The following is a 57,671-nucleotide window of genomic DNA, read 5'->3' on the forward strand; positions in this document are numbered from 1 at the left end:
GTTAGTGGAGGGCTATTTTTCTAAATTCTATTATTTCATGTTGTTTGCTTTCATTAAAATCAAAAAAGATATCAGAGTGTTGGGAACCCTAAAGGGTTTCCCAACACTCTGAAAAAGAAGCCTGTAAATCAGGCTTCTTTTTATCCCCTTATAACTCCATAGCTTGTCCCAACTAGTACAGTCTTTTCGTCTTGATTGCGATAAACTGACTCTATTGAAACCTTTTTGTATCCTTCCATCTGTTCAATATTTGTTAAAGTTAATTCACAAGTAATCGTATCTCCTGTAAAAACTGGCCTAATAAACTCACTTACTAATTCTCTTGCTATGTAATGTAATTCTTCGCCTACTTTCGTTCCAATACTAGCAGTCAATAAACCATGAACCATTAAACGTCCATTTTCATCATATTCCATATGATGCCTACCTTTATCTCCTGTAATATTTGCAAATTCAAAAACCTCTTCCTCAGTGAATCTTCTTTCGTATTTAAATACATCCCCAACCTTTATACTCATTTTTATCCCCCTAATAATAAACAGAATTTTCTTTCATTTTATCATAAAATGCGTCTTAGTTCAGTTTATATTATTAAAATAGCGAGTCTTTTTCCATACTACTGTTTCTCTTTATCGGTGCCCATCTTTTTTTGCTATTTGATATCCATAGTACGCACATGTTCCATTTCTCGATAGCTCTCTCACCTCAAAACCACAACTTCTATAAAAATCAAAATTACTCGCAGATGTATGTGCAAACCAGTCTCCATGTGGTAGCTTTTGCAAACAAAGAGCGACAAGTTTCTTACCTAGTCCCTTCCCTCTATATTCACATTTCACAACTAAATTTACTATGTTCGCGACCATGATTCCATCAGAAATGACCCTAACCATCGCAACCACCTCTTCTTCATCCCATATTGTGAATGCCCACGTTGAATTTTCAAATGCTATCGTAAATTTTTCAATTTGCCAAGAAGGGATATTATCATTGCTCCAACCGGCATCTTCGAATAAGGTTTTAATTGCATATGCAGGTACACCATTCGTTCCCTCACGAATAATAAGTCCATTATGATAAATGTACATGTAATCCCCCCTTTATTTTTATATACCATTCTTCAAAAGATGCAATTTACCTTTTTTCACCCAATTCGCTTAATGGAATACACGAGAATATCCATCCCATGAAATGAAGTTGTCTTCTCATAACTAAGCCCAGTTTTTCTAGCAACAAATATTGAGGCGGGGTGGTCTGGATTAATAAGAGAAATTAACTTATTCATTCGTAACGCTTGGAAGCCATATTCTCGAAATGCTGCCGCAGCTTCTTTCGCATAACCTTTTCCCCAATACTGAGGCAATAACCAATAACCAATTTCAATTTCCTCTTTTCCATCTATTTGCTGCTTTACTAATCCTGCATGACCAATTCGTATTCCCGTTTCCTTTTCAATCAATACAAATAAACCGAGACCGTTTTTATAGCTAGGAATCACCCATTCCTCCAAACTTTTTTTACATTGCATATATGTTTTTAACGTCCCATTTCCAATATAGCGCATTACCTTCTCATTTCCCCATAGTGAAGCGTAGAACTGTAAATCATCCATTGTATATTTGCGAATTTGTAAACGATCTGTATGAAACATTTCTGCACTCCTTCCCACGAATTTGTACTTAACTACACGATCATGTTTTAGATATATACTAAATGTTACTATCCATTATAAATGAACGAATATAAAAATACAGAATATTCACTCCTTAAAGAATAAAAAAAGACAGTAGACAAATGTTGTCTACTGCATCCATATCATAACTAGCATAAAGAAAACTACAATTGAGGGGGGTGTAGGATTTTCAATTATACTAGATACTTATCCCGTTCTAACGGGCGGTAAACTTTTCAATTATATGAAAGTGAAAAGTTTACCGCACATAAGAACCTTGGCGGTCATTAAGAGAGCACCGTTAAGTACTCAAATACACGCTGTGCTTTTTCTCCACCCATTCGTGCATGCTGAAGAAGGGAAATACCATGTGGACCAGATGCACGTAATGCTTCTGGTTGTGCTACTAAAATAGCTTGTACAACTTCTAATTCACCGAGCATAGCAGCCGCGAAAATATCCATTCGAGCACCCTTTTCTAATAAATAAAGAGCAATATCTTTACGACCTACATGTGCCGCTGCTCCTAACGCACTTTCCCAATCTGATCCGCCCCAATTGTAAGAGGCATGAAGTAAGCTTGGCGATTCAGCCAACAGTTCTTGTACTTTCTCTAAATCTCCGTGAGCTGCCATAACAAATTCTCTTACTAACTCAGTGGTAATACGTTCTTCTGTTCGCATCTTGCTCCTCCTTTTTTAGAAATTCGTTTTGGTGTAAAGAATGGCTTGTCGCTACCTTGAAAAATATCTACCTCTATGCCGAACACACGTTGAAACATTTCATGACATAACACTTCTTCTGGTACACCGTCATACTGAAGCTTCCCTCGCTTTAATACGAGTAAACGATCACTATATTGAGCCGCTTGGTTAATATCATGTAAAACCATTACAATTGTCATACCAAACTCCTCGTTTAATCGTTTCACAAGTTCCATGACTTCCAACTGATGAACGATATCTAAAAAGGTTGTTGGCTCATCCAATAATAAGACATTTGTACGTTGTGCTAGCGTCATTGCAATCCAGGCACGTTGTCTCTCTCCTCCTGATAAAGATTGTAAAAGACGATATTCATACCCTTCAAGATTTGTAACAGACAATGCCCAATCAACAATTTCTTCATCTTCTTTATTAAAGCGACCACTCCATGATTTATGCGGGCCTCTTCCAAATTCGATTAATTCTTTCACCGTTAAATCTAATTGATGATCATGCATTTGTGGTAACATCGCTAATTGCTTCGCTACATCGGCACTTTTCATCGTATGAATACTTTTTCCATCTAAAATGATATCCCCTTCGCTTTGTTTAAGTAGTCTTGCCATTAAACGAAGCAAAGTAGATTTCCCCGACCCATTCGGTCCAATTAAACTAACGACCTCTCCAGCTTTAATATGTACATTCATATTTTGCATTTGAAATCTTTCAGAATGTGCGTAAAACACTTTATTAACGGAAATCACGTTGTCTTCCTCCTCTATGAATTAAATATAAGAAGAACGGACCGCCTAAGAAGGATAATAAAATACCAACAGGCAATTCAATTGGATCGAACCAACTTCGAGCTATCGCATCCGCGAAAACAAGTAATATCCCTCCGCCAAGGCATGATAATGGCAGTAAATATTTATAGTCATTTCCAACTAATAAACGTAACATATGTGGTACGACAAGACCGACAAATCCAATAAGACCAGAAACACTAACTGCAATTCCAGCTAATAGTGTACTTACTACTATTAAATAAAACCGGCTTCTCTCCACGTTATAACCTAATAATTTCGCCATTTCATCTCCAAGCATTAATACTCGAATATGCTTAATACCAAAGAAGGCTAATATAATAGCGAATATTGCATAATAAATAATCATGTTTAAATGTGCCCAACTTACACCACCAATGCCACCCGCTAACCACGGTAACACGGATTGTACTTTATCACTATGTAATAACATTAACGCTGACGTCGCTGCACCAATTAATGCATTGATCGACACACCTACTAAGACAATCCTGGAAGGCGGTGCCCCTTTTTGCCATGATAAAGCATAAATGACCATCGCCGTTATGAAAGCTCCTAAAAACGCCCCGAGCGGTAAAAATGCCATATGCTGAGGGAATAAAATCATAATTACAATTGCTACAAGGCCTGCTCCAGATGAAACCCCGATAATACCAGGGTCTGCAAGAGGATTTCTCATAACCCCTTGCAGCAGTGCACCAGATGCTGCTAAACATGTTCCTACTATAAATCCAACGAGCACTCTCGGTATACGAAGGTCCCATACAATTCGATGAACCGTCGAACCTTCATCTTGTATGCCTGTTAGAATATCTCGTAAAGAAAAGGATAGGCTTCCTGCGAAAAGACCGTAAAAAAGACCTAGAATCGCTAATACAACTAAAGTAACTGCTATTATCCATCTTTTTTTCGCAAAAGGATGCTCCTTTTCCCTTACCACTTCACTACTTTCCATACTTATCATTTCCTTACATCTTGTATACTTTTATACATAAAGTCCATTGCTTCTGTAACTTTTGTTCCAGGATTTGATCCAAATAAGTCAGGTGGCAAAATAACTACACGATTTTGTTTTACTGCATCTAAATTTTTCCACGCTTCATTTTTCAACATTTCGCCTTCAAATGCTTTTTTAACGCTATTTGGATCTCCATGTGTAATCAAATAAATCACATCTGGATTTGCCTCAATAATGCGTTCTACGCTTAGCTGTGCATATTGCGGATATTCCTTCATTTCTGGAAAATCAGCTGCAATATTTTTCCCGCCTGTTTTTTCTAAAATATCACCTGATAAAGATGTTGGTAATGCCGCTAAATAAGTACCTGGTGCTCCATACACTAGCAATGCTTTCACATCGCTCTTTTTCTCATATGTCTTCATTTGATCATTAATTTTTTGGTTCAGTTCTTTTGCTTTATCTTCTTTCTTCATTATCGTTCCATATAGTTCAATACTCTTTTGAATATCTTGTACAGAATTCGCAGAAGAAATCATTACTTTCGTTCCCTGTCCTTCAACCGTTGGAACATTCTTTTGGAAACCATTGTTAGCAATAAGTACATCAGGCTTTAAGCTGGCAATTTGCTCAAAGTTCGGCTGATGTGCATTCCCAATTACTTGTACTTTCTTTATATCCTCTGGAAGAGTTATTTTTGCATCCGGACGACCCACTATTTTTCCGCCCAACGCATGAATAATATTCATGTCTCCCATACTTAATGTTGCAAAACTCTCTGGCACTTTATCGAATGTTACCTTTCTTCCTGACAGGTCGGTAACTTCGATTTTCTCTTTTCCTTTTTCTGTTTTTGTTGCAGATGCTTTTTCGTCTCCCTTTGCATTGCAACCTATTAACAAGAAAAAAATAGATAAAATCGCTGTGAATAGCGTAATAGATTTTTTCATTCTTCCACCTCTAACTGATAATGATAATCATTAACTACTATTCTACTTTAATTGATAAGGATTATCATTGTCAATATAAACCGCATACATTTTTTACAAAAACAAAAAGCACTACAAAAAGATTCGTTCTTTTCGTAGTGCTCTATTTCATAATATTACTCACATTCATTTCCCTCTAACTGATCTCGCATCACTTTCACACGCTGAAAGAAAAAGAATGATAAACTTAAAAATATAATGGTGCTCCCCATCATAACAAAAGATTGTATTGTTTCTTTTGCTCCATTCGGAATCAATAAGCCAACCATTAACAATGTACTTACAGCGAGAAGGATTTGTCCGAACCGAGTATAATCTTCTATTTTCCCTTGTAATTCTTTCATTATATTCTCACTCCCCTATTTCACTGTATCATATTCTATTAAACTTAAAGACCAGTAAATACAGCCATTCTGGGAGATGTTTTCCAAATGAAAAAGAGCCGCTTTATTGCGACTCTTTCATAACCATTACTCCCCTTTATATGCTTCCATATAAATTGCTTTCAACTCTGAAATGAGAGGTAATTTTGGATTAGCTGTTGTACATTGATCTTCAAAAGCTCTTTCTGCTAATAATCCAAAAATCTCTTCAAATTGGTCTTTAGCAACTCCTTGTCCTGCAATACTCATATTTATATTTAAGCTTTTTCCAAGCTCAATAATCGCTTGGACGAGTGATTCCACACCTTCTGCTGTCGAGCCTGCTGGAAGCCCAAGCATTCTCGCAATATGTGCATAACGTTCATCAGCTACAAAGTGCTCATATTTTGGGAACAACGCATGTTTTCTTGGCTTAATAGCATTATAGCGAACTACGTGCGGCATAAGAATTGCATTCGCACGCCCATGCGGAATATGAAATTCTGGTCCAATTTTATGTGCTAAGCTGTGATTAATACCTAGGAAAGCATTTGCAAATGCCATCCCTGCGATTGCAGAAGCATTATGCATTTTTTCTCGTGCTTCTTCGTCATTCCCATCTTTAAATGCTCTTGGTAAATATTTAAATACGAGATCAATGGCCTTTAATGCTAATCCATCTGTATAGTCATTTGCTAGAACAGACACATACGCCTCGATTGCATGTGTCAATACGTCCATACCAGTGTCTGCTGTTACATGTGGTGGTACTGTCATTACAAACTGTGGATCAACAATTGCTACATCTGGTGTTAATTCATAATCCGCGAGCGGATACTTTATATTATTTTTCTTATCTGTAATAACCGCAAATGGTGTCACTTCTGATCCTGTTCCTGATGTTGTTGGAATGGCAACAAACTGCGCCTTACTTCCTAATTCCGGATATTTACATGTACGTTTTCTTATATCTAAAAACTTCTGTTTAATTCCATAGAATGTTGTTTCTGGGCGCTCATAGAAAAGCCACATCCCTTTCGCTGCATCCATAGCTGAACCACCACCAAGTGCGATAATTACATCTGGCTTAAAACTTCTCATCATTTCCGCACCTTTAAACACAGTTTCATCTGATGGATCTGGCTCGACCTCAAAGAAAACTTCGACTTTTACATCATTTGCATGTTTACGTAAATAATGCGTAACCGTATCTACATATCCGTGCTCAACCATTCCTGGATCCGTTACAATAAATGCACGTGAAATGTTAGGCATATTTGCTAAATATGCTGTCGCATGTTTTTCAAAATAAATTTTTGGTGGTAATTTGAACCACTGCATATTCTTTTTTCTATTTGCCAACCTTTTTATATTTAATAAATGCGTCGCTGTTACGTTTTGAGAAACTGAGTTTTTCCCATACGAGCCGCAACCAAGCGTAAGTGATGGAATAAATCCATTATATATGTCACCGATTCCACCTTGTGATGAAGGGGCGTTTACAATAAGACGGCAAGCTTTCATACGTAATCCAAACTGCTTTTGTACTTCTTTATTTGTAGAATGAATAACTGCTGAATGACCTAAACCACCGAGGTTTAACATTTCTTCGCAATATGTAAATCCTTCTTCTAATGAATTTGCTTTTACACAAGCTAATACTGGACTCAATTTCTCACGAGATAGTGGATATGCTGCTCCGATACCTTGTATTTCAGCTACAAGCATTTTTGTATTTTCAGGCACAGTAATTCCAACTAATTCGGCAATATACTGTGCGGATTTCCCTACAATATCACTATTTACTGCACATGTATTTTCATTAATAACAAGCTTTTCTAATTTTCTTCTCTCTTCCTCTGTTACAAAGTAACAATTGTTTGCAATCATTTCTGTTTTCACATCATCATAAATTTCCTTGTCCACAATGATTGCTTGTTCTGATGCACAAATCATACCGTTATCAAATGTTTTTGATAAAATTAAATCATTAACTGCTCGTTTTATATGTGCTGACTTCTCTATATAACATGGTACATTACCAGGACCTACACCTAGCGCTGGTTTTCCAGTAGAATAAGCTGATTTCACCATAGCTGCTCCTCCAGTTGCCAAAACAAGTGCAACACCCTCATGGTTCATTAATTGTTTCGTTGCTTCTACAGAAGTTTTTTCAATCCACTGAATACAATGTTTTGGTGCACCTGCCTTCACCGCTGCATCATATACTGTTTTCGCCGCTGCAATGGAACAGTTTTGTGCTGAAGGATGAAATGCGAAAATAATTGGATTTCTCGTTTTTATCGCGACTAATGCTTTGAACATTGTTGTCGACGTTGGATTCGTTACTGGCGTTACCCCAGCTACTACACCGACAGGTTCCGCAATTTCTATTATTTCTTCATGAGGATCTTCGTGAATGATCCCTACTGTTTTATCTTTCTTTATGCTATGCCAAATATATTCAGTAGCAAAAATATTTTTAATACATTTATCTTCATATACACCACGACCCGTTTCTTCAACAGCCAACTTCGCAAGCGGCATATGCTGATCAACACCTGCTAATGCCATTTCATGAACAATGTTGTCAATTTGCTCTTGTGTAAAACTTTCTAATGCTTGTAAAGCCTTTTGACCGTTATTCACTAACGTATCAATCATCTCTTTTACTTCCTGCATGTCATTTACAACTTTCTCTTTGACTACCATGTAAATTCCTCCTATTCTGCTATCGTGGACTAAACAAGACCCTATAGGTCATAATAAGTCCCGATTAGCGCAAAAAAAATAGAGTTGCTTTCCTACATGAACCTCATTGTTTGTGAAACATTTCACAAGTTTGTTCGTGAGTAACATTTCATGAATTTAATATACACGAAATTATTTCATTTGTGTATGTCTATTTTGTGAAAAGTTTCACAAAATAATGTAATAAAAATGCACCGCCTATATGAGCAGTGCATTTTTACTATGCTAGCGCTTGCGCTAGATCTTCAATTAAATCTTCACCGTCTTCAATACCGACAGAAATACGAATTAATGTATCTGTAATTCCCAATTCTTTGCGGCGATCTGCTGGGATTGATGCATGTGTCATTTGAGATGGGATAGAAATTAAACTTTCTACTGCCCCTAAACTTTCAGCAAGTGTAAAGTATTGTAATTTCCCAAGTACTTTATTTAATGTTTCTTCACTATCTACATCAAATGAGATAATAGCACCAAATCCATTTGCTTGTTCTGTTGCTAGTTCATGGTTTTGATGTGATGCAAGACCTGGGTAATATACTTTATTTACTTTTGGATGGTTATTTAAAAACTCGGCAATTGCACGTGAATTCGTTTCATGCTCTTCCATTCGAATTCCTAATGTTTTTAAACCACGAAGTAGTAAGAAGCTATCTTGTGGGCCAAGAATGCCTCCTGTTGAGTTTTGTACAAAGTGAAGGTCTTCTGCTAATTGCGGGCTATTTACAACTACTAGGCCTGCAACTACATCACTATGACCTCCTAAATATTTCGTTGCACTATGAAGTACAATGTCTGCTCCTAAAGTAATCGGCGACTGCCAATATGGCGTCATGAATGTGTTATCGATAATTGTTAATAAATCTTTCTCTTTAGCAAGAGTAGATATTTTCTTAATATCAGTAATTTTCAATAATGGGTTCGTTGGTGTTTCCACATAAATTGCTTTCGTGTTTGGACGAATTGCTTCTACAACTTCCTCTAAGTTGGTTGTATCTACAAATGTATGCTCAATACCGAAGCGATTTAATACTTTCGTGATAACGCGGTACGTTCCACCATACACATCATCTGTTAAAATAACGTGGTCACCTTTTGAGAACAACATAATTGTAGCTGTAATAGCAGCCATTCCTGAACCAAATGCAAAACCAGCATGACCGTTTTCTAATACTGCAATCATTTCTTCTAAAGCTGCACGTGTTGGATTGCCTGTACGTGAATATTCATATCCTTGATGCTTACCAACCGCTTCTTGTTTGTACGTACTTGTTTGATAAATCGGTACATTTACAGATCCAGTTGAAGGTTCTCCTATGCGAATACCATGAATTAACTTTGTCTTTGCTCTCATTTTTTATTCCCATCCTTTGTATATGTCTTTACTTAAATAACGCTCACTACTATCAGGAAAAATCGTTACAATATTTGTACCTGGCGCCGCTTGCTCTGCTTCAAGTAAACTTGCATGAAATGCCGCTCCTGAAGAGCTCCCAACAAGCAGTCCTTCTTTTTGCGCTAATTCCTTTACTCGTAAAAATGCATTTCGATCAGAAATTGTATGAATTTCATCAAAATAAGATGTTTTCAAAAATGGCGGGATGAATTCAAGGCCGATCCCTTCTGTTTCATGCGAACCAGCTTTACCACCATTTAAAATGGATCCTTCTGGTTCCACAATAACCGTTTTTATATCTACATTTTTTTCTTTCAAATAAGATGCAGTCCCCATGAATGTACCACCAGTTCCTGCTCCTGCAACAAATATGTTAATCTCTCCGTTAAGTGCCGACCAAAGTTCAGGACCTAGTGTTTTGAAATAAGCACGAGGGTTTGCTTCATTCGCAAACTGACTTGGAGAGTATGAATTCGGTATTTCATTTACTAATTCTTTTGCTTTTGCAATTGCACCGGTCATTCCTTGCTCAGTTGGTGTATGCACGACCGTTGCGCCTAGCGCTTTCATTAATTCTTGTTTTTCAATACTAAATTTCTCTGGTACACAAACAATAACGCGTAAATCATGTTGTAACGCTGCAAGTGCCAGTCCAATACCAGTATTTCCAGCAGTCGGTTCAATAATTGTTCCACCCTGGGTAACAAGCCCTTTTTCTAGCGCATCTTCGATTAATTCTCTTCCTAAACGGTCCTTAACGCTTCCACCTGGGTTATAAAATTCAAGCTTTGCAAATAAACGGACCCCTTCTGGAAGTGAAAAACGAGTAATTTCTACAATTGGTGTATGACCAATCAACTCATGAACTCCACGATATACATTCATCGTGTTCTCCCCCTTATTTGCCAATAAAGAAAAGGCAACTGTATGTATTTTCTTTATATGAGACAGTTGCCTTTTTGTTACATTACTTTAACTCTTCTAGTACTTTTACGATAAAGTTTGTAGAATGAAGAGCTGCTTGATCTAAAAATTGATCAAATGAAACATTTGATTCTTTACCAGCAATATCAGAAAGTGCACGAATAATAACAAACGGAACTTCATATTGGTGGCATACTTGTGCAACAGCTGCTGCTTCCATTTCTACTGCATAAAGATTTTCGAATTTATCACGAATTGCTGCAACGCGGTTCGGATCACTCATAAATGAATCACCTGTTGCAATCATACCTTTTACAACTTGAATATTTTCTTCTGTCTGCATACATTTCTCAGCTAATGCAACTAATGCTTCATCAGCCTTGAATCCAGGAGGCATTCCTGGTACTTGACCATACTCATAGTTAAATGCTGTTACATCTACGTCATGATGACGAACTTCTGTTGAAATAACTACATCTCCAACGTTTAGAGAATGATGGAAGCCACCAGCTGAACCAGTATTAATTACTTTTTCAGGCTTATATCTTTCTAATAAAATTGTCGTTGACATCGCTGCATTTACTTTACCAATACCAGACTTTAACAAGATTACTTCATGTCCTGCTAATTGCCCTTTCGTAAATTCACAACCCGCAACCGTTTCTGTTTCTGCTTGTTCTAATTTGTCACGTAAAATACGTACTTCTTCTTCCATTGCTCCAATTACAGCAATTCTCAATCTAATCCCTCTTTCTATTGCTTAGTTGCCTCCATTACCCAAACGAAATGATTTAATCTCGTAAACGTTACATGGAAGCCATTGTTTTCAAAAATAGACTGCATGACTGGAATACGTGTATAGTATTCAGTTTGCAAATCGTTTGCTAACTGATGAAAACCTCTTTGTTTTGCTGTTTCAACAGTTTTATCATATGCATCTTGATCTGCAAATATCGTATCAGCAAACACTATTTTACCACCTTTGTTTAGCAATTGACTATACTTCGCAATCGCTACATTTTTTTCATCATCTGTTAAATGATGAAATGCATAGGTGCTTACTATGGTATCAATTGAATTTGGGACTTCAAACGATAGAAAATCACCTTCTGTAATAGAAAACTCTTGCGGCAATTTCTCTTTTGCAATCATGCGCATTTCACGTGACGGCTCTATACCGTAAACTGTGCGGCCAGCAAGTAATAATTTATTTGTTAAATTACCAGTACCAACACCAAATTCTAATACATTACCAAATGACTTGTTAACTACATCCTCTAGAATGTCCTCATAATGGGCGAACACTTCTTTATATTGTATATCTTCGCCTTGTACAAATGAGTCGTACGTATGAGCCCACTCATCAAATAAACCATTAAATTCTGTACCCATAAAAATTCCCCTTTTTCTTATCGGTTTTATCAGTATGATATGCCCTCTTTCTAAAAATGTCAATTGAAATGTACATGGCATTTCCTTCTTTTCTTTGTTACACTATAGTTGATTACATAGGAGAGGGGCCGTCTTCATGTCATTTACCTTTGAAATGTTAGAAGATAAAGTAGAGTTTTTCGAAGCAGGAGACTTAGCTTCTTTGGAACGAAAAATTAGTGAACAAATCGATAATAATAAAGCACTTATGCTTGAAGTTCATCACATCTCGCATCAAATGGTTATGGATCCCGAAAGCAAAAGGCCATATTACAGCGCGGTTGTTCATTTTAAATTAAAGAAATTACGCTAACTAAAAAAGAGAAGCTCCTAAGGAGCCTCTCTTTTTTAGTTCAGAGTTTGAACAAGTACTGGTTTCCAGCCCTCATTTTCTACCCAATCAATATTCACATAATATTTTTTACCCGATTGTTTATCTTGTACGTTACCGTAAGCTTTATTTTTACCGTTATTTCCGATTCGATGAATAACTAATTGCTCTACTGGAACGTCAATTGCAGCTGAAATAGCTTGATTCATCTCATTCCAATCTGCTGTACCTTTTTTAAACGTCATCGCAGGTGTTGCACCTTGCTCTGTACCTACTGGCTTCCAAGAAGATTTCGTATAAGCATCTGTTGCCTGTGACTGTGTTTTTTCAGCTGGTGCTTTCTCGTCAGCTTTCGCTTCTTCTTCAGCTTTTTTCTGTTCTTCTTCAGCCTTTAGCTTCTCTTCTTCTTCTTTCTTCTTAGCTTCTGCCTTATCTTGCTCGTTCTTCTTCGTCTCTTCTTTGCCTTTAGCTTTCTCAGACTTATTCTCTTTCGTTGTTTGCTGAGCTACTTTTTTATCACTAGAAGACGCTTGTTCTTTTCTTTCAGGAACAAACAATTGATATGATACAATAGCTACTAATATTAATACAATTGCAATTGCAATATTTAAAACACCGTTTTGACGACGTTTTTGTTGTTTCTGTTGGAATCTAGATCCTCCTGCCATTCTTCAAACCTCCATGCAGTTTTTCATACTTGCTATTGTAACATTAAATCTAGAAAGGTTGAACATTTACAATAATATTTTCACGAAATGAAAACATTTCACTATGAATTGCAAGATTACTTTTCATTCTCTAATCGATAGATTGATTCTACGATAGCTTTGAAAATAGGTGTAACTTTATTTCCATTGCTATTTGTTTCTATATCCACGACAACTAAAGCATATCTTGGATTTTCATACGGAAAATAACCTGCAAACCAACGATTCACTTTCGTCCCTTTTCCTGTTTCCGCTGTCCCAGATTTTCCAGCGACACTTAGTGGTAACGACCTGAATGCTGCTCCTGTTCCTTTCTCCGTTGTTACAACGCCCCTTAATAACTCTTGTAATGTTTTCACCGCTTCATACGAAAGCTGTTTCCCGCCTATTGTATGGTCTTCAAATGTATAAAAATCCGTTCCATTTTTATACATTATTTTTTCCACAGCTTTCACTTCCATCTTTTCTCCATCTCTAGCAATCGTCGCCATCATATTTGCAATCGCTAGAGGTGACATACGTACATCTTTCTGTCCAATTGCTGTTTGCGCTACCGCCTTTTTACTATTCTTATTTTCTTCACTACCCCAAATCATAACCCTCTTCTCCTCTGGCATTTGCTCAAAATGAGTTGTATGAAATACAGAACCCTTCCATCCAACCTTACCAGCGGCTCCTAACGCTGCTACGTAAGTTTCTAACACCATATTATCCTTTTGTATTAGCTCATTACCTAACTCTGAAAATGTCCTGTTACAGCTTCTAGCAAAGCTCTCTTTAAAACTAAGTGTACCCATCATAACTTGTGGGTGGTCTTCACCATATAAATCTTGATTACAATTAAATGTACGATTAAACACATTTTCATTTTGATCAATCACTGCCGCTGCAACTATTGTTTTAAACACAGAACCGGGAAAATGTGGTGTTAACATTTGATTTTCAAGTGTAGTTGTATATAAACGCTTATCCTTCACCTGTACAGATGGTTTACTGACCATCGCTAAAATTTCATTTTTCTTTACATCAAGTAATACTAATCCCCCCTTCTTTATTTCGCTTGCTTCAACCACTTCTTCTGCTTTTTGCTGTAACCCGTTATGTAAAGTAGTTTGAATCGTCACTGGATAAAACGGATTTCCAGGCGCAGTATATTTCGCTTGTTTTCCAAAAATCGGTTCTCCTTGTCGGTCCACTTGATACAATACTTTCGCCTCTCCATCGGTCAAAAGAAATTCATCCAATGATTGCTGCAATCCTGAAATACCAATTGGCGTTTGCCTTGAAATTTTTCTCACTTCTCCGTATCGTTTTTGAAATTCTCGTTCATTCTCCCCCACATCGCCAATTAAATGATTCATCGCACCAGTTTGCCGTAAACGAACTTCAGCTGCTACAATACCTAATACATTTAATTGATTTACCTTCTCCATCTGCTCTCGTGCCAAGCGAAATGGACCATTTCCCCTTTGCATGATAAATGCACTTTTCTTGTCTTTCATTTGAATTTCAATCTCTTGTCTCGACACACCAATGATATGCGCAATTTTCTCTAACATGTCATTTTTTATTTGTAGAAATGGAAAAACAATTAAAACAGGATACTTTTCCTCACCTATTTCCTTACCGTTCCGATCTATAAAATGACCTCGTCCATCATCTACCGTAATGGATTGCGTCCGTTGTGTAACACTTTTTTCAATTAAATTTATCTTACGATCTGTAAATGATTCTGTATCTATAATTTGTATTTGAATTAAACGACAAAGTAAAATAAACATGATACATATAAAACAAATTAAAACAATTGTAATTCTCCGTTTTATCTTCATAAAAAAACACCTCGTCTATTATAGTTTGGACGGAGTGTTTCATCTTTTATACAAATAAAAAAATCACTCGCTTTTACACGAGTGATTTTTTATTATTTTACAGAGATAATCTCTACTTGCATTTCTCCACCTGGAGTTTGGATTGCTACCTTCTCACCAATTTGCTTACCTAATAAGCTTTTTGCGATTGGAGAATCGTTAGAAATTCTTCCTTCAAATGGATCTGCTTCTGCGCTACCTACGATTGTGTAAGATTCTTCATCTCCACCTGGTAACTCTTTAAATGTTACTGTTTTACCTAATGTAACAACTGTAGATTCTTCGCCGTTATCTGTGATGATAACTGCGTTACGAATCATGTTTTCTAATTGTGTAATACGTCCTTCTACGAATGCTTGCTCATCTTTCGCTGCATCGTACTCAGAGTTCTCAGAAAGATCTCCAAAGCTACGTGCAATCTTAATTCGCTCTACAACTTCTTTACGTTTTACCGTTTTTAAATCTTCAAGTTCGTTCTCTAGCTTTTGCTTACCCTCTTGCGTCATAGGGTATGTTTTTTCTGTTGCCATATTTTCCACTCCTTTTATATACCAATCCCCCGAAAAAAAGAGGAGTTCCATATGAAAACTCCCCCACTTATATAGAGCGGAGGTTTCTAGCACGCCTGTACTAGCGGAGTTGTCACACACAACCCCGTATTCCCAATTCTTCTTTATATAAAGAAGATATGTATGGAAAGTTGATATAAATATGCCCTCACCTATATATAGATGAGGTTGCATGTTTCATTGTATTCGATAGGAAGGGAAAAAATCCCTTCCTATCGTATATCTTTTACTATGCTATTACAAATTTACTTTTTGTTCAAGAATTGTTGCAATTTTTGTCACCATAATATCAATTGCAACATGGTTTTGTCCACCTTCAGGGATAATAATATCCGCAAATTTCTTAGAAGGCTCAATAAATTGATTGTGCATTGGACGTACAACACTTACGTATTGATCAACAACTGAATCCATCGTACGACCGCGTTCTTTAATATCACGCTGCATGCGGCGTAAAATACGAAGATCTGCATCTGTATCAACGAATAGCTTAATGTCCATTAACTCACAAAGACGTGGGTCTTCTAAAATAAGAATTCCTTCTAAAATGATTACATCTTTCGGCTCAACTGGAATAACTTCTTCTGAACGCGTATGCAATGTATAGTCATATACAGGCTTATCAATTTGCTCATATGCAAGCAACTGCTGCAAATGTTCAATTAACAGATCATTATCAAACGCAAGCGGATGATCATAATTTGTTTTTAAACGCTCTTCCATTGGTAAATGGCTTTGATCTTTGTAATAATAATCTTGCTCTAAGATTAAAATAGAATGACCTTTAAAATGGTCAAAAATCGCTTTCGTTACACTCGTTTTACCTGATCCCGAACCACCAGCAATTCCAATTACAACAGGCTTATTCGTCCCCATTCGACTATCACTCTTTCTTATTGAAGTATGCTTTTGCGCATCATATTATTCACATACACTGGTTGTTCCACTTTGAATTTCACGATTTGCAACGGATGTCTCGCTGCATCTAATTCGTTTCCATCCTCATCCCAAATTTTCTCCACCGTCTGCGTAAAGTTTTCTATTTCTGGTCCAAAGAACTCCACTTCATGTCCTGGTTTGAAATGATTACGTTGCTCAATCGTTACAATGCCCGTTTCTTCATTATAATCTAACACTAAACCAGCGAAATCATACGTTGTTTTCTTACTATGATTTCCAAACATTTGCTCTTGATGTCCTGGAACCCCTTCAAAGAATGCGGGAGCTGTATCACGATTTGCACATTTATCAAGCTCATCTAACCATTCTTGTTTAAACTCAAAATTATCCGGATCCGCACAATACGCATCAATTACTTTACGGTATACCGTTGCTACAGTCGCTACGTAATGGATTGATTTCATACGTCCTTCAACTTTTAAGCTATCAATTCCAATTTCAATCATTTTCGGAATTGATAAAATTAAATTTAAGTCTTTTGGACTCATTGCAAAGTGAGCATCTTCTTCTTGGAATAGAGGCAGCTCTTTTGCATCTTTATGTTGTGATACTGTTTGAACTAAATCATAGTCCCAACGGCAAGATTGACAACAACCACCACGGTTAGAGTCACGTGCTGTCATATGGTTACTTAACGTACATCTGCCTGAATATGCGATACACATTGCACCATGGACGAATGCTTCAATTTCAATATCCACTTTTTCTTTAATTTCTTTCATTTCTTCATAGCTTGCTTCACGAGCTAATACAAGACGATGTAAACCTTCTTCTTTCCAATACTGTGCTGCTTTCCAGTTGGATAGTGATTGTTGTGTACTTAAATGCACTTCAACAGAAGGTGCTACACGTTTACACGTCTCGATAATAAGCGGATCAGCAACGATAATTCCCGTTACGCCAGCTTTTTCAATCCCTTTTAAATATTCCTCTAGCCCGTCCATATTTTCATTATGTGCAAAGATATTTGTTGTTACATATATTTTCGCTCCATATTTTTTTGCAAATTCAACACCTTCTGCCATATCTTCCAGTGTAAAGTTACCTGCATTCGAACGAAGACCAAATTCTTGTCCACCTAAATATACAGCATCTGCCCCGTAATGGATAGCTACTTTTAATTTTTCTAAGTTACCCGCAGGGATTAACAGTTCAGGTTTCTTCACAATAACGCGTTTGCCATCGATCACTCGTGAAATTTCTTGTACAGTCATTTCCTACACCCTCCTCGTTTAGTAAACCGTCTCTTTAAAGAAGAATCCTGTATCTAACGGACGATTTACTGGTTGCATTTCTTCTATCTCTTTATATAAATCGTCTTTCACGTCATAATACGCATCACGATCTTCTACACATAAATCAATTGCTTTACGATATTTCTTCGTTACCTCAATAATGTATGCAGAGCTTTTTAGTACACCATCAACTTTTAAGCTAGCGACTTCAGCGTCAATTAGCTCTTCTAACTCATCGATGAAACAAATATCGTTTGGACTCATAATGTGAGTACCATTTTCATCTTCATAAATTGGATATTTATTGTTACGCTCTGGGTCATATAAGAACATATTCTCTTCATATTTTTTCTTTTCAATGTCAAGATTACGTCCTTGATACTCAAAGTAGTTTCCTACTAAGGAACGCTTCGATTGGAACATACAAGTCATACCGTGAATTTGTACTTCAAGTTCCACTTCAGCATTTTCTTTTAATTCAACAATTTCATCTAAGCTAAGCTCACGAGCTAATACAGCTCGTTTTGCTCCTCTTTGTCCCCAGTAGTTACAAGTAAACCAGTTTGTTGCTGTTGTTTCTGTATTCCAGTGCAATTGCATATTTGGCGCTACTTCTCGGACCGCCATTAATACTGCTGGATCTCCGAAAACAATTGCATCTACACTTACTTCATTTAAAAATGCAACATATTCTGTTAATTCGTCTACTTTATCATTGTGGAACATAGCGTTCATTGCTACGTATACTTTTATACCATTTTCATGCGCAATCTTCACAGCTTGTTTCACATCTTCACGTGAAAATTCCCCTGCTAAACGTAAACCAAACTTTTGCTCACCGATCATTACCGCATCTGCTCCTGCTTTCGCAAGAGGTTCGATATCCACTACTGCTTTTGGCGTTACTAACAATTCAGGTTTCTTCATACCTTGGTCACCCTCTCTTTTTACTAACAGCTACTCCATCACCAATTGGGAAAATCGTTGTATCATATCCTTCATGGTTCATAAGCCATTCATTGTACGTCTTAATACGACGAATTAAACCACGTGTACGTCTGTTTTCAATTTTCTCTTTTGTCGTTACAAGGCCATGGTACATAACATTATCTGAAATAATTACGCCACCAGGATTTAATAACGGTTCATATAAGTCAAAAAAGCGACGATATTGTCCTTTTGCTGCATCAATAAAAATAACGTCAAACGTTCCATGTTTTTCTACTTGCTCGCCTGTTTCTAACGCATCACCGTAAATAACGGAAATACGCTCTTTAACTGGTGAACATTCTATATATTCAATTGCTTTTTCATATCGCTCGCGATTGCGTTCAACTGTCACAATGTAAGAATTTGGAATAGCTTGCATCATACGAATACTAGAATAACCAATTGCTGTACCAAGCTCTAAAATGCTTTTTGGTCCAATTAAACGTAAAAATTGCAACATAAATTCCATTCCAAGTCGATCCATAATCGGCACATGATTTTCTTTCGCATAATCTTCCATTTCAAGAATTAATTTATCTTTTGGATCAATAAATGATAATAGGTACTCGTTAACTGCATCCTCCATAATGGTCCTCCTTATTTACATGGAGAAGTGCCTCTATGACGTCTTTTCACACATAGAATGCAATAAAAATACAAGCCAGTTTTACCCTTAGCTTGTACGTTCCGTTTTGATATTAAAAACGATTCTTCTGCCAGTTTTTAACCCGATATATTTTACCACAAAAAAGAGGGATGTGCGACCTTTTTCGCTATCCCTCCCCATTTCACTGTTTTTTCGTAATATATTTTTGCTTTAATGCATTATGCTCTTCTAATGTTTTCGCATAGTACACTTCACCAGTTGGTGCAGCTAAGAAATAATAATAATCTGTTTGCGCAGGCTCTAACGCTGCCTCCACTGAATGTTTACCAGAGTTTGCAATCGGGCCAACTGGCAATCCTTTTACAACATACGTATTGTACGGTGAGTTTATCTTTAAATCTTCGTATAATACACGTTGCTTATGCTTTCCAAGTGCGTATAACACCGTTGGATCCGTTTGCAGAGGCATACCTTTTGCTAAACGATTATAAAAGACACTAGAGATCTTTTGACGATCTGTAAAGCCTGTTGCCTCTTCTTCAATAAGTGAAGACAATGTTAAAAGCTGATGAACATCCCAGTTTTTCGCTTTCATCTTCGCCTCATTTTGAACAATGATTGCATTCGTTTTCTCAAGCATCGGAATTACAATTTCTTCTAACGTCGTATCTTTTTTATAGAAAGAGTACGTCGCAGGATATAAATAACCTTCTAATGGATATTTAATATTGCTATCAAAGATTTTATCCGTTAATAACTTCGGATACTTTTGCTGCATTTTCTGAATAAATGCTTTATCGTTCAATTGACGTACAACATCATCTTTATTCCACTTTAATTCGTTTGCAACCGTTTCTGCAATTTCAGTTACTTGTGCACCTTCTTTTATCGTCACTTTATAAAGAGCTGGACGATGAACGTTACCAGATGACATTTGTTCGATAACATCTGAGGCACTCATTGAAGGATTTAATAAATATGTACCCGCTTGTAAGCTTTTTGACTTAGCCTTCGTATAAAAACTAAAAACTGTACCGTTTTTCACAGCACCTTTTTCTTCTAAAATTTCACCGATTTTACTAGTAGATGATCCCTTTGGAATTTCTACTTCAATCTCTTTTTTATTCCCGCTATCAACTGGTCCTAATGCGGATGAAATATACGCATAGACTGAACCACAAACTAAAAGCAGTGCAATAATCGAAAATAAAAAAATGCGTCTACGCTTCTTTTTCACTTGATTCTCTACCAAAACTCTTCCTCCTTATTCAATTGTAGGCCATATGTACATCTTTCTATACAACACGATGAAAAATCACAATAAACTTACCTATCATTTTTGACAGATACTTTATTTTTCTACAATCCGTCTCATTATACTACAAAGGATTGCGCAGTTTCGACAAAAAATCTTTCATTTTACATATAAAAAAGGTGGACGATATATCGTCCACCTTTTCAGTACTTATTATTCAGCTTCTTGCTCATCAGCTAGAGTGTTGAACATTTCTTGTACCATTTCCCACTCTTCTTCCGATTCGATTGGAAGTAAACTTCCGCCCTCTTCTTCATTTTGCTCATAAGCCATTGCATCGTAAATTGGGTCTCCATCTTCGTCTACTTCACCGATTGGAGAGAAGACTACGTATGATTTTTTGCCAAATTTTTCAGCATCAAAAGTGAAAATAATTTCACATAAATGTTCGTTACCTTTTTCGTCTACAATTGTAATTTGATTTTCTTCCATTTTGGTCACCTCTTATTTACTATCTAAAAATCCTTGTAAGATTACGACTGCAGCCATCTTATCGATTACTTGCTTTCGCTTCTTACGGCTTACATCAGCTGAAATGAGCAGACGTTCCGCTGCCATCGTTGACAAACGCTCGTCCCACATTACAACGTCTAATTGTACCAGCTCTCGTAGGTTTTCTGCAAATTGTTGACACGCTTCACCACGTGGGCCAATTGTACCATTCATATTTTTAGGCAAACCTACTACTATTTTGTCCACATTGTACTGCTTTACTAACTCAGAAATACGGTCAAAACCAAAGTGGCCTCGTTCTTCGTTAATCCTGATTGTTTCCAGTCCTTGTGCTGTCCAGCCCATTTCGTCGCTCATTGCAACTCCGACTGTTTTTGTACCTACATCTAAACCTAATATCCGCATAAACTACTCCTCACGATGATGTTTCAAGTAAGACTTCACAAGCTCTTCAATTAACTCATCACGTTCAAGCTTGCGAATGATGCTTCGTGCATCTTTATGGCGAGGTATGTATGCTGGGTCTCCACTTAATAAATAACCGACGATTTGATTAATCGGATTATAGCCTTTTTCTTGAAGTGCATCATACACAGTTAAAAGTACATCATTAACATGGACACTCTGTTTTTCATCTTGAATGCTAAACTTCATTGTTTTATCAAAACCGTCCATTTCAAGCACCTCACTTATATAGTAAGTATAGGGAGAAGAACTTCTCCTCTCCCTACCATTGTACACTACTATCTCTTTATTTTGAAACAGATTTAACGTACTCTTGTACAAATGCTAAAGCTTCCTCGACTTGCGCTGGGTTTTTACCGCCTGCTTGAGCCATATCAGGGCGGCCACCACCACCGCCGCCACAACGAGAAGCTACTTCTTTCACAAGTTTACCAGCATGGTATCCTTGGCTAATTAAATCTTTCGTTACGCCAGCTAAGATGTTTACTTTGTCATCATTTACAGACACTAATACGACAACTGCAGATTCTAATTTATTTTTCAGGTCATCCATCATCGTACGTAAGTTGTTCATATCTGCAACATTTACTTTTGCCGCTAATACGTTTACGCCATCAACTGTCATTACTGAATCAGTTAAGTTTCCAGCTTCAATATTGCTTAATTTCGCTGCAAGAGATTCGTTTTCTTTTTGAAGTTGTTTTACTTCAGCAAATAAACCATCTACTCTTGTTAAAATGTCTTTCGGATTTGTTTTCATTTTTCCTGCTGCTTCTTTTAATAAACCTACTTGGTCGTTCATTAATTCATAAGCAGACTTACCAGTTACCGCCTCAATACGACGAGTTCCTGCACCGATACCAGACTCAGCAACGATTTTGAAAATACCGATAGAAGCTGTGTTATCAACGTGACAACCGCCGCAAAGCTCTAAGCTGTAATCGCCTACTTGTACAACGCGTACAACATCACCGTATTTTTCACCGAATAATGCCATTGCGCCCATTTCTTTCGCTTCTTCAATTGCTTTTTGAGAAATCTCAACATCAATACTTTCCCAAATTTTCTCGTTTACCATACGCTCAATTTTTTCTAATTCGTCAGCTTGTACTTGACCGAAGTGAGAGAAATCAAAGCGTAAACGTTCAGAAGTTACAAGAGAACCTGCTTGGTTAACATGCGTTCCAAGTACGTCTTTTAATGCTTGGTGTAGTAAGTGAGTTGCTGTATGGTTTTTCACAACGCTACTACGGTTTTTCGTGTCGATAATAGCTTTCACAGCCGCATCTTTCGTTAATGTACCTTCTTCAACAACAACTTTGTGTAAGTTTTGACCATTTGGTGCTTTTTGTACGTCTTTTACAAGTACTTTCAAACCGTCAGCAAGAAGGTAACCACGGTCTGCAATTTGCCCACCGCTCTCAGCATAGAATGGTGTTACATCAAGCATTAATTGTCCTTCTTCGCCAGCTTGTAAGCTATCTGTGTATTCGCCGTTTTTCACAAGTGCAACAACGTTACTTTCTGTTGCAACTGTACCGTAACCAACGAACTCGCTCGCTACTTTCACTTCTCCAAGGACACCACCTTGAACTTGCATAGAATCAACGTCTTGACGAGCAGCACGTGCGCGCTCACGTTGTTTTTCCATTTCACTTTCAAAGCCTTCCTGATCAACTGTCATACCAGCTTCTTCTGCATATTCTTCTGTTAATTCAATCGGGAAACCGTATGTGTCATATAGACGGAACGCATCTACTCCAGAAATAACAGTTGTTTTTTCTTCTTTTGCTTTTGTGATAACTTCAGCTAAAATCGCTTCACCATCATGAAGTGTTTCGTGGAAACGCTCTTCTTCGTTTTTCACAACTTTTGCGATGAAATCTTTCTTTTCAAGTACTTCTGGATAGAAGTCTTTCATTACTTCTCCAACAACCGGTACTAATTCAAACATGAATGGGCGGTTGATGTTTAATTTCTTCGAATAACGAACCGCGCGGCGTAATAAACGACGTAATACATAACCACGGCCTTCGTTAGATGGAAGAGCACCGTCACCAACAGCGAATGTTACTGTACGGATATGGTCCGCGATTACTTTAAACGCCATATCTTTTTCTAAGTCACCATTGCGATACTTCTCACCAGAAATTGATTCTGTTGCGCCAATCATTGGCATGAATAAGTCTGTGTCAAAGTTTGTAGGCACATCTTGAACGATAGATGTCATACGCTCTAGACCCATCCCTGTATCGATGTTTTTCTTAGGAAGTGGTGTATATGAACCGTCTGGATTATGGTTAAATTGAGAGAATACAAGGTTCCATACTTCTAAGTAACGCTCGTTTTCTCCGCCTGGATATAATTCTGGGTCACTAAAGTCATTACCGTAAGCTTCTCCGCGGTCATAGAAAATCTCTGTATTCGGTCCACTTGGTCCTTCACCGATATCCCAGAAGTTTTCTTCTAAACGGATAATGCGCTCTTTTGGAACTCCCATTTTCTCATTCCAAATTGTGAATGCTTCTTCATCTTCTGGATGGATTGTAACTGAAAGTAATTCTTTATCGAATCCGATCCATTTGTCGCTCGTTAAGAATTCCCAAGCCCAAGTAATTGCTTCTTCTTTAAAGTAATCACCGATTGAGAAGTTCCCTAACATTTCAAAGAATGTATGGTGACGAGCTGTTTTTCCTACGTTTTCAATATCGTTTGTACGAATTGATTTTTGAGCATTTGTAATACGTGGATTTTGCGGGATTACGCGTCCATCAAAATATTTTTTTAATGTTGCTACACCACTGTTAATCCAAAGAAGAGATGGATCCTCATGTGGAACTAGTGATGCACTAGGTTCTACTGCATGTCCTTTTTCTTGGAAAAAGTCTAAAAACATTTGACGAATTTGTGCGCCTGTTAGTTGTTTCATTGTATTTTCCTCCTTAAATATAAAAAACTCCCGCCCCTATAAAAGGGACGAGAGTTAACTCGCGATACCACCCTAATTATGAATTGATTATTATACAAATCAATTCATCACCTCATGGTGCCGTAACGTGGCAAGACGGCAGTGATTAGCTGCTCTCAGGATTAGCTTTCTGTTACCCTTCATTTAAAGCTTCTTTCAGCCATATGGAAGCTTCTCTCTATAAATGGACTGTAACGTACTTGTTCCGTCATTGATTTAATGTATTATATGACTAAATATAATAGAATTCTCTTAAGTTTGTCAATGTAGATAATCATTTATATTATATCAATTGCTTATTAATCATAGCTATTCTACTATTCATTCTTAACAGCCTTTTCATATATTATGCATGTATGAATAAATTGCACTACCTCCACGCACTTTTCTGAATATTGTATTTTTGTTATAATTAAATTACCAATAACAAAGGAGCGATTGTAATGACAACCTTATTGAACAAAGCTAAAAATATGTTAACGACTGACGAAACGATATTATTTTACATAGCATGTTCCTTAAATATATTTATTTATCGTTCCCTCGCAAGACCAGGACTGTTAATTTTAACGAACAAACGCCTCTTCTTTTATGGAACAGATATAGGTAAGAATCCATTATTTGAGGAGTACTCTTTCGCAAACATTTCTAATCTAAAAGAGCGAAAACGTCTTTTCAGCAAGCAAATTATATTTATGTATGATAATGAATGGAAAAAAATAAAACATATTCAAACAAATGATGTAGGCACTCTCGTTCAACAAATAAACGAACAACTCTCAAAATAATGAAAGCCCTCTACCTTTATAAGTAGAGGGCTTTCTTATTACACATTTTCTTTTTTCCAAAGAGGCCTTACATGAACGATCACTGTACGAATGACCGCTAAAACAGGAACTGATATTAATAACCCTACAATTCCCGCCACTTCTCCCCCAACTAGTAATGCAAGCATAATAATAACAGGATGCATACGAAGTGACTTACCAACGATGTAAGGTGATAAAATGTTACTTTCTAAAAATTGTAAAATAGCAATCGTAATCCCCGCCTTAATGAGTAAACTCGTTGATACCGTTGCCGCAATCATTAATGTCGGGATCGCCCCTAAAATAGGACCGAAGTATGGGATTATATCCGTTACCCCAATAATAATGCCGAGTAATAATGGATATTTCATACCGATAAACCAAAAAGAAAGAACAGATACGCCCCCTAACACTAAGCAAACAAATAACTGTCCTCGAATATAACTTCCGAGTGACTTATCAATTTCTTTCGCAAGCATTTGCCCCGTACTACGCCACTTACTCGGGACTAGTTTCCAAAAAATATGATAGAACTCACCGTAATCTTTTAATATGTAAAATACAATGAACGGTATTAAGAAAATAATAAGCAACGAGTCCAGTACGCCACGTGCTGTGCTCATTACTTTATTTAAAAGTGATTGTATCTTCGTTTCTACCCCACCAAAAATTTGTTTGACCTTTTCATGAATAAATGACGGGAAGTTCGCTGTTTGTTCCGTAACGCCATCCATCCAAGAATCATACATTTTTGTAAACTGCGGAAATTGTTCATTAATCTCTTGTAATTGCTTAATAACAATTGGCGTTCCTTTATAAATCCCATAACCAATCCCACCAAAGAAAAGGATGTAAATAAGCAAAATAGCGAGTGTGCGTGGCATCCCTTCCTTATGAATTTTTTCAATTAAAGGATGCAATAAATACGCAATAAAACACGCAATAAGAAACGGTGTAATTGCCACTTTAAATACAAAAATAATCGGTGCCCATAGCGGCTTAATTTTTAAAAAGACAAGCAAACAAAGAAATACGAGTAACAATAACCCTAAACGATATATCCAAATGATTTTAAGATTCTTCACACGAAAAACCTCCTCCACCTTTATTTTGAAAATAAATAGGGTAGGTTATGTGCGAAAGTTTTAAAATCTTTTTATACAGACCATACTGTTTTGTAAAGACGTACATATACATAACATAATAAGGACAACCACCCCTGAGAATGCAGCATGAAACAATATAATCAGGAGGGCTCATAATGGTTTTATTTATGCTCGTATTATCAGCACTTTTTATGATTCTTGAATGGGTTTGTATCGGGTTTGGTATTTGGAAAGGTTTCTTTATTCGTTCTTCACGAAAAGAAAGGGCGAAGCAATTATTTCATTACGGAATGCTTGGCGTTGGATGTTACGGCCTATCTTATCTCTTCTCTGAAATCGGACTTTTATATTTGCATACAAGTGCATAAAAAAACTCCCTTATGATGAAGGGAGTTTTTTACGCTTATAGATAAGATTTAATCATCTTACGTGCCTTTTTCATATTGCGTTTTGAAAATACATCTTGCTTGCGAGCATATTGATATGCTGCCGCTCCAACACCTAATGCGATTAATGAATTGCGTAGATTCAAAGTAAATCCCCCTTTTCGTTATCCGATTGTTCTTTCATTCTCATCAAATAAATCATCAAGAGAGCTTAATGAACCATCTTCCTCTACTTGATGCGTATGGATTTTCCCCTTTGAAACCGATAATTCGATATAACAATTCCAGCAATAAAATTGGTTGACACCTATTTTTCCAATGTCTTTTCCTTTGCAATTTGGACAAATGAACATATGGCTTTCATCTCCTTACAGTCTCCCGGATTCTATTCGCCATTATGTCCAAACCGCATTCATTTATACATTGCTGGAGCCTTTCAACGTTATACGTTTGAAAGTTTCACTATATAATTTCACCTTGTTACATGAAATCATACGGTGAAATGTTTTCCACGTCCATTTCTTCGCCATTAACTGTTACCACCTGTACTTCTCCTTGTGATTCTTGCAAGCGACTCGCTAAAGTCGTTTGACGCATTGCATCATCAAGGCGATTTACACCAGACTGGAAAGCTGCTTCCTCCCCGCAAATAATAAGGAACTTCTTACTTCTTGTAATGCCAGTATAAATTAAATTACGACGTAACATACGATTGTAACTTTTTACTATCGGCATAATCACAATCGGAAACTCACTACCTTGCGATTTATGAATCGAACAGCAATAGGCATGTGTAATTTGATTCAAGTCTGGCTTTGTATACGTTACTTCAATTCCATCAAATGAAACGATAATCATATCTTGTTGTTCAACGTTCTCTTTCGCATAAAACACCGAAACAATTTCTCCGATATCACCATTAAACACTTGGCTCTCCGGCTGATTAACGAGTTGTAGTACTTTATCGCCTCGTCGGTATACAACATCACCGTAAGCAATTTCTTTACTCTTTTCCCTCTTCGGGTTAAACACTTCTTGCAACGCTTCGTTTAGCACATTAATACCGGCAGGGCCACGGTACATCGGGGCAAGTACTTGTACATCTCTTGCGCTAAACCCTTTTGTCTTAGCATTTGCACAAACCTTCTTAACAACCTCAACAATTTGAGATCCTGTACAGCCGATAAATGAACGATCTTTTTGATTTTGCGCTAAATCTGGCGGGAGCGTTCCATTTTTTATCGCATGGGCGAGTTGAATAACAGATGACCCTTCCGCTTGACGATAAATTTCAGTAAGCTTTACTGTTGGAACTGCACCTGCATTCAATAAATCTTTCAACACTTGCCCAGGCCCTACAGATGGCAATTGATCTTCATCACCTACAACGATAACTTGAATGTTAGTCGGCAATGATTTAAACAGCTGATTTGCAAGCCAAATATCAACCATTGAAAATTCATCAATAATGAGCAATTTCCCTTGTACCGGATCCGTTTCATTACGCTGGAAAGACCCTTCTGGCGTCCAGCCAAGTAAACGGTGAATTGTACAAGCCGGAAGCCCTGTTGATTCACTCATTCGCTTCGCTGCTCTTCCTGTTGGGGCCGTTAATAATATCGGAAATGGATTATCATCACTGTATTCATTCGGATTTAACGATAATCCGTGCAGTGATGCATACATTTCAACAATTCCTTTAATAACTGTTGTTTTCCCTGTTCCTGGTCCACCTGTCAATAACATCATCGGTTTATGAAGTGCCGTTTGAATCGCTTCTTGCTGAAACGGTGCATACTGTACGTTCAGTTGTTCTTCAATTTGACCTAACGTCTTTAACACTTCTGCTTCAGGAAATGAAGGCGTTTCTTCTTGATTCATGAGCCTGCGAATAGACTTTACAACACCTTTTTCAGAGTAGAATAACGATGCTAAATACACTCGTTCTTCTTCTATGATAACTTTCCCTTCACTTTGCATCGTTTCAACGCAAACTACAATATCTTCCTCCGTCACTCGTCCTTCTTGATTATTTAAAAGTGACATCGTTTCTCTTACAAGTTGATCTTTTCCCATATAAACATGACCAAGCTGCAATGATACATTTTCTAGCGTATAAAAACACCCCGCACGTACACGGTCGTCGTGATTACCCGATATCCCTAACGCACGTCCTATATCATCCGCTCTTCCAAACCCAATCCCGTCCACTTCTTCAATAAGCTGATATGGATTTTTACGAATCACTTCTAATGTCATCTCTTTATATTGCTGGTAAATCTTAATAGAAAGCTTCGTTCCAAAACCGTAACCATTTAAAAAACTCATTACTTTCTCTAGTCCTTGATGTTCAACAATTGTCTCATATATTTCTTGCGCTTTTTGTTTATTGACAACACCATTTAAAGCATCAGGATCATCCATAATTTTAGAAATGGCATGTTCCCCGAGATGGTCCACAATTTTTTCAGCTGTACGCTTGCCTATCCCTTTAAATAAATCACTCGCTAAATATTGCACCATACCAGCTTTTGTTTGCGGCAATTCTTTCTTAAATGTTTCAACTAAATATTGTTTCCCATACTTCGGATGGTCTTTAAAATGCCCTGTCAATGTAAACACTTCATCTTCATGCATGCGGGGAAAATGACCGTTTATCATCACTTTTTTTTCGTCGTATGTTTCATTCGTTTCAATGACTTTCATACTGACAACGGAATAGAGGTTTTCTTCGTTGTGGAAAATGGTATGAAGAACTTGCGCTTTTATAAACTTTTTCTCTTCCTCAAACAAATCCATTGCATGTTGATTTCCCATCTTTCCTCTCCTTTCCGGTTCGTTTCACTTTAATGAGCAGTACATCCCCCACCTATTTAGATGAGGGATAACTACCCATTAAACTATATTTTCATCTTATTCAGCTTCTTGCTCTAATAAACGAACACCATTACCAGCTAAAAAGTGATCTGGCTGAATTTCAGTTGCTTTCTTAAATAAAGCAAGAGCTTTCTCGTTATCTTCTTCAAATACGTACGCAACACCTAAATTATAATACGCATCTGCATGCTCTTCATCCATTTCTAATACCTTTTCAAAATAAGGTTTCGCTTCTTGAATATGTTCTAATCGTGCAAAGCAAAGTCCGCACTGGAACACAGCTTCTACATCGTTTTCATCTAATTCTGTTGCTCTTTGTAAAAACGGCAGTGCAAGACGATCATTTCCAAGTTGTACATGTGTAATACCTAACATAAATGTTACATCCGCTGATTGTAATCCCGCTTGCATCGCTTGTTCAAATACAGCCTTTGCCTCTGCAAATTGCTCTTGACCGTAATACACATTTCCTAATCCATAATAAGCAGCCGCAGATTTATCATCTAACTCTAATGCACGTTTATAAAATAAAATTGCTCTTTCACTATCACCTAGTACATCTAATAAGTTCGCAAAATTAATGTATCCAAGCGCATCTTTCGGATTTTCTTCAATTGCTTCTGTGAAATTTTTAGCAGCTTCTTCCCAGTTTCCTTCTTGCATATATTGAATACCTGTTTCAAGTTTGTTTGACATGTCCTTCACCTCTACAACAAATTATAACAAAGAATGTATTTTCCAAGCGAACGAAAAATCGCTTTATGTAAAAGAAACCTCTAACCGCGAATCGGCAGAGGCTTCTCGTTTTATCCTAAATAATCCAATTTCTTACCGCTACGGTATACTTCATCAATTGTAGCACCGCCCAAACACTCATCTCCATCATAGAAAACAACTGCTTGTCCTGGTGTAATTGCACGAATTGGCTCGTCACAAAGAATACGAACTGTATTTTCATCAACGATTTGAACCGTTACTTTATTGTCTTCTTGACGATAACGGAATTTCGCTGTGCACTTAAATTCTTTTTCTTTCGCTCCATTACTTACCCAGCCGATATTCGTAGCAATAACTTCATCACCATATAGAAGCTCGTTATGGAATCCTTGATCAACATATAAAATGTTTTCTTTCAAGTTTTTCCCAACAGCAAACCACGGATCACCGTTACCACCAATACCAAGGCCATGACGTTGTCCAATTGTATAGTACATTAAACCGTCATGTTTTCCTTTCACTTCGCCAGATAATGTTTGCATTACACCTGGTTGTGCTGGTAAATAGTTACTTAAGAAATCTTTAAAGTTACGCTCACCAATGAAGCAAATACCAGTACTATCTTTCTTCGCCGCTGTCGCTAAACCAGCTTCTTTCGCCATCTCACGAATTTGTGGTTTCTTCAGTTCACCAAGCGGGAACATTGTTTTTGATAATTGCTCTTGGCTTAATTGATTTAAGAAATACGTTTGGTCTTTATTATCATCAACGCCGCGAAGCATTTTATATTCGCCGTCCATATAAGCAACGCGTGCATAATGACCTGTTGCTACATAATCAGCACCAAGCGCAATGGCATGCTCTAAAAATGCTTTAAATTTAATTTCTTTATTGCACATTACATCTGGGTTTGGTGTACGACCAGCTCGGTATTCATCTAAAAAGTACGTAAATACTTTATCCCAGTATTGTTTTTCAAAGTTTACTGCATAATACGGAATACCAATTTGGTTACACACTTCAATTACATCATTGTAATCTTCGGTTGCTGTGCAGACACCATTCTCATCTGTATCATCCCAGTTTTTCATAAAAATTCCGATTACATCATAACCTTGCTCTTTTAATAAAAGAGCTGCTACAGATGAATCGACGCCACCGGACATCCCGATGACAACGCGTGTTTCTTGAGGTAGTTTGTTCATCATGTCACCTCCCATGCTAATTTTGTGTTAATCGCTTCACGATTTTCACTGTTTCGTACGCCGCTTTCTCAATTTGCTCTTTCGTATTTCCAAGTCCGAAACTAAAGCGTACGGATGAACGTATTTGATCGGAGTCTTTTCCGAACATCGCTACTAATACATGTGATGGATCAATCGAACCAGCTGTACACGCCGAACCACTTGACACTGCAATGCCAGCTAAGTCTAAGTTCACAAGGAACGGTTCAATGTTCATTCCTGTAAAACTGATATTAAGCACATGTGGTAAGCGATATTCTAAGTTTCCGTTTACCTCGAAAGTAATGTCTTCATTTTTGAAGACAGATACCATTATATCTTTAAAATCTTCATATTGGGCATTTTTTTGCTCACGAGTTTTTTCAGCTAGCAAAATTGCATGTTGCAAACCAACGATACTCGGTACATTTTCAGTACCAGCACGGCGTTTTCTTTCTTGCTCCCCGCCTATCAATAACGGTTCAAATTTCACATTTGCACCAGCGTATAGGAACCCGACACCTTTTGGCCCGTTAATTTTGTGAGCTGAAATTGATAATAAATCAATGCCGAACTCTTTCACATCTATTTCTACTAATCCGTAAGCTTGTACCGCATCTGTATGAAAATAAGCTTGATGCTCTTTTAGCAACTTCCCTATTTCCGCGATTGGTTGCATTGTCCCAACTTCATTATTCCCAAACATAACGGATACGAGAATCGTCTCTTCTGTTAATGCCTTTTGTATGTCAGAAACTTGAACGCATCCGGTTTTATCAACAGGTAAATATGTCACTTCAAACCCTTCGCGCTCTAACAATTCACACGTATGCAAAATTGCATGATGTTCAATTTGCGTCGTTATAATATGGTTACCTTTATGACGGTTCGCACGTGCTACACCTATAAGTGCTAAATTATCAGCTTCTGTACCACCGCTTGTAAATATAATTTCATTCGGATTCGCATGAATGCTACGTGCACACAAGCGTCTCGCCTCATCTACTGCATGGCGAGTTTGACGTCCATAAAAGTGAATACTAGACGGGTTACCAAATGCTTCTGTCATATATGGAATCATCTTTTCGACCACTTCTGGGTGAGTCGGAGATGTCGCAGCATGATCTAAGTAAATGCGTTCCATTAAATCTCCTTCTTTCCAAATCGTTTCACAAGGAATTAAATGTAAAACATATAGCCCCCGTGATTTTCTTCCTCATAACGTACTAAATCTTCTAACGTTGTACTATCTAACACTTCTTGCACCGCATCACGAACACGCATCCATAATTGACGTTGTGCTGGTTCTTCTTCTTCTATCATTTCTACAACACTAATTGGACCCTCTAATACACGGATTACATCCCCAGCTGTAATGTTAGCTGGCTGATCTGACAATACATATCCGCCATATGCCCCGCGCGTACTCTTTACTAGACGAGCGTTACGAAGTGGTGAAATTAATTGCTCTAAGTAATGTTCCGATAAATCATGTGCCTGCGCAATTGATTTTAAGGAAATTGGACCTTCACCAAACTTTTTTGCAAGATCGATCATAATTGTTAAGCCGTAACGGCCTTTCGTTGAAATCTTCATCTATTTTGCACCTCTTTTCAAATTTTCACTTCTATTGGTTATATCTTATTTATAAAAGAACACAATTTAAAATCCTATGAAATTATAGCATAATATAGTATTATAAGAAATTTCAACTTGTGTATCAAAATGATAACATAAAATCACATTGAAAAACTCGGAAATTATTACAATTGAAAGAAAAATGAAAATTTTTATATTCATTTTTCCCACAAAACAGCATCCTCTTTCAAATTCCACTAAAAAAAATGATACGATAGAAAGAGATTATACTTTAAGGGAGACGGTAAAAATGAAACAACCACTCGCACATCGAATGCGCCCTACAAATATTCAAGAAATTATCGGACAACAACATTTAGTTGGTGAAGGAAAGATTTTATGGCGAATGGTGCAAGCAAATCATTTTCAATCTATGATTTTATACGGTCCTCCAGGCACTGGAAAAACATCCATTGCGAGCGCAATTGCAGGAAGTACTGGAACCCCTTTTCGCCTATTAAACGCTGTTACTCATAATAAAAAAGATATGGAAGTTGTCGTACAAGAAGCAAAGATGCATCGACACCTCGTTTTGATTTTAGATGAAGTACACCGTCTAGATAAAGCAAAACAGGATTTTCTATTACCTCATTTAGAAAGCGGACTCCTTACCTTAATTGGTGCAACGACGAGTAATCCGTTCCATGCTATTAATTCTGCTATTCGAAGTCGTTGTCAAATCTTCGAATTACACGCATTAACAGAAGATGACCTTTTAGTTGGCTTAAAACGAGCACTTGAAGATAAAGAAAAAGGTCTTGGGGAATATGATGTAACTGTTACGCCTGAAGCATTACATCACTTTGCAAATGCATCAGGCGGAGATATGCGTTCCGCTTATAACGCACTTGAACTAGCTGTTTTATCTAGCTTTACAACAGATGACAAAGCTGCGGAAATTACGCTAGAAATTGCAGAAGAATGCTTGCAAAAAAAGAGCTTCGTTCACGACAAAGGTGGAGATGCTCATTATGACGTATTATCGGCATTTCAAAAATCGGTGCGCGGAAGTGATGTAAATGCAGCACTTCACTATTTAGCACGTCTTATTGAAGCTGGTGATTTACAAAGTATTGGTAGACGTCTTCTTATTATGGCATATGAAGATATCGGACTTGCTAGCCCGCAAGCCGGACCGCGTACACTAGCAGCTATAGAATCCGCTGAACGAGTTGGCTTCCCAGAGGCACGCATACCACTTGCAAATGCTGTTATCGAGCTTTGCCTATCACCAAAATCAAACTCAGCTTATAAAGCACTTGATGCTGCATTACACGATTTACGTAACGGTCAAACAGGCGACATTCCAAGTCATTTAAAAGATAGTCATTATAAAGGTGCAGAATCACTTGGAAGAGGCATTGGATACTTATATCCACACGACCAACCAAATGGCTGGGTACAACAACAATACTTACCTGATAAAATAAAAAACAAACAATATTATAAACCGAAAACGACAGGGAAATTTGAGCAGGCACTTTCTACTGTATATGAAAGATTACAAAGTTCGAATAAAACGAAAAATAAAGGGTAACATAAGCGAAAACTTCACCATTATGGAGGCTTCGCTTATGAAAACACGTCAAGATGCATGGACAAAAGAAGACGATCTCCTTTTAGCAGAAACTGTTTTACGACATATTCGCAGCGGCAGTACACAAATAAAAGCATTCGATGAAGTCGGCGATACATTAAACCGCACTTCAGCAGCTTGCGGATTTAGATGGAATGCTGAAGTAAGACCGAATTACGAAGATGCGGTGCAACTTGCAAAAAAACAACGTAAAGAATTAAAACGCTCTGAAGCTAAAATAGAAAAAGAGCATTTCACGAAAACGAAACAACTTGTAATCGATGCCGAGTTTTCAGAAGATATTATGCCAAACAAGCAGGATCTTACAATGCAACACGTCATCTCGTTTTTGCAAAACTTAGAGCATACCAACCCTTCACTCGCAAAGTTACAAACTGAAAATGATGTATTACAAGCTCAGCTCACGTCCTTGAAAAAGACGAATCATGAACTGGAAGCAAAATTAGCGGTACTCTCAAAAAAGCAACAAGCAATCGAAGAAGATTATGCAATGCTTGTTAGAATTATGGACCGTGCCCGAAAACTCGTTTCAGTTGAAGAACAAGAAGAACAGATTGCTCCAATTTTCAAAACAGATCAAAATGGAAATTTAGATATTATATATTCTGCAGAGAATTAAAAAGGATGTCACCTAGCCCAATTTTCCGGCTAAGTGACATCCTTTTTTTGTTTCTTCGGTTGATAGCGTATTGCTAAATGAAATTATATCGACGATTTTTCGAATATATCTATCGTAACTTACAATATATCAACGATTTTTTAATTATATCGACTATTCGACAAGGAATATCGATTTACCGACAAATACTTACAAAATAAGCAAACCTGCTATACAAAGAACTCCCTGAATCAACTGGATATTTTTTACTTAAATGTTACTATAAACATATACGATTGAAAGGAGCTGATTGCCATTTCATTAGTAGCCTTCAAAATAACACTCGGTATTCTCGTTCTAACGTTAGGCCTTTTTACCATTCATAGTTTAAAAAAGACCTCAGGTTATAAATCAGACAAATATGATCATTACTTACTAGCCTTACTTACATTTGAACTAGTAGTAATGCAAATATCCCTATTTCTTTAATACATACAAAAAGCATATATCCGAAATGGATATATGCTTTTATTTTATTCTTGCCCTACGCGTTTCACTTCTACATTTTTAATGCGTTCACGTACAACGTGACTGGCCATAATTAAGCCTGCCACAGATGGTACGAATGCGTTTGATGAAGGTGGTAATTTCGCTTTACGAATTTTTGCATTTTCGTCTGGTACGATTTCTTTACGTACTTCTTCACGAATTACGATTGGGTTTTCGTCAGAGAAGACAACTTTTACACCTTTTTTAATACCCTCTTTACGAAGCTTCGTACGAATTACTTTCGCAATTGGATCTGTATGTGTTTTAGAGATGTCTGCAATACGGAAACGAGTTGGGTCCATTTTATTTGCCGCACCCATACATGAGATAATTTTAATTTTACGACGTAAGCATTGTTTAATTAAATGAATTTTGAACGTAATCGTATCAGATGCATCTACTACGAAATCCAAGCCATGTTTGAAGAACTCTTCATATGTTTCATCAGTATAAAACATTTCTAGTCCAATTACTTCACACTCTGGATTAATGTCTGCAATACGCTCTTTCATTAATTCTACTTTTGAACGTCCTACAGTAGATACTAACGCGTGAATTTGACGGTTTACGTTTGTAATATCTACAACGTCTTTATCAACTAATACGAGACGCCCTACGCCAGAACGCGCTAACGCCTCTGCCGAAAATGATCCTACACCGCCAATTCCTAAAATACCGACTGTACTATTTTTTAATATTTCAAGTCCTTCTTTACCGAAGGCTAATTCATTACGTGAAAATTGATGTAACATTCAGCTCTACACTCCTATTACAAAAATGGTCTACCATGTATTCTAGCGTTTTTCCGACTATTTGTATAGAAAAAGTTATAGAATTCCTAAAAATACATATTTCGAGCATAAAAACATAGTGTAAACCGACTTTTATTTCTTCCCAAATACAGGTTTAAAAAGGAGGATTCAGAGGGCCGAGCAGATCGAGGCGCTGAAGCCAGGAGGAGCACAACAGTGTAGCGTTACTACTCGAGCACCGGACTGGCGAAGCAACGACGCGATGCGACTGCCATCTGAACCGGACTTTTTAAACAACCCTTTCAATATACGTTTAAAAGGAGGATTTAGAGAACCGAGCAGATCGAGGCACGTATGCTAGGAGGAGCGCAGTGTAGGAGTACTACTCGAGCACCGGACTAGCATACGTAACGATGAGATGCGACAGTTATCTAAACCGGACTTTTAAACTTCCTCTCAAAAAAAGCCTAGATGGTATTAGTATAACCATCTAGACCCTATTCTTACTTCTCTTCTTTTAAGCTTAATTTTAAGTTCAGCTCTTCAAGCTGTGCTTCTGCAACTGGGCTTGGAGCTTCTGTTAATAAGCAGCTTGCGCTTGCTGTTTTCGGGAATGCAATTGTATCACGAAGGTTCGTACGACCTGCAAGTAACATAACAAGACGGTCTAAACCTAATGCGATACCACCGTGTGGTGGAGTACCGTATTCGAACGCTTCTAGTAAGAATCCGAATTGTTCTTGTGCTTCTTCTTGTGAGAATCCAAGTGCTTTGAACATTTTTTCTTGTACGTCACGCTCGTAAATACGAAGTGATCCACCGCCAAGCTCATAACCATTTAATACAAGGTCATATGCTTGTGCACGTGCTTTTTCTGGTGCTGTTTCTAATAGCTCAACGTCTTCACGGAATGGCATTGTGAATGGGTGGTGAGCTGCGAAGTAACGATCTGCATCTTCGTCGTACTCAAGAAGTGGCCAATCCGTTACCCATAGGAAGTTAAATTTACTTTCGTCAATTAACTCAAGCTCTTTACCTAGACGTAAACGAAGTGCACCTAAGCTATCTGCAACAACGCTCTTCTTATCTGCTACGAATAGTAATAAGTCGCCAGCAGTAGCTTCTAATGTAGCCATTAACGCGTTTGCTTCTTCTTCACCGAAGAATTTCGCGATTGGTCCTTTTAGACCGTCTTCTTCCACTTTAAGCCAAGCTAGGCCTTTTGCACCGTATACTTTCACGAATTCAGTTAATGCATCGATATCTTTACGAGAGTATTTGCTCGCAGCACCTTTTGCATTAATTGCTTTTACTTGTCCGCCGCTTTCTACAGCACTTGTAAATACTTTAAAGCCACAACCTGCTGCAAATTCAGATAGGTCTGTTAGTTCCATTTCAAAGCGTGTATCCGGCTTATCAGAACCGTAACGAGCCATTGCATCAGCATATTTCATACGAGGGAATGGTGCACTCACTTCTACACCTTTTGCATCCTTCATAACTTTCGTCATCATGCGCTCCATCATATCTAAAATTTCATCTTGTGTTAAGAATGAAGCTTCGATATCGATTTGCGTGAATTCTGGTTGACGGTCTGCACGTAAATCTTCATCACGGAAACAACGTGCTACTTGATAGTAACGCTCAAATCCACCGACCATAAGAAGCTGTTTAAATAATTGTGGAGACTGTGGTAATGCATAGAATTCACCATCATGTACACGACTTGGTACTAAATAGTCACGAGCTCCTTCTGGTGTACTCTTCGTTAAAATTGGCGTTTCCACTTCTAAGAACTCTTCTGTGTCTAAGAAGTTACGAATTGTTTTCGTTACGTCGTGACGCATTTTGAATGTGTTAAACATTGCAGGACGACGTAAGTCTAAATAACGATATTTTAAACGCACATCTTCTGATGCATCTGTATCATCAGCAATAATGATTGGCGTTGTTTTTGCTGCATTTAATACGTTTACTTTCGTTGCTTGTACTTCAATACGACCAGTTGCCATATTGTCATTAATTGCGCCTTCACCACGCTCAACAACTGTACCTTCTACGTGCAATACGTATTCACTACGAATAGTTTCTGCTATTTCTAACGCTTCTTTTGATGTTTCTGGGTTAAATACAACTTGCACGATACCTGTACGGTCACGTAAGTCGATAAAGATTAATCCACCTAAATCACGGCGTTTTTGTACCCAACCTTTTAATTGAACTGTTTGCCCAACTGCTTCTACTGTTACTTTTCCACATGCATGTGTTCTTTCAGCCACTGTAAGTTCCCCCTATATTAATTTCTCTGCTACGTATGAAGCAAATACATCTAATGCTACTTCTTCTTGTTCGCCTGTTGTCATATCTTTTAAGTTAATGATGCCTTTATCTAGCTCATCTTCCCCTAATACAGCTACAAATTTCGCTTTTAGACGATCTGCTGATTTAAATTGTGCTTTCATTTTGCGATCTAAATAATCTTTTTCAACTGATAATCCAGCTTTACGAAGATCAAACGCAACTTTCGCAGCATGGTCTTTCGCTTTTTCACCAAGCGCTACAACATAACAATCGATACTATGTTCAATTGGTAATTCGATGTTTTCAGCTTTTAGCGCCATAATTAAACGTTCAATACTCATCGCAAAACCGATACCTGGCATTTCTGGTCCACCGATTTCTTGTACAAGTCCGTTATAACGTCCACCACCGCTTAATGTAGTGATAGCACCGAATCCTTCTGCCTCACTCATAATTTCAAAAACAGTATGTTGGTAGTAGTCTAAACCACGTACTAAGTTCGGATCTTTTTCAAATGGAACATCCATCATCGTTAATAATTCTTGAACTTTGTCGTAGTATACTGCTGAATCTTCGTTTAAGTATTCTGTAATAGATGGTGCTGTTCCCATTAATTCATGGTTACGGTCCTTCTTACAATCTAAAATACGAAGAGGGTTCTTTTCTAAACGAGATTGACAGTCCGAACAGAACTCACCGATACGTGGCTCGAAGTGTGCGATTAACGCATCACGGTGTGCTTGACGGCTCGCTGCATCACCTAAGCTGTTTAATACAACTTTAATATTTTTCAAGCCCATGCCGCGGTAAAACTCTACAGCAAGTGCAATTACTTCTGCATCAATTGCAGGATCGTTACTACCGATTGCTTCAATACCGAATTGTACGAATTGACGATAGCGACCTGCTTGCGGTCTTTCATAACGGAACATTTGACCGATATAGTATAATTTCGTTGGTTGTGTTGCATCACCGAACATTTTGTTTTCAACGTAAGAACGTACAACAGGTGCAGTACCTTCTGGACGTAATGTTAAACTGCGCTCTCCACGATCTTGGAATGAGTACATTTCTTTTTGTACGATATCTGTCGTATCACCAACACCACGTAAAAATAGCTCAGTGTGTTCAAAAATTGGTGTACGAATTTCTTTATAATTGTAGCGACGGCAAATTTCGCGTGCTTGCCCTTCGATATACTGCCATAACTCAACAGTGCCTGGAAGAATATCTTGCGTTCCGCGTGGGATTTGAATAGACATATTCAGTTCCTCCTCAAATTGTTTTAATCTTAATAAAAATAAAAAAACTCCCGCCCCTACTGTTTGAACAGTAGGGACGAGAGTATTATACCCGTGGTGCCACCCTAATTGAAGCACGTATGCTTCCACTTTTTTAATAACGCTTAAATGTGCGTTCATCCCTACTAAGCATATATGCCGTTCAAGTTGAAACCTCTAGAGTGTCATTCAATTAGTCATCATGTAGAAATGTTTTCAGCCTAAGACATTTCTTCTCTTTCCATGTGTGTCTCATTTACTCTTCTCTATCAACGGTTATATTCATATGTAAATATAAAATTACTATACGTTTGTTGAGTAGGATTGTCAAGTGCTCTAAGAGCGTTCAATTTGCTTCTTTAGACGCTTTACATCTTGAAGAGAAATTCCAAACTCAGAAGCAAGCTCCATTGAAGTATTGTTTTGCTCTTTCGAAATAAAATCATGAAAACTCACGTTAAACAGTTGATTTGCACCATTTGTAACAGAGTGCCCTTTTTCATTCATACGCATACGTATATCCCTCACATTCAATATGGATGTTTTACTTTTTATTGTTCCATATTGATCAGATAGTTATACATAAACAAAAAAGCTATTAACGCCAAAGAAAGTGAACCTTTAATCCACAGGGGATTGTCCACAAATAGCGGGATAAATGAACAAAACATACAACAATATATAAAAAAGAGAGGATGATATCATCCCCTCTTTTTAAGTAACACTATTTACTATCCACAATTAAGGTCACCGGACCATCATTGATTAAAGAAACATCCATCATTGCTCCGAACGTCCCTGTTTCTACATGCAATCCTTGCTTACGAACTTCCTCATTAAAGAAATCATATAAACGTTCTGCATAGTCAGGTTTGGCAGCATCCATAAAGTTTGGACGTCTTCCCTTGCGGCAATCCCCATATAATGTGAATTGCGAAATTGATAGAACTTGTCCTTCTACATCAAGTACAGAATGGTTCATCTTTCCGCTCTCATCTTCAAAAATACGTAAGTTCGCAATTTTTTCTGCAATGTAGGTTGCATCTTTTTCTGTATCTTCATGCGTAATGCCGACTAGTAATGTTAAACCGAACGGAATTTGTCCTACGATCTCACCGTCTACTGTGACAGACGCTTCTTTTGATCGTTGTAAAACAACTCTCATCTTTTCTACACTCCCTATTAATGCATCATGCGTCGTACTGCATAAATTTCTGGAACGCGTTTAATGCGCTCAACTACTTTTTTCAAGTGCTGTAAGTTACGAATAGAGATTGACATATTAATTGTCGCCATCTTATTACGGTCACTTCTACCAGAAACTGCCGAAATGTACGTTTTCGTCTCTGTAACAGCTTGCAGCACTTCATTTAATAAACCACGGCGATCGTAACCTGAAATTTCAATATCAACGTTATACTCAATTTCTTTTTCAGGGCTACCTTCCCACTCTACTTCTAACAAACGTTCTACAGCTTCTTCTGTATGAACATTTACACAATCACGACGGTGAATCGATACGCCTCGGCCTTTCGTAATATAACCAACGATATCATCACCTGGTACTGGGTTACAGCATTTTGATAAGCGAATTAGTAAATTATCCGCACCACTTACTTTAACGCCAGAATCCCATTTTCGAATTTTCATCGGTTTACGAACTTCTTTAACTTCAACAATCTCTTCTTCTTCACGTTGCTTACGGAACTTGTCCGTTAGTCGCGTAACAATTTGTGATGCAGTGATGCCATTATATCCAACTGCTGCAAACATATCTTCTTCATTTGCAAAGTTGAATTTTTCAGCAACACGTTTTAAATTGTCAGGAGCTAACACTTCTTTCATCTCATACTCTAGGCTACGCACTTCTTTCTCAACAAGTTCACGGCCTTTTTCAATATTTTCATCTCTACGTTGCTTCTTAAAGAATTGACGTATTTTATTTTTTGCATGAGATGTTTGAGCAAGTTTCACCCAATCTTGACTTGGTCCATACGAATGTTTCGATGTTAAAATTTCAATGATGTCACCAGTTTTTAATTTATAATCAAGCGTCACCATTTTGCCGTTTACTTTTGCACCAATTGTTTTATTTCCAATCTCTGAATGCACGCGATACGAAAAGTCAATCGGAACAGATCCAAGTGGCAATTCCATTACGTCGCCTTTCGGTGTAAAGACGAATACCATGTCAGAGAATAAATCAATTTTTAATGACTCCATAAACTCTTCTGCATTAGAAGCTTCATTTTGCCATTCTAATATTTGACGGAACCATGTAAGTTTCTTCTCTAATGTACCTGTTGTTTCTGCTGTTTTTCCTTCTTTATACGCCCAGTGCGCCGCGATCCCAAATTCTGCAATCTCATGCATTTCTGTCGTACGAATTTGCACTTCAAGCGGATCGCCTTTCGGTCCAATTACAGTCGTATGAAGAGATTGATATAGATTTGCTTTCGGCATCGCAATATAATCTTTAAAACGACCTGGCATCGGCTTCCAGCACGTATGAATAATTCCAAGTACTGCATAACAATCTTTAATACTATTTACAACGACACGTACAGCTAATAAATCGTAAATTTCATTGAACTGTTTATTTTGCAGTGCCATTTTACGATAAATACTGTAAATATGCTTTGGTCTTCCAGAAATCTCAGGTTGAATTGCAACTTCTTTTAATTTCTCACGAATACCAGTCATTACTTCGTCTAAATATTCTTCACGCTCTGCACGTTTACGCTTCATTAAATTTACAATACGATAGTATTGCTGTGGATTTAAATAGCGAAGTGACGTATCCTCTAGCTCCCATTTAATAGTACTAATTCCGAGTCTATGTGCTAAAGGTGCAAAGATTTCTAACGTTTCATTCGCAATGCGACGCTGCTTCTCTTGAGGCAAATGTTTCAATGTACGCATGTTATGAAGACGGTCAGCTAGTTTAATTAAAATAACTCGAATATCTTGAGCCATTGCAATAAACATTTTGCGATGGTTTTCTGCTTGTTGCTGCTCATGAGATTTATATTTAATCTTTCCGAGCTTTGTCACACCGTCGACAAGCATAGCAATTTCTTTATTAAATTCCCGTTCAATATCTTCTAATGTAATTTCTGTGTCTTCCACTACATCATGTAAGAAACCTGCTGATACTGTAGCTGGATCCATGTGTAAATCAACTAAAATACCTGCAACTTGAATTGGATGAATAATGTACGGTTCACCCGATTTTCTGTATTGTTCGCTATGCGCATCACGTGCATATTCATAGGCACGTGCCACTAGCTCAATATCTTCATCTGCTAAATATTGACTTGCTTTCTCGAGTACCTGTTCAGCTGTTAGTACCTGCTCATTTGCCATCGAATCACCTTTTATTGAAAATTGACTTTATCTTAATTAAGTAGAATAAATTATATTCTATCATTATAACCTAATGATTGTGAATTGTGAAAAGGAAAAGATTTTACTGACATTTCACCTTATTTTTTTGTGCAATTATACAAAAGTACCCGCTCCTCTCCAAGAGATTCACGGGTACTTTTTATCACCGTAGTTTTACCTATATAGTGATTAGTATTTTTCTAATACTAATACATCGTAACCATCTAACATTTTACGACCATCTAAGTAAGTAAGCTCTACTAAGAATGCAATTCCTGCTACAACTCCACCAAGTTCTTCAACTAGCTTAATTGTCGCTTCAATTGTTCCACCTGTAGCTAATAGATCATCTGTAATTAATACGCGTTGACCTGGCTTAATTGCATCTTTATGGATTGTTAAAACATCTTTACCATACTCTTTACCGTAGTCAACTGTAATTACTTCACGTGGTAATTTTCCTAATTTACGAACTGGTGCAAAACCTACTTCTAGTGCATAAGAAACTGGGCAACCGATAATAAAGCCACGTGCTTCTGGCCCTACTACAACGTCAATGTCTCTTTTCTTTGCATACTCAACGATTGCATCTGTTGCTGCTTTGTATGCTTTACCGTCGTTCATTAACGGTGTAATGTCTTTAAATACAATACCTTCTTTTGGATAATCCGGTACAATTGCGATATGTTGCTTGAAATCCATATTTCTGAATCCTCCTCAGATCTAAAAGGTTTGTAAATACAAATCCTTTACCCTAACTGTTCTACTTCTTTATGATTACGAATCGTTTCAAACCATGTATATAGTTGCTGATATGTGCTATAAACCAATTCTTTTTCTAATTGTAAGTGGTTCATTTTCTCACGATATGTGTTCGATTCAATTAAATCACGCTTTTGTTTTTTGTCTGCCATAAAAATGACGCCATCTTTTATTGTAACAAATTCTAACTCAAAAAACACCTGTGTCATGAAATTTACTGTATCTTTTGACCAACCTTTATGTCGACATAGTTGTTCTCCATATTGTCTTAAAGAAAATGGTGCTTTTTGGTTCAAGAATGAGTAGTACCATTTAAAATGTTCCCTCGTTGGAACAGTACTAAATAAATGATTATTCTCTTGATAAAATAGCGTATAAATTCGCGACGGGAACCCCACTTTAAATAAATCTCGTAATTCATCTGTTCCTTTTGGCAAATCAAGTAACACGATGTATTGATCGTCTAAATGAGTTACTTCTGATGCATGCATAATATGCTCTTTATAGTCTTCTAAAGAAAATTTATTCAATACCTCTTCAGAAAAATACACCATCGTTATTTTTTCTTTCGGAAGTTCTGCTACATTCGCTTCTACGTTACGCATACTACGCCAATCAAATAATTGCCACGCCTCTACCGCAATATCTTGTACCATTAATTGCGGCTTCTTAAAATTATTCCATTCATTGATAGATGCTTCCCCTATTACAGATACCTTTGCAACTGGAGAAATTTCTTTCGCATACGCACCAAAACCAAATCCGATTGTGTCCAGTGTTGCTTGTCCATCACGAAGAGCCATTTTCAAATGAGAACCGTCGGATCCGATTGCTCGAATACTTTCTAGCTCTGCATCCTTCACTGCAATACGTGGTTTTGGATTTCCAACACCAAATGGCGCTAACTTTTGCATATCTTCAATTGCTGCAAGTGTTACATCTTCCACTTTACAAAAGACATCAACAGATGTAATTGGAATAAAATCTTCTTCCGCTAAAATTGTATCCGCTTGTTCATTTAAGCGGCGGCGTAATTCATCTACATCATTCATATGTAGCGTCATTCCCGCTGCCATCGGATGCCCTCCGAAGTGTGGCAATAACTCTCTACAATCTGACAAGTTTGCAAACAAATCAAATCCTGCAATACTACGTGCTGAACCTTTTGCTGTTTCTTTTACAGGATCAATACTTAATACAATCGTCGGACGATAGAAACGTTCAACTAATTTAGAAGCGACAATTCCAATTACACCTGGATTCCACCCTTCTTTTGCAAGCACTAGTACTTTATTGTCTTCAGGCGGAAAATTATTTTCCACTTCAGCGATAGCTTCTTCTGTAATTTGCTTTACAATATCTTTTCGCAGTTTGTTCAGCTCATCAATTTCTTCAGCCAGCTCTTTTGCTTCTTCTGGATCATCTGATAATAAAAGATGTACAGCCGGCGTAGCATCTTCTAAACGTCCAACTGCATTAATACGCGGTGCGAGTGAGAAGCCAATACTCTCTTCTGTAATTTCACTTTGCGAAACGTTAGCAACTTTAAATAGCGCCTTTAATCCAATATTTTTCGTCATGCGCATATGTTTTAAACCGCGTTTCACTAGCAATCTATTTTCACCATGAAGTGATACTAAATCGGCTACTGTACCAATCACTGCAATTTCTAATAAATGTTCCGGTACACGGCCTAATAGTGCATGTGCAACTTTAAACGCAACACCTACACCAGCTAAATAGTGAAACGGATACACACCGCCATCTAATTTCGGATGAATAATTGCAAGTGCTTCTGGCAATTCTGGTGGCGGCTCATGGTGATCTGTAATAATAAGATCTACCCCAAGTTCCTTCGCTACCTTCGCTTCATGCACTGCTGCGATACCAGTATCGACAGTAATAATTAGTGAGAACCCTGCGCTATGTGCCCAACGAAATGCTTCTTCGTTTGGCCCATAACCTTCTGTAAAACGGTTTGGAATATAAAACTCGACATCTGCACCTAATTCTTGCAAAGCAAGATATAACACAGTCGTACTACTTACTCCGTCCGCATCGTAGTCACCAAATATTAATATTTGTTCTCCATTTTGAACTGCCTTATTTACACGTTCTACCGTTCTATCCATTCCTTCTAATAAAAATGGATCATGAAATTCTTGATTTTCTGTATTTAAAAAATCTAAAATCTTATCTTCTGTATCTAGTCCTCTACCGAGGAATAACGAAACGACAAGTGGTGATAATTGTAATTTACTTGCTAATTCACTCACTCGCTCATTATTATATTCTTTTTCTTTCCAACGCGTCTTCGGTTGTAACACGAAATCACCCCTTAACCTGTTCATTATACAAGACAGATTAAGGGGTGACAATATCATGCAAACTACGATGCAATATCTATATACCAAAATGTTAATGATATTTAATTTGGAGAATACGGATTTATATGTACAAACACATTTTGTACGTTATCTTGTTCCATAAGCGTTTCTTTCACATGCTTTCCAATGCGGTGCCCTTCTTCTACAGTAATGTATGGATCTACAGAAACTTTAATATCGACAATAACGTAATGACCATGCTCCCTTGCATATAAAGAGCCGATTTTTTTCACGCCATCTATTTGAAGTACTGCTTCTCTTAGCGGGATCACATCCTCCTCATGAAGAACATGATCAAGCGTTGCATGTATTGCTTCTGCTCCAATACTCCACGCCATCTTCGCAACAAGAAGTGAAACAAATAATCCTGCAATTGGATCGGCATATACAAGCCAATCTAACCCAAACTTACCACCGAGAATTGCTGCACAAATACCGATTAAAGCTGCAATTGAAGAAAATACATCCGAACGGTGCTCATATGCATTTGCAATAATTGCATCACTATTTACCCTTTTCCCTAATCGGAATTTATATTGAAACATTCCTTCTTTTACGACAATCGAAAGAACAACAGCAAAAATCGTAATTCCCTTCGGTGGTTCTAATTCTTGTGAAAAGGCTTTTATAGATGAAATCGCTATCTCGATTCCCACAATAAATAACAATACTGCAACAATAATTGCTGAAATCGATTCCGCTTTACCATGACCATACGGATGATCTTCATCAGGCGGCTGCTTTGCTGCTCGCAATCCAAACAGTACAGCGAGCGAACCAATTACATCTGATGCAGAATGCACGGCATCCGCTAATAGTGCTTTACTGTTCCCAATATAGCCAATTACCGCCTTTACAATCGCTAATATAATATTACCAACGATCCCGACAATAGCACCAAACTCGGCCTGTTTAAAACGTTCATCTTTTTCCATAATTAAAATCCCTTCTTTTCTTAACCTATCTTTTTATCCCACTTTAATGGGCAGTAAGACCACCACCTCAAAATGCAGCGAAAGCAAAGAAGTTAGGTGGGGGTCGGGCTGCCCATAAAAGTCCGATTGGTTCAACTAATAATCAGTGGGGATGAAGAAAACCCCCACTGATTAAAGTTTCACTTTATTGTAACAAAAACAGCGATAACATCACCACTTTCTTCCATCTTCCTTCTGCTAAAAAGTTGCTATCTTATTGTATCCACAAACGAAAAAAGAGATGCCTCATAAAGAGACATCATCTTTTTTATACTTGCGGTTCAGATTCTACTTTCTCAACCTTTTTCTTGTTTTTGCCCTTTTTCAAACGACGATTTTCAAGCATTAACCAAATTTGAGAAGCAACGAAAACAGAAGAGTACGTACCTACAACTAATCCGACAAGTAACGCAAACGAGAAGTTACGTAATGACTCACTACCGAAGATAAGTAACGCAATTACCGGGAATAACACTGTTAATACGGTGTTAATCGAACGACCAAGCGTTTGACGAATACTTGCATTTACGATTTCTTCTAAGTCTTTTATATCGCGAACTCGTTTTTTCTGTTTGTATAATTCACGGTTTCTATCAAATGTAACAATTGAGTCATTAATAGAATAACCGATGATTGTTAACACCGCAGCGATAAACGTTAAGTCTACCTCTAACTGGAAAATACTAAATATAACAATCATAACGAATGCGTCATGTAATAATGCAAGTACGGCAGATAATGCATACGTAAATCGGAATCGAATACTTACGTATAAAATGATAACCGCAGAAGCAATTAATACTGCGATAAATGCATTTCGTGCAATCTCTTTACCGATTGTCGGTGAAACTGTACTTACGTTTGGATCTGTACCATATTTATCGTGGAAGAATGTTTTTGTTTTCGCAATTTCATCTTTTGATAGAACACCTAATGTACGAACTGCGAATCCTTTATTGTCATCTCCAGTCGGTACAATATTTTCTTCCTTCACATCAATGTTCAATTCTTTAAAATCTTTATGAACATCAGCCACAGTAACTGATTGTTTTGATTGTAAGTCGATACGTGTACCACTTGCGAAGTCAATACCAAGATTCAATTTGAAAATTGGTAAAATAATTGCACCTGCAATTACAACTACCATCGAGAAGATAAGGAATTTATGACCGACATTTACGAAATTAATACGATCAAATTTCGTTGGTGGATGTACTACACCTTTTGTTAATGGAATAATATCCTTTTGTTTTACACCAAAATATGCTGGTTTTTTATCGAAGTAACGACTCTTTACAAGTAATCCTAATAAGAAACGAGTACCGAATACGTTTGTAATGAAACCAACTAAAATACTTACAATTAAGCTTGTTGCGAATCCTTTTACAGAGCTATTACCATAAACGAATAGTACACCAGCTGCTGCAAGTGTTGTAATGTTCGCATCTAGAATTGTTGCTAATGAACGATGGTTACCAGCACGAAATGCTGACATCATTGACTTACCAATTTTCAGCTCTTCTTTCAGTCTCTCGTACGTAATAATATTCGCATCAACTGCGATACCTACCCCGAGCACTAACGCCGCAATACCTGGCAACGTAAGAACTGCATGCATCCAGTTAAAGACAAGTAATGTAACGAAAATGTATAACCCTAACATAATAACCGCTACAATTCCTGGTAAACGGTAGAATACAAGCATAAATAAGAAAATAAGAGCGATACCAATCGCACTAGCGAAAATCGTTTGCTCTAATGCTTGTTGACCAAATTTCGCTCCAACAGATGTTGAATACATTTCTTTTAAATCAACAGGAAGTGCACCTGCATTTAATAAAGATGAAAGTTCTTTCGCACTTTCAACTGTGAAGTTTCCACCTACGATAGATACTTCAGCTTGGTTAAATACTTGTTCTACTGTTGCTGCTGATAAAAACTTCGGATTTGGTTTTGCTGATTCTGCTTTATACGAATCTTTTCCTTCTTCAAAATCAAGCCAAATTATCATTAAATTCGTTGGTGGTGGCATTTTTGAAATCTTTTCTGTTACTCCACGGAATTTTTCAGCGCTTTTTAACGCAAGTCCAACACTTGGACGACCTTTATCATCAAATGTTTGCTTCGCTCCGCCGCCTTTTAAATCCGTTCCGTCCATAAGAAGGTTGTCATCTACATCACGGAATGTTAATTTCGCTTGTGTTGATAACATTTCACGTGCTTTTTGCTGATCTTGTACACCAGCAAGCTGTACGCGAATTCGATCTTGCCCTTCGATTTGAATGTTCGGCTCACTTACACCGAGAACATTGACACGATTTTCAAGAGCGCCTACTGTACTTACAAGTACGTCTCGATCGATTTTATCACCTTTTTTGGCCGGTTTTACTTCATAAAGAATTTCAAAACCACCGCGAAGGTCTAGTCCTAAACTAATTCCTTTTGCTATGTCTTTTCCTGCCGCACCAATGACTCCACCGATTAATAAAACGATGAGGAAAAAGGCGGCAATTCTCGTACCACGCTTTGCCATATGTACCCTCTTTCTGCTACTAACACTTTAAATAAATCTCTTACGATTCACTTTTACACGTGTGCATACGCCTAGTTAGTAGACTTCCTTTCTATAATTTTGCTAGTTCATCACTAGCTGTGTCGATATGTTTTTCACAATACCTACACTTTCATTATTTATTTTCTCTCTTCACTACCCCCTTTATATATAATCTTAGACATAATTATTTCCTCATTATCAATACCTATCATTATACTGCAAAAGGAAGAACAAACCAATTGCAGTCGGTTATTTATTTTCATATTCATCAAACGACCAAAGTGGCGCTTGATATGCTTCAACAGTTAAATAAGTCATATATTCATTAGTACTTACTGTTAATACGTCATTAACTAATTCATACAATCTAACATCACTGTCTATCTTCTTCCACTTTTTCGTTTTAAGAAACTTCCAAATGTCATTATCTGTTACTCGATCATAACCGAACATGTGGAACTCCTCTACTTTACTTTCTAAAACGACTTGTAACTGTCCGCGGTACGATTCTACCAAAGCCTCTCTATCTAACATATATAACATCTCCTTCTTATTTCAGCACGAAAAGTCGCTTTTAATCCCGCTCTAATGGACAGCAATAACTACTTTCAAGAGCACTCTCATACTCCACTCTCTTAAATGCTTGTCATTCTTGTCTCATACGTGCATATAAATTATTGTAAATCATTCCACTGATTTTGAGAAGGTAGGAGAAGACCATGACGAGACAAAGCTTTTTAAAAGGCGCATTTATTTTAATGATAGCCGGCTTTATTACCAAAATCCTTGGATTTATTAACCGGATTGTAATGGCACGTATTTTAGGGGAAGAAGGCGTTGGCCTTTATATGATGGCCGTTCCTACATTCATTCTAGCAATTACATTAACACAAATCGGCCTTCCTGTCGCAATCGCAAAATTTGTAGCTGAAGCTGAAGCTGTGAACGATAAACAAAGAGTTAAAAAAATATTAACAGTATCATTAGCTGTTACATCCGTTATTAGTATCATTTTAACAATTGGAATTATGCTCCTCACACCTATTTTAGCAAAAACATTATTAACGGATGAACGAACGTATTATCCATTAATGGCCATTTTACCTGTCGTTCCTGTTATTGCCGTTTCTTCTGTTTTACGCGGTTATTTCCAAGGGAAACAAAATATGAAACCGAGCGCTTACGCCCAAGTTATAGAACAAGTTGTTCGCATCACAATCATCGCTGTATGCATCCAGTTATTTTTGCCTTACGGCGTAGAATATGCTGCAGCCGGCGCTATGTTATCAGCCGTTCTCGGTGAAGTTGCATCGTTATTATTTTTACTCACTTTATTTCAGCGCGAAAAACATTTATCTATACGCTCTGGATTTTTCACTACTGTAAAGGAAAGCAAGGGTACATTTTATTCTCTTATGGATATTGCCCTTCCAACTACAGGAAGTCGTTTAATCGGTTCCGTTTCCTATTTTTTTGAACCTATCGTTGTTATGCAAAGCTTAGCAATTGCCGGAGTTGCTGCCTCTGTCGCAACCCAGCAATACGGTATATTAAACGGTTATGCATTCCCACTTCTATCACTGCCAGCCTTTATTACATACGCTCTTTCTACAGCACTCGTCCCATCTATTAGTGAAGCTATGGCAAAAAGACAACATAAATTAGTTGAACACCGCTTACAACAAGCTCTTAGAATCTCATTAATTACTGGTGGATGGTCAGTCGTTATATTATATGTATTTGCTTCTCCTGTTTTAACTCTTATGTATGGATCGGATAGTGCAACAGCATTCATCCAGCTTCTTGCACCTTGTTTTTTATTTCATTATTTCCAAAGTCCACTTACCTCTGTTTTACAAGCTTTAAACTTAGCACGTGCGGCGATGATGAATACATTTATTGGCGCTATCGTGAAATTAATCGTTATTTTTGTACTAGCTTCAAGGCCAGATTTTCAAATGATGGGGGTTGCACTCGCTATCGCTGCAAATATAGTAACGGTAACATTCCTTCATTACGCTACTGTTTTAAAGAAAATTACATTTACCATTTACGCAAAAGACTATATTTTCGGTGGACTTGCTATCGGTATTGCAGGCTCTTTCGGTTTTTACCTTCATAAATATATGATTTTCTCTCATTCACTCGGCGTACAAACATTATGGGAAATCACTTTAACAACAATCGTTTATATTGTCCTCCTCTTCACTTTCAAACTCATTCGAAAAGAAGAGTTAAGCCGACTTCCAATCATTCGAAAACTTTCATTTTTGAAGTAAACGGGCTTACTATTTCATATAGTAAGCCTCTAGTTTTCTTTCAAATCAACAAAAAATTGTCCATTTTGAAAGCTGCAGTATAAAATTTGTTTGATATCGTTGTAACCTATGTTTTTTAATTTGCCAATGAGCCATTCGTCTGTATGTTCAATCATTTGTAAATGATTCGATTGAATTTCTCCATCAATAATAAGAGGAAGAGTAAACTGCAATGCATCCTGTTTACCTTTTTGTTTTTGAAAGACAGATAACTTCCCAGATGGTTCTAAAATAGCGTATTCTACATCTCGGATATCTCCAACTCCCTGCTCCCTTAATTGCATCATTAAATCATCTATATTATAACGTTGCTTTCTCATCTTCTTTTCATCAATTTTCCCCGCATTTATCATAATCGCCGGTTCACCTTCTATTAAATGCCGAAATCGCTGAAACTTTAGTGAAACGACTGACAAAATGATTTGTATGCACATCAGAAAAGTCATCGGAACTAATTGGTGCCAAAGTGATTTATCGGTATTTTCAATTGCGACTACAGCCATTTCGCCAAGCATAATGAACACGACTAAATCTAATACACTTAGCTCTCCAATTTCACGTTTACCCATAAGACGAAAAATAATTAATATGATGATATACAAAAGCATCGTCCGGCCAATGATTGATACCCATTCCATTTCTACATCTCCTTTTTTACGTATAGACTCCCCTATCAAAAAGAAACTAGTCTAACTTAGGCAAAAGGAAAATATGCTTGTATTAAAAAGGGGGAATGTATAAATGGGTGGAACGAAAAAATTATCAACTGCAATCGGCTTTGGTATTATTACCTTATTAATTCTTGCATCAATTATTAGCATGGTTATGGCTCTTTTATTAAAGTTTACAGATATGACTGAAGGGACATTAGCCATTACTATTTTTATACTAGCTCTTTTATCTATGCTTATATCCGGATTTACTGCCGGCAAAAAAGCACAAGGGAAAGGTTGGCTAGTAGGTTTCACAACAGGTCTTACATTCGCTATACTTGTTTTTCTAGTTAACTATTTAGGCTTCTCTCAAACTTTATCGAACTCCCAGTTACTTTATCAATTAGCATTAATGGGTGCGAGTACACTCGGTGGGGTTTTCGGGGTAAATATGTCAAAACAAAATAACTAAAAAAGGCCCTGCATATTTCATGCAGGGCCTTCCTCATTAGTTTTTCACAACTTCACGAATCGCATTGCGATCGAAAGTTAAGTGTGAACCACCAGACTTAATAACGATTTTCGTCTCATCTACTGATTCGATTGTACCGTGTAAACCACCGATTGTTACGATAGCATCACCTTTTGCTAACTCATTTTGCATTTGAGCAACTGCTTTTTGACGCTTTTGTTGCGGGCGAATTAATAAGAAATAGAAAATCGCAAACATCGCAACGATCATAACGATATTCATCATACCTGGATTCATCTTTTGTTCCTCCTTTTAAATTATGTATTAGAAGTTTTTAGCATTCGGTTTATTAAAGCCATACTGTTCAAAGAACTCTTCGCGGAAATCGCCAAGACGGTCTTCACGAATAGCTTGTCTCACCTGCTCCATTAAGTTTAACAGAAAATGAAGGTTGTGATAAGACGTTAAACGAATTCCGAACGTTTCATCACATTTCATTAAGTGACGAATGTACGCACGAGAGTAATTTTTACATGTATAGCAATCACAATTTGGATCAAGCGGACCGAAGTCTCTTGCGAATTTCGCATTCTTTACAACAAGGCGACCTTCACTTGTCATACATGTACCATTTCGAGCGATACGAGTTGGAAGTACGCAGTCAAACATATCAATACCACGAATTGCACCATCAATTAATGAGTCAGGCGAACCTACTCCCATTAAGTAACGTGGCTTATTATCTGGAAGAAGTGGTGTTGTAAACTCAAGTACACGGTTCATAATATCTTTCGGCTCACCTACAGATAAACCACCTACAGCGTAACCAGGGAAGTCCATTGAAACAAGGTCTTTTGCACTTTGACGACGAAGTTCTTCGAACTCTCCGCCTTGTACAATACCGAATAAACCTTGATCTTGTGGGCGTTCATGCGCTTTTAAACAACGTTCTGCCCAGCGGCTTGTACGTTCTACAGATTTCTTCATATATTCAAAAGTAGCCGGGAATGGCGGACACTCATCAAATGCCATCATAATGTCTGAACCTAACGCATTTTGAATTTCCATCGCTTTTTCTGGTGATAAGAATAATTTATCTCCATTTAAGTGGTTACGGAAGTGAACGCCTTCCTCTTCAATACGACGGAAGTCACTTAAACTGAATACTTGGAAACCACCAGAATCCGTTAAGATTGCACGATCCCAGTTCATAAATTTATGCAAACCGCCTGCTTCACGAATAATTTCGTGACCTGGGCGTAGCCATAAATGATACGTATTACTTAAAATAATGCCAGAATCCATTGCTTTTAACTCTTCTGGTGACATTGTCTTAACTGTTGCAAGTGTACCAACTGGCATAAACGTTGGTGTATCAAATGAACCGTGCGGCGTATGTACACGTCCTAAACGGGCACCTGTTTGTTTACAAGTTTTAATAAATTCATAACGAATTGCTGTCATAATTTACTCCTTTTATTTGTTTCCCATTTTAGCGTGAGATGCAACGAACATTGCATCACCGAAGCTAAAGAAACGATATTTTTCTTTTACTGCTTCATTATAAGCATGAAGTACATTATCTCTGTTTGCAAATGCACTTACAAGCATAATTAATGTTGATTTCGGTAAATGGAAGTTTGTAATCAAACCATCAATTGCTTTAAATTCATAACCTGGGTACATAAAAATGTCTGTCCAGCCAGAAGCAGCACAAAGCTTACCGTCATGATCTGTCGCAATTGTTTCTAACGTACGAGTTGAAGTCGTACCTACCGTAATAATACGTCCACCACTCTCTTTCACACGATTTAATAATGCCGCTGTCTCTTCAGACATATGGTAATATTCCGCGTGCATATGGTGTTCTTCAATCGTATCGGCAGAAACTGGTCTAAATGTTCCAAGCCCTACGTGAAGTGTAATGAAAGCTAACTCGACGCCTTTTTGTTTTAACTTCTCCAGTAACTCTTCTGTAAAGTGAAGTCCTGCAGTCGGCGCTGCTGCTGAACCGATTTCTTTCGCATATACTGTTTGATAGCGATCGCGATCTTCTAGCGTCTCTTTAATATATGGAGGAAGTGGCATTTCCCCAAGTTCATCTAAAATTTCATAGAAGATGCCGTCATATGAAAATTCAAGCTGACGTCCACCTTGATCTGCAGTTCCTATGCAAGTTGCTTTTAATTTCCCTTCGCCAAAAGAGAGAACAGTTCCTTCTTTTACGCGTTTCGCTGGCTTAACAAGCGTTTCCCACTTATCGCCTTCTTCTTGTTTTAAAAGAAGTACTTCAATGTGTGCACCTGTATCTTCTTTCACACCATGCAAACGAGCAGGCATTACTTTCGTTTCATTTAATACTAAGCAATCTCCCTCATGTAAGTAAGAAAGAATGTCTGTAAAATGTTTATGCTCAATGTCACCTGTTTCACGGTCTAACACCATTAATCTTGATGTTTCACGATCTTCTAATGGGACTTGTGCAATAAGTTCTTCTGGTAAATGAAAATCAAACAGATTTATATCCATAACTATATCCACCTATTTCTTATTTAAATCGATTTATTATATACATAATAAAAGATAATACAATACTTATCACAATACATGTAATGATAGGAAAATAAAAGGTAACGTTACCTTTTTTCACAAAAATATCGCCTGGAAGTCTTCCAATGAACTTCCAAGCTAAGCCAACAACGATGAGTAAGATACCTGCTGTAATAAGCAATTTCGGCATCTCCGTCATACTTTTGGCATCTCCATTCCGAAATGCTCATATGCAAGCGGCGTTACGATTCGGCCTCTTGGCGTTCGTTGTAAAAAGCCAATTTGTAATAAATACGGCTCATACACATCTTCAATCGTATGAGATTCTTCTCCGATTGTTGCCGAAACCGTTTCTAACCCGACTGGGCCACCGCGGAATTTCTCAATAATACCAAGCAATAATTTATGGTCAATATGATCTAAACCTAATTTATCTACTTGCAGTAGCTCTAATGCCATTTGTGTAATTTCCATCGTAACCGTTCCGTTACCACGAACTTGCGCGAAATCACGTACACGTCTTAAAAGACGATTCGCAATACGAGGTGTACCACGAGCACGTCTTGCAATTTCTAGTGCAGCTAACGAATCAATTTCAACTTCGAATACTTCTGCTGTACGTTCAACAATCTCAGAAAGCTGATCTACTGTGTAATATTCTAATCTCGAAAGTACACCGAAACGGTCACGCAGCGGTGCTGATAATGCTCCCGCACGTGTCGTTGCTCCAACTAATGTAAATGGCGGCAAATCTAAACGTACAGACCGTGCTGACGGCCCTTTTCCAATTACAATATCAAGACAAAAATCTTCCATCGCAGGATATAACACTTCTTCAATCGATCTATGCAAGCGATGAATTTCGTCAATAAATAATACATCCCCTGGCTGAAGCGCTGTTAATACAGCTGCTAAATCTCCTGGCCTTTCAATTGCTGGCCCTGAAGTTGTTCTAACATTTACGCCCATTTCATTAGCAATAATATTGGCAAGCGTCGTTTTACCAAGCCCTGGTGGTCCATATAGAAGCACGTGATCTAACGTTTCTTCACGCATTTTCGCCGCTTCAATAAACACCTCTAAATTATGTTTCGCTTTATCTTGGCCAATATACTGACGGAGCGTCTGTGGCCGTAATGAATATTCTAAATCCGAATCTTCATATGCAGATTCCCCTGAAAGGAGACGTTCGTCCATTATACTCACCTCTTACCATTTAGTAAAAGACTAAGTGCCTTTTTAATATACTGATCCGTCGTTAATGATTCTTTTAATAACTCTGGTACAACGCGAGAAACT

The 57,671-nt window shown here is 37.5% G+C and carries 58 protein-coding genes and 2 other annotated features (1 of these 60 running past the window's edge); of the genes, 7 read left to right on the top strand and 51 right to left on the bottom strand.

The features are described from left to right. Positions 1 to 140 precede the first annotated feature (140 nt). The 13 genes from ACTFOB_RS04720 to ACTFOB_RS04780 form a co-directional block, all read right to left on the bottom strand. Positions 141 to 518, bottom strand: coding sequence for a MaoC/PaaZ C-terminal domain-containing protein (locus ACTFOB_RS04720; RefSeq protein ID WP_151633631.1), 378 nt, complete (start codon positions 516 to 518; stop codon positions 141 to 143). A 111-nt stretch (positions 519 to 629) separates the two neighbouring features. Further along, positions 630 to 1,088, bottom strand: coding sequence for a GNAT family N-acetyltransferase (locus tag ACTFOB_RS04725; RefSeq protein ID WP_440024810.1), 459 nt, complete (start codon positions 1,086 to 1,088; stop codon positions 630 to 632). 56 nt (positions 1,089 to 1,144) lie between these two features. Continuing rightward, the gene (locus tag ACTFOB_RS04730; protein WP_440024811.1) at positions 1,145 to 1,651 is read right to left on the bottom strand and encodes a GNAT family N-acetyltransferase; all 507 of its coding nucleotides are present in this window, start codon (positions 1,649 to 1,651) and stop codon (positions 1,145 to 1,147) included. A 308-nt stretch (positions 1,652 to 1,959) separates the two neighbouring features. Then, the gene (locus tag ACTFOB_RS04735; RefSeq protein ID WP_061677232.1) at positions 1,960 to 2,355 is read right to left on the bottom strand and encodes an ankyrin repeat domain-containing protein; all 396 of its coding nucleotides are present in this window, start codon (positions 2,353 to 2,355) and stop codon (positions 1,960 to 1,962) included. Next, positions 2,322 to 3,140: an ABC transporter ATP-binding protein gene (locus tag ACTFOB_RS04740; RefSeq protein WP_151633625.1), complete on the bottom strand. Its 819-nt coding sequence runs from the start codon at positions 3,138 to 3,140 to the stop codon at positions 2,322 to 2,324. Before ACTFOB_RS04740 ends, ACTFOB_RS04735 begins: the two co-directional genes overlap by 34 nt. Further along, positions 3,127 to 4,155 (bottom strand): FecCD family ABC transporter permease, encoded by a 1,029-nt coding sequence (locus ACTFOB_RS04745; RefSeq protein WP_440024814.1) that lies wholly within the window; start codon positions 4,153 to 4,155, stop codon positions 3,127 to 3,129. Before ACTFOB_RS04745 ends, ACTFOB_RS04740 begins: the two co-directional genes overlap by 14 nt. A 5-nt stretch (positions 4,156 to 4,160) precedes the next feature. Further along, positions 4,161 to 5,108: a helical backbone metal receptor gene (locus tag ACTFOB_RS04750; protein ID WP_440024815.1), complete on the bottom strand. Its 948-nt coding sequence runs from the start codon at positions 5,106 to 5,108 to the stop codon at positions 4,161 to 4,163. Between the two features lie 155 nt (positions 5,109 to 5,263). Next, entirely contained in the window at positions 5,264 to 5,491 is a 228-nt protein-coding gene (locus ACTFOB_RS04755; protein ID WP_000661459.1) for a YrhC family protein, read from the bottom strand. Positions 5,492 to 5,617: 126 nt separating this feature from the next. Next, positions 5,618 to 8,221 carry a bifunctional acetaldehyde-CoA/alcohol dehydrogenase gene (adhE, locus tag ACTFOB_RS04760; RefSeq protein WP_440024816.1) on the bottom strand — a complete coding sequence of 868 codons (2,604 nt, stop codon included), beginning with the start codon at positions 8,219 to 8,221 and terminating at the stop codon, positions 5,618 to 5,620. Between the two features lie 259 nt (positions 8,222 to 8,480). After that, a complete protein-coding gene (locus tag ACTFOB_RS04765; RefSeq protein ID WP_440024818.1) occupies positions 8,481 to 9,614 on the bottom strand; it encodes a bifunctional cystathionine gamma-lyase/homocysteine desulfhydrase in 1,134 nt (377 codons plus the stop codon). A gap of 3 nt (positions 9,615 to 9,617) precedes the next feature. Beyond that, positions 9,618 to 10,541, bottom strand: a complete 924-nt coding sequence (locus ACTFOB_RS04770) for an O-acetylserine dependent cystathionine beta-synthase (protein WP_048562250.1) — start codon at positions 10,539 to 10,541, stop codon at positions 9,618 to 9,620. Between the two features lie 82 nt (positions 10,542 to 10,623). Beyond that, a complete protein-coding gene (gene mtnN, locus ACTFOB_RS04775; protein WP_063260762.1) occupies positions 10,624 to 11,319 on the bottom strand; it encodes a 5'-methylthioadenosine/S-adenosylhomocysteine nucleosidase in 696 nt (231 codons plus the stop codon). 14 nt (positions 11,320 to 11,333) lie between these two features. Continuing rightward, entirely contained in the window at positions 11,334 to 11,972 is a 639-nt protein-coding gene (locus ACTFOB_RS04780) for a class I SAM-dependent DNA methyltransferase (protein ID WP_098670110.1), read from the bottom strand. A 136-nt stretch (positions 11,973 to 12,108) separates the two neighbouring features. On the opposite strand from ACTFOB_RS04780, the gene ACTFOB_RS04785 reads away from it, so the two are divergent. Continuing rightward, positions 12,109 to 12,324 (top strand): YrzA family protein, encoded by a 216-nt coding sequence (locus tag ACTFOB_RS04785; protein WP_000010984.1) that lies wholly within the window; start codon positions 12,109 to 12,111, stop codon positions 12,322 to 12,324. A gap of 35 nt (positions 12,325 to 12,359) precedes the next feature. Here the strand turns inward: ACTFOB_RS04785 and ACTFOB_RS04790 are convergent, their stop codons facing one another. The 12 genes from ACTFOB_RS04790 to alaS all read right to left on the bottom strand — a co-directional run bounded on the left by ACTFOB_RS04790 (position 12,360) and on the right by alaS (position 24,443). After that, positions 12,360 to 13,010 (bottom strand): YrrS family protein, encoded by a 651-nt coding sequence (locus ACTFOB_RS04790; protein ID WP_440024820.1) that lies wholly within the window; start codon positions 13,008 to 13,010, stop codon positions 12,360 to 12,362. A 116-nt stretch (positions 13,011 to 13,126) separates the two neighbouring features. Then, positions 13,127 to 14,881, bottom strand: coding sequence for a peptidoglycan D,D-transpeptidase FtsI family protein (locus ACTFOB_RS04795; RefSeq protein ID WP_440024822.1), 1,755 nt, complete (start codon positions 14,879 to 14,881; stop codon positions 13,127 to 13,129). A 92-nt stretch (positions 14,882 to 14,973) separates the two neighbouring features. Further along, positions 14,974 to 15,450 carry a transcription elongation factor GreA gene (gene greA, locus ACTFOB_RS04800; RefSeq protein WP_000179964.1) on the bottom strand — a complete coding sequence of 159 codons (477 nt, stop codon included), beginning with the start codon at positions 15,448 to 15,450 and terminating at the stop codon, positions 14,974 to 14,976. Between the two features lie 276 nt (positions 15,451 to 15,726). Next, positions 15,727 to 16,365: a uridine kinase gene (udk, locus tag ACTFOB_RS04805; protein WP_000537083.1), complete on the bottom strand. Its 639-nt coding sequence runs from the start codon at positions 16,363 to 16,365 to the stop codon at positions 15,727 to 15,729. A gap of 17 nt (positions 16,366 to 16,382) precedes the next feature. Beyond that, complete coding sequence (locus ACTFOB_RS04810; protein ID WP_327958374.1) at positions 16,383 to 17,663, bottom strand: peptidase U32 family protein; 1,281 nt, start codon at positions 17,661 to 17,663, stop codon at positions 16,383 to 16,385. 18 nt (positions 17,664 to 17,681) lie between these two features. Then, entirely contained in the window at positions 17,682 to 18,611 is a 930-nt protein-coding gene (locus ACTFOB_RS04815) for a peptidase U32 family protein (RefSeq protein WP_098707551.1), read from the bottom strand. 7 nt (positions 18,612 to 18,618) lie between these two features. Further along, entirely contained in the window at positions 18,619 to 19,260 is a 642-nt protein-coding gene (locus tag ACTFOB_RS04820; protein ID WP_440024824.1) for an O-methyltransferase, read from the bottom strand. Positions 19,261 to 19,462: 202 nt separating this feature from the next. Beyond that, positions 19,463 to 20,533, bottom strand: a complete 1,071-nt coding sequence (gene mltG / locus ACTFOB_RS04825; protein WP_166702877.1) for an endolytic transglycosylase MltG — start codon at positions 20,531 to 20,533, stop codon at positions 19,463 to 19,465. 216 nt (positions 20,534 to 20,749) lie between these two features. Continuing rightward, positions 20,750 to 21,028: a DUF1292 domain-containing protein gene (locus ACTFOB_RS04830; RefSeq protein ID WP_000392245.1), complete on the bottom strand. Its 279-nt coding sequence runs from the start codon at positions 21,026 to 21,028 to the stop codon at positions 20,750 to 20,752. Positions 21,029 to 21,040: 12 nt separating this feature from the next. Further along, positions 21,041 to 21,454, bottom strand: coding sequence for a Holliday junction resolvase RuvX (gene ruvX, locus ACTFOB_RS04835; RefSeq protein WP_151633599.1), 414 nt, complete (start codon positions 21,452 to 21,454; stop codon positions 21,041 to 21,043). Positions 21,455 to 21,457: 3 nt separating this feature from the next. Next, positions 21,458 to 21,724 (bottom strand): IreB family regulatory phosphoprotein, encoded by a 267-nt coding sequence (locus tag ACTFOB_RS04840; protein ID WP_000348590.1) that lies wholly within the window; start codon positions 21,722 to 21,724, stop codon positions 21,458 to 21,460. A 76-nt stretch (positions 21,725 to 21,800) separates the two neighbouring features. Beyond that, positions 21,801 to 24,443 carry an alanine--tRNA ligase gene (gene alaS, locus ACTFOB_RS04845; protein ID WP_440024826.1) on the bottom strand — a complete coding sequence of 881 codons (2,643 nt, stop codon included), beginning with the start codon at positions 24,441 to 24,443 and terminating at the stop codon, positions 21,801 to 21,803. Between the two features lie 40 nt (positions 24,444 to 24,483). Continuing rightward, positions 24,484 to 24,703 (bottom strand) — a binding site (T-box leader). A 222-nt stretch (positions 24,704 to 24,925) separates the two neighbouring features. On the opposite strand from alaS, the gene ACTFOB_RS04850 reads away from it, so the two are divergent. Then, positions 24,926 to 25,270 carry a PH domain-containing protein gene (locus ACTFOB_RS04850; protein ID WP_440024828.1) on the top strand — a complete coding sequence of 115 codons (345 nt, stop codon included), beginning with the start codon at positions 24,926 to 24,928 and terminating at the stop codon, positions 25,268 to 25,270. Between the two features lie 38 nt (positions 25,271 to 25,308). On the opposite strand, the gene ACTFOB_RS04855 is transcribed toward ACTFOB_RS04850, so the two are convergent. Beyond that, positions 25,309 to 26,376, bottom strand: a complete 1,068-nt coding sequence (locus ACTFOB_RS04855) for an AI-2E family transporter (RefSeq protein ID WP_000793122.1) — start codon at positions 26,374 to 26,376, stop codon at positions 25,309 to 25,311. A 176-nt stretch (positions 26,377 to 26,552) separates the two neighbouring features. On the opposite strand from ACTFOB_RS04855, the gene ACTFOB_RS04860 reads away from it, so the two are divergent. Then, positions 26,553 to 26,765: a hypothetical protein gene (locus tag ACTFOB_RS04860; RefSeq protein WP_000242555.1), complete on the top strand. Its 213-nt coding sequence runs from the start codon at positions 26,553 to 26,555 to the stop codon at positions 26,763 to 26,765. A 35-nt stretch (positions 26,766 to 26,800) separates the two neighbouring features. Here the strand turns inward: ACTFOB_RS04860 and ACTFOB_RS04865 are convergent, their stop codons facing one another. The 7 genes from ACTFOB_RS04865 to cymR form a co-directional block, all read right to left on the bottom strand. Beyond that, positions 26,801 to 26,929, bottom strand: a complete 129-nt coding sequence (locus ACTFOB_RS04865; RefSeq protein ID WP_001053553.1) for a YrzQ family protein — start codon at positions 26,927 to 26,929, stop codon at positions 26,801 to 26,803. Positions 26,930 to 26,947: 18 nt separating this feature from the next. Then, entirely contained in the window at positions 26,948 to 27,136 is a 189-nt protein-coding gene (locus ACTFOB_RS04870) for a hypothetical protein (protein WP_000469281.1), read from the bottom strand. 127 nt (positions 27,137 to 27,263) lie between these two features. Then, entirely contained in the window at positions 27,264 to 29,600 is a 2,337-nt protein-coding gene (gene recD2 / locus ACTFOB_RS04875; protein ID WP_440024829.1) for an SF1B family DNA helicase RecD2, read from the bottom strand. 96 nt (positions 29,601 to 29,696) lie between these two features. Further along, positions 29,697 to 30,356: a tetratricopeptide repeat protein gene (locus ACTFOB_RS04880; protein ID WP_440024830.1), complete on the bottom strand. Its 660-nt coding sequence runs from the start codon at positions 30,354 to 30,356 to the stop codon at positions 29,697 to 29,699. A gap of 110 nt (positions 30,357 to 30,466) precedes the next feature. Continuing rightward, on the bottom strand, positions 30,467 to 31,582 hold the full coding sequence (gene mnmA / locus ACTFOB_RS04885) for a tRNA 2-thiouridine(34) synthase MnmA (protein WP_098903523.1): 1,116 nt from the start codon (positions 31,580 to 31,582) through the stop codon (positions 30,467 to 30,469). Between the two features lie 16 nt (positions 31,583 to 31,598). Next, positions 31,599 to 32,744: a cysteine desulfurase family protein gene (locus tag ACTFOB_RS04890; protein ID WP_151633589.1), complete on the bottom strand. Its 1,146-nt coding sequence runs from the start codon at positions 32,742 to 32,744 to the stop codon at positions 31,599 to 31,601. A gap of 35 nt (positions 32,745 to 32,779) precedes the next feature. After that, positions 32,780 to 33,196 carry a cysteine metabolism transcriptional regulator CymR gene (gene cymR, locus ACTFOB_RS04895; protein WP_000704116.1) on the bottom strand — a complete coding sequence of 139 codons (417 nt, stop codon included), beginning with the start codon at positions 33,194 to 33,196 and terminating at the stop codon, positions 32,780 to 32,782. Positions 33,197 to 33,488: 292 nt separating this feature from the next. Between cymR and ACTFOB_RS04900 the strand changes: the two genes are divergently transcribed. Both ACTFOB_RS04900 and ACTFOB_RS04905 read left to right on the top strand, forming a co-directional pair. Further along, the gene (locus ACTFOB_RS04900) at positions 33,489 to 34,775 is read left to right on the top strand and encodes a replication-associated recombination protein A (protein WP_151633587.1); all 1,287 of its coding nucleotides are present in this window, start codon (positions 33,489 to 33,491) and stop codon (positions 34,773 to 34,775) included. 37 nt (positions 34,776 to 34,812) lie between these two features. Continuing rightward, positions 34,813 to 35,454, top strand: a complete 642-nt coding sequence (locus tag ACTFOB_RS04905) for an RsfA family transcriptional regulator (protein ID WP_440024833.1) — start codon at positions 34,813 to 34,815, stop codon at positions 35,452 to 35,454. Positions 35,455 to 35,966: 512 nt separating this feature from the next. Here ACTFOB_RS04905 and ACTFOB_RS04910 read toward each other — a convergent pair. From ACTFOB_RS04910 to ACTFOB_RS04960, 11 genes are all read right to left on the bottom strand, one after another. Continuing rightward, a complete protein-coding gene (locus tag ACTFOB_RS04910) occupies positions 35,967 to 36,734 on the bottom strand; it encodes a tRNA threonylcarbamoyladenosine dehydratase (RefSeq protein WP_000903182.1) in 768 nt (255 codons plus the stop codon). 503 nt (positions 36,735 to 37,237) lie between these two features. Then, positions 37,238 to 39,013: an aspartate--tRNA ligase gene (gene aspS / locus ACTFOB_RS04915; RefSeq protein WP_440024835.1), complete on the bottom strand. Its 1,776-nt coding sequence runs from the start codon at positions 39,011 to 39,013 to the stop codon at positions 37,238 to 37,240. A 12-nt stretch (positions 39,014 to 39,025) separates the two neighbouring features. Continuing rightward, on the bottom strand, positions 39,026 to 40,297 hold the full coding sequence (gene hisS, locus ACTFOB_RS04920; RefSeq protein ID WP_097818417.1) for a histidine--tRNA ligase: 1,272 nt from the start codon (positions 40,295 to 40,297) through the stop codon (positions 39,026 to 39,028). A gap of 69 nt (positions 40,298 to 40,366) precedes the next feature. Next, positions 40,367 to 40,597 (bottom strand) — a binding site (T-box leader). Positions 40,598 to 40,651: 54 nt separating this feature from the next. Next, a complete protein-coding gene (locus ACTFOB_RS04925) occupies positions 40,652 to 40,828 on the bottom strand; it encodes a hypothetical protein (protein ID WP_048531368.1) in 177 nt (58 codons plus the stop codon). Between the two features lie 211 nt (positions 40,829 to 41,039). Next, positions 41,040 to 41,480 carry a D-tyrosyl-tRNA(Tyr) deacylase gene (locus ACTFOB_RS04930; protein WP_001266958.1) on the bottom strand — a complete coding sequence of 147 codons (441 nt, stop codon included), beginning with the start codon at positions 41,478 to 41,480 and terminating at the stop codon, positions 41,040 to 41,042. A gap of 17 nt (positions 41,481 to 41,497) precedes the next feature. Then, complete coding sequence (gene relA, locus ACTFOB_RS04935) at positions 41,498 to 43,681, bottom strand: GTP diphosphokinase (protein WP_440024836.1); 2,184 nt, start codon at positions 43,679 to 43,681, stop codon at positions 41,498 to 41,500. Positions 43,682 to 43,891: 210 nt separating this feature from the next. Next, a complete protein-coding gene (locus ACTFOB_RS04940; protein ID WP_000346221.1) occupies positions 43,892 to 44,404 on the bottom strand; it encodes an adenine phosphoribosyltransferase in 513 nt (170 codons plus the stop codon). 47 nt (positions 44,405 to 44,451) lie between these two features. Further along, positions 44,452 to 46,791 (bottom strand): single-stranded-DNA-specific exonuclease RecJ, encoded by a 2,340-nt coding sequence (recJ, locus tag ACTFOB_RS04945; protein ID WP_440024838.1) that lies wholly within the window; start codon positions 46,789 to 46,791, stop codon positions 44,452 to 44,454. 101 nt (positions 46,792 to 46,892) lie between these two features. Beyond that, entirely contained in the window at positions 46,893 to 47,786 is an 894-nt protein-coding gene (locus ACTFOB_RS04950) for a cation diffusion facilitator family transporter (RefSeq protein ID WP_440024839.1), read from the bottom strand. A gap of 307 nt (positions 47,787 to 48,093) precedes the next feature. Next, entirely contained in the window at positions 48,094 to 50,358 is a 2,265-nt protein-coding gene (gene secDF / locus ACTFOB_RS04955) for a protein translocase subunit SecDF (protein WP_440024840.1), read from the bottom strand. A 270-nt stretch (positions 50,359 to 50,628) separates the two neighbouring features. After that, complete coding sequence (locus ACTFOB_RS04960) at positions 50,629 to 50,913, bottom strand: post-transcriptional regulator (protein ID WP_440024842.1); 285 nt, start codon at positions 50,911 to 50,913, stop codon at positions 50,629 to 50,631. A 185-nt stretch (positions 50,914 to 51,098) separates the two neighbouring features. Between ACTFOB_RS04960 and spoVB the strand changes: the two genes are divergently transcribed. Continuing rightward, positions 51,099 to 52,658 carry a stage V sporulation protein B gene (spoVB, locus tag ACTFOB_RS04965; protein WP_440024843.1) on the top strand — a complete coding sequence of 520 codons (1,560 nt, stop codon included), beginning with the start codon at positions 51,099 to 51,101 and terminating at the stop codon, positions 52,656 to 52,658. Between the two features lie 29 nt (positions 52,659 to 52,687). On the opposite strand, the gene ACTFOB_RS04970 is transcribed toward spoVB, so the two are convergent. After that, positions 52,688 to 53,335, bottom strand: coding sequence for a DUF421 domain-containing protein (locus ACTFOB_RS04970; RefSeq protein WP_440024844.1), 648 nt, complete (start codon positions 53,333 to 53,335; stop codon positions 52,688 to 52,690). Between the two features lie 103 nt (positions 53,336 to 53,438). Here ACTFOB_RS04970 and ACTFOB_RS04975 point away from each other — a divergent pair, with 103 nt between their 5' ends. After that, positions 53,439 to 53,822, top strand: coding sequence for a TIGR04086 family membrane protein (locus ACTFOB_RS04975; RefSeq protein ID WP_151633564.1), 384 nt, complete (start codon positions 53,439 to 53,441; stop codon positions 53,820 to 53,822). 36 nt (positions 53,823 to 53,858) lie between these two features. Here the strand turns inward: ACTFOB_RS04975 and yajC are convergent, their stop codons facing one another. The 6 genes in view from yajC to ruvA are tightly spaced (at most 27 nt apart) and all read right to left on the bottom strand, a layout consistent with a single transcriptional unit that may run on beyond the window. After that, complete coding sequence (gene yajC, locus ACTFOB_RS04980; protein ID WP_001068064.1) at positions 53,859 to 54,119, bottom strand: preprotein translocase subunit YajC; 261 nt, start codon at positions 54,117 to 54,119, stop codon at positions 53,859 to 53,861. Between the two features lie 27 nt (positions 54,120 to 54,146). After that, positions 54,147 to 55,286 (bottom strand): tRNA guanosine(34) transglycosylase Tgt, encoded by a 1,140-nt coding sequence (gene tgt / locus ACTFOB_RS04985; protein ID WP_000125362.1) that lies wholly within the window; start codon positions 55,284 to 55,286, stop codon positions 54,147 to 54,149. A gap of 12 nt (positions 55,287 to 55,298) precedes the next feature. After that, positions 55,299 to 56,351 (bottom strand): tRNA preQ1(34) S-adenosylmethionine ribosyltransferase-isomerase QueA, encoded by a 1,053-nt coding sequence (gene queA / locus ACTFOB_RS04990; protein WP_440024847.1) that lies wholly within the window; start codon positions 56,349 to 56,351, stop codon positions 55,299 to 55,301. A gap of 19 nt (positions 56,352 to 56,370) precedes the next feature. Further along, on the bottom strand, positions 56,371 to 56,571 hold the full coding sequence (locus ACTFOB_RS04995; protein WP_151633560.1) for a DUF2905 domain-containing protein: 201 nt from the start codon (positions 56,569 to 56,571) through the stop codon (positions 56,371 to 56,373). Continuing rightward, positions 56,568 to 57,569 carry a Holliday junction branch migration DNA helicase RuvB gene (gene ruvB, locus ACTFOB_RS05000; protein ID WP_000344467.1) on the bottom strand — a complete coding sequence of 334 codons (1,002 nt, stop codon included), beginning with the start codon at positions 57,567 to 57,569 and terminating at the stop codon, positions 56,568 to 56,570. Before ruvB ends, ACTFOB_RS04995 begins: the two co-directional genes overlap by 4 nt. 5 nt (positions 57,570 to 57,574) lie before the next feature. Beyond that, positions 57,575 to 57,671, bottom strand: partial view of a Holliday junction DNA helicase RuvA gene (gene ruvA, locus ACTFOB_RS05005; protein WP_000464511.1) — the 3' end only. Its footprint extends 521 nt past the window's final position; 97 of the gene's 618 nt are visible here — the last part of the coding sequence; the start codon falls outside the window, past its right edge; it ends in the stop codon at positions 57,575 to 57,577.

Source organism: Bacillus cereus group sp. MYBK79-1, from assembly GCF_051915365.1.
In the GTDB taxonomy this organism is placed as follows: domain Bacteria; phylum Bacillota; class Bacilli; order Bacillales; family Bacillaceae_G; genus Bacillus_A.

Coding starts and splice junctions, on each gene's coding strand:
- ACTFOB_RS04720 (WP_151633631.1), bottom strand. CDS start 518: ATGAGTATAAAGGTTGGGGATGTATTTAAATACGAAAGAAGATTCACT.
- ACTFOB_RS04725 (WP_440024810.1), bottom strand. CDS start 1,088: ATGTACATTTATCATAATGGACTTATTATTCGTGAGGGAACGAATGGT.
- ACTFOB_RS04730 (WP_440024811.1), bottom strand. CDS start 1,651: ATGTTTCATACAGATCGTTTACAAATTCGCAAATATACAATGGATGAT.
- ACTFOB_RS04735 (WP_061677232.1), bottom strand. CDS start 2,355: ATGCGAACAGAAGAACGTATTACCACTGAGTTAGTAAGAGAATTTGTT.
- ACTFOB_RS04745 (WP_440024814.1), bottom strand. CDS start 4,155: ATGGAAAGTAGTGAAGTGGTAAGGGAAAAGGAGCATCCTTTTGCGAAA.
- ACTFOB_RS04750 (WP_440024815.1), bottom strand. CDS start 5,108: ATGAAAAAATCTATTACGCTATTCACAGCGATTTTATCTATTTTTTTC.
- ACTFOB_RS04755 (WP_000661459.1), bottom strand. CDS start 5,491: ATGAAAGAATTACAAGGGAAAATAGAAGATTATACTCGGTTCGGACAA.
- adhE (WP_440024816.1), bottom strand. CDS start 8,221: ATGGTAGTCAAAGAGAAAGTTGTAAATGACATGCAGGAAGTAAAAGAG.
- ACTFOB_RS04765 (WP_440024818.1), bottom strand. CDS start 9,614: ATGAGAGCAAAGACAAAGTTAATTCATGGTATTCGCATAGGAGAACCT.
- ACTFOB_RS04770 (WP_048562250.1), bottom strand. CDS start 10,541: ATGAATGTATATCGTGGAGTTCATGAGTTGATTGGTCATACACCAATT.
- ACTFOB_RS04780 (WP_098670110.1), bottom strand. CDS start 11,972: ATGGGTACAGAATTTAATGGTTTATTTGATGAGTGGGCTCATACGTAC.
- ACTFOB_RS04785 (WP_000010984.1), top strand. CDS start 12,109: ATGTCATTTACCTTTGAAATGTTAGAAGATAAAGTAGAGTTTTTCGAA.
- ACTFOB_RS04790 (WP_440024820.1), bottom strand. CDS start 13,010: ATGGCAGGAGGATCTAGATTCCAACAGAAACAACAAAAACGTCGTCAA.
- ACTFOB_RS04795 (WP_440024822.1), bottom strand. CDS start 14,881: ATGAAGATAAAACGGAGAATTACAATTGTTTTAATTTGTTTTATATGT.
- greA (WP_000179964.1), bottom strand. CDS start 15,450: ATGGCAACAGAAAAAACATACCCTATGACGCAAGAGGGTAAGCAAAAG.
- udk (WP_000537083.1), bottom strand. CDS start 16,365: ATGGGGACGAATAAGCCTGTTGTAATTGGAATTGCTGGTGGTTCGGGA.
- ACTFOB_RS04810 (WP_327958374.1), bottom strand. CDS start 17,663: ATGACTGTACAAGAAATTTCACGAGTGATCGATGGCAAACGCGTTATT.
- ACTFOB_RS04815 (WP_098707551.1), bottom strand. CDS start 18,611: ATGAAGAAACCTGAATTGTTAGTAACGCCAAAAGCAGTAGTGGATATC.
- ACTFOB_RS04820 (WP_440024824.1), bottom strand. CDS start 19,260: ATGGAGGATGCAGTTAACGAGTACCTATTATCATTTATTGATCCAAAA.
- ACTFOB_RS04830 (WP_000392245.1), bottom strand. CDS start 21,028: ATGGAAGAAAATCAAATTACAATTGTAGACGAAAAAGGTAACGAACAT.
- ruvX (WP_151633599.1), bottom strand. CDS start 21,454: ATGCGGATATTAGGTTTAGATGTAGGTACAAAAACAGTCGGAGTTGCA.
- ACTFOB_RS04840 (WP_000348590.1), bottom strand. CDS start 21,724: ATGGACGGTTTTGATAAAACAATGAAGTTTAGCATTCAAGATGAAAAA.
- alaS (WP_440024826.1), bottom strand. CDS start 24,443: ATGAAACAACTAACAGGCGCACAAATTCGTCAAATGTTTTTAGACTTT.
- ACTFOB_RS04850 (WP_440024828.1), top strand. CDS start 24,926: ATGACAACCTTATTGAACAAAGCTAAAAATATGTTAACGACTGACGAA.
- ACTFOB_RS04860 (WP_000242555.1), top strand. CDS start 26,553: ATGGTTTTATTTATGCTCGTATTATCAGCACTTTTTATGATTCTTGAA.
- ACTFOB_RS04870 (WP_000469281.1), bottom strand. CDS start 27,136: ATGTTCATTTGTCCAAATTGCAAAGGAAAAGACATTGGAAAAATAGGT.
- recD2 (WP_440024829.1), bottom strand. CDS start 29,600: ATGGGAAATCAACATGCAATGGATTTGTTTGAGGAAGAGAAAAAGTTT.
- ACTFOB_RS04880 (WP_440024830.1), bottom strand. CDS start 30,356: ATGTCAAACAAACTTGAAACAGGTATTCAATATATGCAAGAAGGAAAC.
- mnmA (WP_098903523.1), bottom strand. CDS start 31,582: ATGAACAAACTACCTCAAGAAACACGCGTTGTCATCGGGATGTCCGGT.
- ACTFOB_RS04890 (WP_151633589.1), bottom strand. CDS start 32,744: ATGGAACGCATTTACTTAGATCATGCTGCGACATCTCCGACTCACCCA.
- cymR (WP_000704116.1), bottom strand. CDS start 33,196: ATGAAGATTTCAACGAAAGGCCGTTACGGCTTAACAATTATGATCGAT.
- ACTFOB_RS04900 (WP_151633587.1), top strand. CDS start 33,489: ATGAAACAACCACTCGCACATCGAATGCGCCCTACAAATATTCAAGAA.
- ACTFOB_RS04905 (WP_440024833.1), top strand. CDS start 34,813: ATGAAAACACGTCAAGATGCATGGACAAAAGAAGACGATCTCCTTTTA.
- ACTFOB_RS04910 (WP_000903182.1), bottom strand. CDS start 36,734: ATGTTACATCAATTTTCACGTAATGAATTAGCCTTCGGTAAAGAAGGA.
- hisS (WP_097818417.1), bottom strand. CDS start 40,297: ATGTCTATTCAAATCCCACGCGGAACGCAAGATATTCTTCCAGGCACT.
- ACTFOB_RS04925 (WP_048531368.1), bottom strand. CDS start 40,828: ATGCGTATGAATGAAAAAGGGCACTCTGTTACAAATGGTGCAAATCAA.
- ACTFOB_RS04930 (WP_001266958.1), bottom strand. CDS start 41,480: ATGAGAGTTGTTTTACAACGATCAAAAGAAGCGTCTGTCACAGTAGAC.
- relA (WP_440024836.1), bottom strand. CDS start 43,681: ATGGCAAATGAGCAGGTACTAACAGCTGAACAGGTACTCGAGAAAGCA.
- ACTFOB_RS04940 (WP_000346221.1), bottom strand. CDS start 44,404: ATGGATTTCAAGCAACATATCGCAATTGTACCGGATTATCCAAAAGAA.
- ACTFOB_RS04950 (WP_440024839.1), bottom strand. CDS start 47,786: ATGGAAAAAGATGAACGTTTTAAACAGGCCGAGTTTGGTGCTATTGTC.
- secDF (WP_440024840.1), bottom strand. CDS start 50,358: ATGGCAAAGCGTGGTACGAGAATTGCCGCCTTTTTCCTCATCGTTTTA.
- ACTFOB_RS04960 (WP_440024842.1), bottom strand. CDS start 50,913: ATGTTAGATAGAGAGGCTTTGGTAGAATCGTACCGCGGACAGTTACAA.
- spoVB (WP_440024843.1), top strand. CDS start 51,099: ATGACGAGACAAAGCTTTTTAAAAGGCGCATTTATTTTAATGATAGCC.
- ACTFOB_RS04970 (WP_440024844.1), bottom strand. CDS start 53,335: ATGGAATGGGTATCAATCATTGGCCGGACGATGCTTTTGTATATCATC.
- ACTFOB_RS04975 (WP_151633564.1), top strand. CDS start 53,439: ATGGGTGGAACGAAAAAATTATCAACTGCAATCGGCTTTGGTATTATT.
- yajC (WP_001068064.1), bottom strand. CDS start 54,119: ATGAATCCAGGTATGATGAATATCGTTATGATCGTTGCGATGTTTGCG.
- tgt (WP_000125362.1), bottom strand. CDS start 55,286: ATGACAGCAATTCGTTATGAATTTATTAAAACTTGTAAACAAACAGGT.
- queA (WP_440024847.1), bottom strand. CDS start 56,351: ATGGATATAAATCTGTTTGATTTTCATTTACCAGAAGAACTTATTGCA.
- ACTFOB_RS04995 (WP_151633560.1), bottom strand. CDS start 56,571: ATGACGGAGATGCCGAAATTGCTTATTACAGCAGGTATCTTACTCATC.
- ruvB (WP_000344467.1), bottom strand. CDS start 57,569: ATGGACGAACGTCTCCTTTCAGGGGAATCTGCATATGAAGATTCGGAT.